Source organism: Streptomyces sp. NPDC048349 (assembly GCF_040651925.1).
Classification (GTDB): domain Bacteria; phylum Actinomycetota; class Actinomycetes; order Streptomycetales; family Streptomycetaceae; genus Streptomyces.
The window spans coordinates 114,302-161,428 of the sequence record NZ_JBEZLA010000008.1; the positions used below are offsets into that span (position 1 = coordinate 114,302).

Consider the following 47,127-nt stretch of genomic DNA (forward strand, 5'->3'; position numbering starts at 1 on the left):
GCCGCGCCGTCCGCGACCGGGTCTCCGCACGCGACGCCGTCGGCGCCGGCCACCGGCGGCCCGCCCGCGCCGGACCGCTCGTCGTCGACGAGCCCCAGCCCTGCCGCGGCAGGTGGCGCGGGCCCGGCCCGGCCCGGCAGCGCGCAGGTCCAGGACGGGCCTCTGTCGTCGGCCGGTGCCCTGGACGCAAGCAGCAACGCCTATTGGGCGCAGAGCAACCTCACCCTCAAGGCCACCCAGCCGCTCACCACACTCACCGTGGAACTGCGCATCACCCAGACCGGCGGAGTGCAGAGCACCGGCAGCTGGCGGACGCTGCCCGCCGACGACTTCACCGTCACCGTGCAGCACGAGGGCACGGGAGTGGTCTATCGCTGGATTCTCAAGCCGGGCCGTACGGTCCCCGCCGGTCAGCATGTCTTCGCCGGCCAGTACAACCACGCCGCCGGCGAGCGCGAGATCGAGCACGACGGCTACCGCGTCGACGCCAAGGGTCCCCGCGGAGCCCTTTCGGTCCGCGGTGGCTTCACCCCGGCACGGTGAGGCCGTGCCCGTAGCCTGATCGAAGCCACCCGGGACTGCGGCGCGGCCTCGAACAGCCACCGCTCCTCGCCGAGCATGGATGGCCTCGATCCGGACGACCTGGACGACCCGGACGACCCGGGCAACTCGCACCACGGACACCTGTGCGGCCATTTCGTCACGCGTCCGCATCCCTGGCTGCACGCCCCTCCCGGGCGTCGGAGCGGTGGAATGTGATCGCGAACAAATACACTCTCGTGAGCACACGTGAGACAGTCGTAGTGGCTGCGCAGCCCTGTCCGGCACCGGCGGCAGTCGATCCGCGCGATATGACCGACGAGGGGGCCCTGAGTGGGAACAGCGAGCACCGAGCCGGAGTCCCGTCAGCCCGTGATGGCGGACGTGGCGCGGGTCGCGGGCGTGTCCCACCAGACCGTGTCGCGGGTGCTGAACGGCGCGCCGCACGTCCGCCCCGACACCCGGGACCGGGTGCTGGCCGCCATCCGGGAGCTGGACTACCGGCCCAACTCGGCAGCCCGCGCGCTGGTCACCCGCCGCTCCCAGACCCTCGGCGTGGTCAGTTTCGGCAGCGCGCTCTACGGGCCCGCGTCGATGCTGGACGGGATCGAGCAGGCCGCACGCAGTGCGGGGTACTTCGTCAGCGTCGCGAGCCTGCGTTCGCTGGACAGCCGTTCCGTGCAGGAGGCGGTGGACCGGCTCCGCGACCAGGGTGTGGAGGGCATCGTCGTCATCGCGCCGCAGATCTCCGCGGTGAGCGCGGTGGCGAAGGTGTCCAGCGCGGTGCCGGTGGTCGCGGTGGGGTCGGGAAGCCGGTCCCGAGTGCCGATGGTCGCCGTCGACAACGAGTCGGGCGCGCTGGCCGCCACCCGGCACCTCCTCGACCTCGGGCACGCCACGGTGCACCACGTCGCTGGCCCGCCCGGCTGGCTGGAGACCAAGACCCGGCAGGACGGCTGGCGCAAGGCCCTCGAGGCCGCCGGCGCCGAGGTGCCGTCCGTGCAGAGCGGCGACTGGAGCGCGCGGTCCGGCTACGAGGCCGGACTACGGATCGCGGAGGACCCGCTGGTCACGGCGGTCTTCTGCGCGAACGACCACATGGCCCTCGGCCTGCTCCGCGCGTTCCACGAGGCGGGCCGGGCGATTCCCGGCGACATCAGCGTGGTCGGGTTCGACGACATCCCCGAGGCCGCGTACTTCGCCCCGCCGCTGACCACCGTGCGTCAGGACTTCGGCGAGCTGGGACGACGCGCGCTCGAACTCCTGGTGGAGGAGCTGACGGGCGTCGGCCATGCCCGCAGCCATGTGCTGATCTCGCCGGAGATGGTGCTGCGCCGCAGTGCCGGCCCGGTGGCGCGCAGAGGGTAGTCGGCGGCGGCCCCTGCGCTTCACGGCCCGGTCAAGATTGGGTAACGGCGTTCCGGTCCCCTTGTACGGCTAATTGTTAGCGTTAACAATCTCCCTCAAGCGAAACGACGCCGTTACATTCCGCCGACGCGGACGACGCGGACCACGCGGACAACGCCCTGGACCGCACCGCCGCCCGCAACCACGCCGCACCGGGCGTCCGGCGTCCGGACGGTGTTCCGCCACTCCCGCGCCGGTCGGTGAGTGGTCTCCCCACCCGAGAGGAATCCCACATGTCCAAGAGAGCTGCGGCGGCCTTGGCCGTCGGCGCGATGGTCGCCGTTCTGTCCGCTTGCGGTTCCGGGGGCGGCGGCTCGGCAGAGGGCAAGGGCTCCGGTCGTCAGCTCACCGTGGGCTTCTCGCAGGTCGGCGCGGAGAGCGGGTGGCGCACGGCCAACACCAAGTCCGTCCAGGACGCGGCCAAGAAGGCCGGGATCACGCTGAAGTTCTCCGACGCCCAGCAGAAGCAGGAGAACCAGATCAAGGCCATCCGCTCGTTCATCCAGCAGAAGGTGGACGTCATCGCCTTCTCGCCGGTGGTCGAGTCGGGCTGGGACACCGTGCTCAAGGAGGCCAAGGCCGCGCACATCCCGGTCGTGCTGACGGACCGCGCGGTGGACTCCGAGGACGAGTCGCTCTACGTCTCCTTCCTCGGTTCGGACTTCGTCGAGGAGGGCAAGAAGGCCGGCGACTGGCTGGTGAAGGAGTACCAGGGCAAGAGTGACGCGGTGAACATCGTGGAGCTGCAGGGCACCACCGGCTCGGCCCCGGCCAACGACCGCAAATCGGGCTTCGCCGACGTCATCAAGACCGACCCCAAGTTCAAGATCACAGCCTCCCAGACCGGCGACTTCACGCGAGCCAAGGGCAAGGAGGTCATGCAGGCCTTCCTGAAGTCCCAGCCGCAGATCGACGTGCTCTACGCGCACAACGACGACATGGCGCTCGGCGCCATCCAGGCCATCGAGGAAGCCGGCAAGAAGCCGGGCACCGACATCAAGATCATCTCGGTGGACGGCGTCAAGGACGCCTTCACCGCGATGAGCCAGGGCAAGATCAACGTCCTCGTCGAGTGCAATCCCCTCCTCGGGGACCAACTGATGGACCTGATCAAGAAGGTCAAGGCCGGCGAGCAGGTTCCGCGCCGGATCAAGACCGAAGAGGGCGTCTTCACCCAGGACCAGGCCGCGGCCGCCCTGCCCACCCGCCAGTACTGACCGGCCCGGTGACCAAGGCCGCCCGGTTCGCGGGGGGTGGGCGGCCCCGAGCCCCCGGTCCCAGCACCCGGTCCCAGCCCCGAGTCCCGCCCGATTCCCCGGCCCCGCACACCCGGGCCCCGAACCGCCCGCCGCCCCCGAACCGGACGGCCGCGGTCCCGATCACGAGAGGAGGGGCGGATGCCCGCACACCCTGCACGGCAACCGGTCCTGGAAGCACACGGGATCCGCAAGGAGTTCCCGGGCGTGGTGGCCCTGGACGGGGTCGACTTCCGGCTCTTCCCCGGCGAAGTGCACGCGCTGATGGGTGAGAACGGCGCCGGCAAGTCCACCCTGATCAAGGTCCTCACCGGCGTCTACGAGGCGGACGACGGGGAGGTCGTGCTCGGTGGCCGGTCCGTGCGCATCGCCGGCCCGCTGCAGGCGCAGCAGGCCGGGATCAGCACGGTGTACCAGGAGGTCAACCTCTGCCCGAACCTGTCGGTGGCGGAGAACGTCTTCATCGGTCGGGAACCGCGCCGCTTCGGACTCGTCCACTGGTCCGAGATGCGCTCGCGCGCCGCACGCCTGGTCGCCGATCTCGATCTCGATATCGATGTCAGCGCCCCGCTGAACAGCTACTCGATCGCCGTCCGGCAACTGGTCGCGATCGTTCGGGCGGTGGCGGTCTCGGCCAAGGTGCTGATCCTGGACGAGCCCACGTCCAGCCTGGACCGTGAGGAGGTCCGGCAACTCTTCGCCGTCATACGCCGGTTGCGCGACCAGGGGGTGGCGATCCTGTTCGTCTCCCACTTCCTGGACCAGATCTACGAGATATGCGACCGCATGACCATCCTGCGGGGCGGCAGGCTGGAGGGCGAGTACGCCACGAGCGAGCTGAGCCAGGCAGGCCTGGTCGCCCGCATGATCGGAGGTGAACTGGCGCGTCTGGAGGAACTGTCGGGCACCACCCGCCGCGAGCCCGCCCCCGAGGCCGCAACCAGGCCGTTCCTGCGGGCCGAGGGGCTGGCGCGCAGTGGTGCGATCGAGCCGTACGACCTGACCGTTCGACCCGGCGAAGTCGTCGGCCTGGCCGGTCTGCTGGGGTCCGGCCGGACGGAGGCGGCCCGCCTCCTGTTCGGGGCCGACCGCAGTACCCGGGGCTCGGTGCGCATCGAGGACACCACCGTCACGCTGCCCACGCCGCGCGCCGCGATCTCGTACGGGATCGCCTTCTGCTCGGAGGACCGCAAGAAGGAGGGTCTCTTCGGGGAGTTGACGGTACGTGAGAACATTGTCCTCGCCCTGCAGGCGGCGCGTGGCTGGACCCGTCCGCTCTCCCGTGCCAAGCAGGAGGAGATCGCGCTGCGCTGGATCCGGTCGCTCGACATCCGCCCGGACAACCCCGAGGCGCTGGTGCGCAATCTCAGCGGGGGCAACCAGCAGAAGGTGCTGCTGGCACGCTGGCTGATCACCGACCCCAAGCTGCTGATCCTCGACGAGCCCACCCGGGGCATCGACATCGGTGCCAAGGCCGAAATCCAGAAGCTGGTGGCCGGGTTGGCCGAGGACGGCATGTCGGTGCTGTTCATCTCGGCCGAGCTGGAGGAGGTACTGCGGCTCAGCCACCGGGTGTGCGTGCTGCGGGACCGCCGGATGGTCGACGAGCTGCCCAACGACGGTTCGCTCACCCCCGAGCGCATCATGGCGACGATCGCGAGCGGGGCCCGGTCATGACCAAGCACCGTCTCTTCTGGCCCGCCGCGGTGCTCACCGCCCTGCTGCTGGCCAACGTGGTGTTCACTCCGGACTTCTTCGCGATCCGCATCAAGGACGGGCACCTGTACGGGAGCCTCATCGACATCCTCCACTTCGGCGCCCCGCTGCTCCTGGTGGCGCTGGGCATGACGCTGGTCATCGCGACCAGCGGCATCGACCTCTCGGTCGGCTCCACCGTCGCCATCGCGGGCGCGCTGGCCTGCCTGCACATCAGCGGGGCGGACGACCCGGCAAGCACCGGCACGGTGTTCGGCGCCGTCGCCATCGCCCTCGCGGTGGCACTCGTCCTGGGGCTGGTCAACGGCGTACTCGTGGCCAAGGCCGGCGTCCAGCCCATCATCGCCACCCTCATCCTGATGGTGGCCGGACGCGGCGTGGCCCAGCTGGTGACGGACGGTCAGATCCTCACGATCACCAGTGAGCCCTACAAGCTGATCGGCGGCGGCTACTGGCTCACCATGCCGTTCGCGATCCTCCTCGCCGGCGCGGTCGTGCTGCTGACCTCGCTGCTGACCCGGCGCACCGCGCTCGGGCTGCTGCTGGAGTCGGTCGGCGGCAACCCGGTGGCCGGCCGACTGGTCGGCATCCGGGCGATGGGCCTGATCTGCCTGGTCTACGTCTTCAGCGCGCTGTGCGCCGGGATCGCGGGGCTCATGATCAGCTCGAACGTCTCCAGTGCGGACGGCAACAACGCCGGGCTCTGGATCGAGCTGGACGCCATCCTGGCCGTGGTCGTCGGCGGCACCTCACTGACCGGCGGGCGGTTCTCGCTCGGCGGCACGGTGATCGGCGCGTTGATCATCCAGACCCTCTCCACCACCGTCTACACCATGGGCATTCCCCCGGAAACCACCTTGGTCTTCAAAGCCTTCGTGGTCATCGTGGTCTGCCTGGTCCAGTCACCCGCCTTCCGGGCCAAGGCCGCGCGCCACCGGGCCCGGCCCGCACGCGGCCCGAAGCCGGGCCCGGTGGCACCCGAGAACATGGAGGTGGGGGCATGAGCGCGATCGCGGCGGCCCGTGGCCGCGCGTCCCTCCCGCTGCTGGTCACGTCGGTCCTGCTGGTCTCGATGTTCAGCGCCGGATCCGTCCAGTACGACGGCTTCTTCTCCGGGCAGGTGCTGCTCAACCTGCTCATCGACAACGCCTTCCTGCTGGTGGTCGCCATCGGGATGACCTTCGTGGTGCTGACCGGAGGGATCGACCTGTCGGTCGGCGCCATGGTCGCCCTGTCCACGATGATCTCCGCCTGGCTGGTGGAACAGCACGGCTGGCCGCCGCTGCTGGTGATTCCGCTGGTCCTGGCGGTGGGGACGGGCGCCGGGCTCGCGATGGGATGGGTGATCCACTCCTTCGAGATCCAGCCGTTCATCGTGACCCTCGCCGGAATGTTCCTGGCCCGCGGCCTCTGCTACACGATCAGCATCGACTCGATCTCCCTCACCGACCCGACGTACACGGCCTTCGCCCAGACCCGGATACCGCTGCCCGGCGGCCTGTTCGTCTCGCCGAGCGTGCTGATCGCGGTCGGGGTGCTGGTGATCGCCTTCGTGGTCCTGCACCACACCCGGCTGGGCCGGAACGTGTACGCGCTGGGCGGCAGCGAGCAGTCCGCCCTGCTGATGGGCCTTCCCGTCGGGCGGACGAAGATCACCGTCTACGCCGTCAGCGGCTTCTGCTCTGCGCTCGGGGGAGTACTGCTGACCTTCTACATGCTCTCCGGCTACGGGCTGCACGCGGTGGGCCTGGAACTGGACGCCATCGCCGCCGTGGTCATCGGCGGGACGCTGCTGACCGGAGGCTCCGGGTACCTGCTCGGCACCGCGCTGGGGGTGCTCGTACTGGGCCTGATCCAGACGGTCATCAGCTTCCAGGGCACGCTCAGTTCGTGGTGGACCAGGATCGTGGTCGGCGGCCTGCTGTTCGTCTTCATCCTGCTCCAACGCCTGATCGCAGGCCGCCGCACGCCGTGATCTTCCGACGGGCAGCCCACCTTTGACGCGCCGTTTGTTAGCGCTAACGGCGCCCCGGCGACGTCCCTTACGCCCTCTCGGGCCTCCGTACGAAGGATGTGAAATGACCGTGACCCCTCCTACCCAGACCCCGGAGAGGTACGTCGTCGGTGTCGACTTCGGCACTCTCTCCGGCCGGGCCGTGGTGGTCCGCGTACGGGACGGCGAGGAGGTCGGCTCCGCCGTCCACCCGTACGCGCACGGCGTGATCGAGCACGAACTCCCCACCACCGGTGAGCTCCTGCCGCCCGACTGGGCCCTCCAGCACCCCGAGGACTGGCGCGAGGTGCTGCGCGCCGCCGTGCCCGCCGCGCTGGCCGCGAGCGGCATCGACCCGGCCACCGTCATCGGCATCGCCACCGACTTCACCGCCTGTACCGTCCTGCCCGTACGGGCCGACGGCACCCCGCTCGCCGAGACCGCGCTGGGCACGCGCCCGCACGCCTGGCCCAAGCTCTGGAAGCACCACGCCGCCCAGAGCCAGGCCGACCGCATCAACCACCTCGCCCACCTGCGAGGCGAGAAGTGGATCTCCCGCTACGGCGGCAGGATCTCCGCCGAGTGGCAGTACGCCAAGGCGCTCCAGCTGCTGGAGGAGGACCCGGACACCTACGCCGCCACCGAGCGCTGGATCGAGGCGGCCGACTGGATCGTCTGGCAGCTCGCGGGCGTCGAGACCCGCAACGCCTGCACGGCGGGATACAAGGGGATCCACCAGGACGGCCAGTACCCCAGCGAGGACTACCTCGCCGCCCTGCACCCCGACTTCGCCGACTTCGCACGCACCCGCCTGGAGCACCCGCTCTCACCCCTGGGCTCCCGGGCCGGCTGCCTCACCGCCGAGGCCGCCGCCTGGACCGGCCTGCCCGAGGGCATCGCCGTCGCCACCGGCAACGTCGACGCCCACGTCGCGGCACCCGCCGCCCAGGCCGTCGAGAACGGCCAACTCCTCGCCATCATGGGCACCTCCACCTGCCACGTCGTGAGCGGCCCCGCACTCGCCGACGTGCCGGGCATCTGCGGAGTCGTCGAAGGCGGCATCGTCGAGGGCGCCTACGGCTACGAGGCGGGGCAGAGCGCGGTCGGTGACATCTTCGCCTGGTGGCTGCGCCAGGGCGTACCCGCCGACTACCTCGCCGAGGCCGACACCACCGGTGAGGACCTGCACCAGCTGCTCTCCCGCAAGATCGCCGACCAGCCCGTCGGCGGCCACGGCCTGGTGGCCCTCGACTGGATGAACGGCAACCGCTCCACGCTGGTCGACCACCACCTCTCCGGCGTCATCGTCGGCCTCACCCTCGCCACCCGTCCCGAGGAGATCTACCGCGCCCTGCTGGAAGCCACCGCCTTCGGCACCCGCACCATCGTGGACGCCCTGGAGCAGGGCGGCGTACCCGTCACCGAGTTCATCGTGACCGGCGGGCTGAAGAAGAACCCCCTGCTCATGCAGATCTACGCCGACGTGCTGCGCCGCCCCGTCTCCCTCGCCGAGTCCGCCCAGGGTCCCGCCCTCGGCTCCGCCATCCACGCCGCCGTCGCCGCCGGAGCGCACCCGGACGTACGTACCGCGGCCGCCGCCATGGGCCGGGTGCGGCGCGGCGCCTACCAGCCGGACACCGCGCGCGCCGATGCGTACGACCGTCTCTACGCCGAGTACCGCGCCCTGCACGACCACTTCGGCGCCGGCCCCGACAAGCTCCTCCATCGCCTCCGTGCCCTGCGCAACGCGGCGCTGACCGCCCGCCGAGCCGACCCGAATGCCGACCCGAACGCCGACCCGAACGCCGCCCCGGCCGCAGCCCACAAGAGCGAGGTCTGACCGTGGAATCCCCTATCGATCTGCTGCGCCGCCAGGTCAGCGACCTCCACCAGGAGCTGGTCCGCTACAACCTCGTCGTCTGGACGGCCGGCAACGTCTCGGCCCGCGTCCCCGGCGAGGACCTGATGGTCATCAAGCCGAGCGGCGTCTCGTACGACGAGCTGACGCCCCGGAACATGATTCTCTGCGACCTGGACGGCAAGGTCGTCGAGGGCGAGTACTCCCCGTCCTCCGACACCGCCGCACACGCCTACGTCTACCGCCACATGCCCCACGTCGGGGGAGTGGTCCACACCCACTCGACGTACGCGAGCGCCTGGGCCGCGCGCGGTGAGGCGGTGCCCTGCGTACTGACCGCCATGGCCGACGAGTTCGGTGCCGCGATCCCCGTCGGCCCCTTCGCGCTGATCGGCGACGACTCCATCGGCCGCGGCATCGTCGAGACCCTGCGGGACCACCGCTCACCCGCCGTCCTGATGAAGAGCCACGGCGTCTTCACGATCGGCAAGGACGCCAGGGCAGCCGTCAAGGCCGCCGTGATGTGCGAGGACGTCGCGCGCACCGTCCACATCTCCCGCCAGCTCGGCGAGCCCCTGCCGATCGCGCAGGACGACATCGACCGCCTCAACCACCGCTACCAGAACGTGTACGGCCAGCAGCCCACTGCCCGCTAAGGAGACACACGCCCCCATGAAGGCACAGAAGGCAATCGAGGGCCGCGAAGTCTGGTTCCTGACCGGCAGCCAAGGGCTTTACGGCGACGACACCTTGCGTCAGGTCGCAGAGCAGTCCCGCCGGATCGCCGACGCACTCGGCGACTCCGGCATCCCGGTGAACATCGTCTGGAAGCCCGTCCTCACCGACGCCGGCGCGATCCGGCGGATCTGCCTCGACGCCAACGCCGACGACGCCTGCATCGGCCTCATCGCGTGGATGCACACCTTCTCCCCGGCGAAGATGTGGATCTCGGGCCTGGACGCCCTGCGCAAGCCGCTGCTCCACCTGCACACCCAGGCCAACGTCTCGCTGCCCTGGGCGTCGATCGACATGGACTTCATGAACCTGAACCAAGCAGCCCACGGGGACCGCGAGTTCGGCTACATCCAGTCCCGGCTCGGCGTGGCCCGCAAGACCGTCGCCGGACACGTCAGCGACCCCTCGGTCGCCGCGCGGATCGCCTCCTGGGCCCGGGCCGCGACCGGCCGCTGCGAGCTGCGGAGCCTCAAGCTGGCGCGCTTCGGCGACAACATGCGCGACGTCGCCGTGACCGAGGGGGACAAGGTCGAGGCCCAGCTCCGCTTCGGCGTCTCGGTCAACACCTACGGGGTCAACGACCTGGTCGAAGCCGTCGACGCGGCCGCCGACGCCGACGTCACCGAACTGGTCAAGGAGTACGAGGACACCTACCGGCTCGCCCCCGAGCTCCGCCCGGGCGGGGACCGGCACGACTCCCTGCGCTACGCCGCCCGCATCGAACTCGGGCTGCGCGGCTTCCTCGCGGACGGCGGCTTCCACGCCTTCACCACCAACTTCGAGGACCTCGGAGGGCTGCGTCAGCTGCCCGGCCTGGCCGTGCAGCGGCTGATGGCCGACGGCTACGGGTTCGGCGGCGAAGGCGACTGGAAGACCTCCGTCCTGCTGCGCACGCTCAAGGTGATGTCCGCCGGACTGGCGGGAGGCACGTCCTTCATGGAGGACTACACCTACCACCTCGAGCCGGGGCAGGAGTTGATCCTCGGGGCGCACATGCTGGAGGTCTGCCCGACCATCGCAGCCGCCGTGCCGTCCTGCGAGGTCCATCCGCTGGGCATCGGCGGCCGCGAGGACGCGGTCCGCCTCGTCTTCGACGCCCGGCCCGGCCCCGCCGTCGTGGTCGGGCTGGCCGACATGGGCGACCGGTTCCGCCTGGTCGCCAACGAGATCGACGTGATCGGGCCCCCCGAGCCGCTGCCGAAGCTGCCCGTCGCGCGTGCCGTCTGGCAGCCGCGGCCGAACCTGCGCACGTCGACCGAGGCATGGCTGACTGCCGGCGCTCCCCACCACACCGTGCTGTCGAGCGCGCTCGGGACCGAGGAGCTGGGCGACCTCGCCGACATGCTCGCCACCGAGCTGCTGGTCATCGACGCGGACACCACGATCCGCCAGTTCACCCAGGAGATCCGCTGGAACCAGGCCTACCACCGCCTGGCCCAGGGCTTCTGACGCAAAGGGCGAGCGGGGGTCCTCCCGGGCCGCCGCCGCCCTTTCGGTCCTCCCGAACCCACCCCGTCCCCCGAATCGGAGTGACGAACAGCCATGCCCGACGCGCCCACCCGACTCGACGGCGGTTCCCTGACGATCCGTCGCGAGCCGTACGCGACCCTCCCGGACGGGCGGGTCGTCGACCGCTGGGCCTTCGGCTCCGAGGGCGCCGTCACGGCGGAAGTGCTCAGCCTCGGCGCCCGGCTCCAGGAGCTGTACGCACCGGACCGGGACGGGCACCGCGCCAACATCGTGCTGGGCGGCGGGAGCGTGGCGGACATGCTCGGCGAGGCGAAGTACCTCGGGGCAACGGTCGGCCGCTACGCGAACCGGATCGCAGGCGGCGAACTGCCCGTCGCGGGCACCGTCCACCGGCTGCGGACGCAGGGAAACGGCCACACCCTGCACGGCGGCCCCGAAGGCTTCGACGCGCGCATCTGGGACGCCACAGAGGTGCGCGAGCCGAGCCGCGTCGGCGTCCGCTTCACGCTGCACAGCCCGGACGGCGACCAGGGCTTCCCCGGCGCGCTCACCGTCCAGGTGACCTATCTGCTGGACCGTGCGGGTTCGCTCACACTCGCGTACGAGGCCGCCACCGACGCGCCCACGGTGGTCAACCTGACCAACCACGCCTACTTCAACCTGGCCGGCGAGGGCAGCGGCACCATCCTCGACCACGTGCTGCAGGTCGACGCGGACCAGTACACGCCCGTGGACGGCGAGTTGATCCCGTACGGCCCGCACTTCCCGGTCGAGGGCACCCCGTTCGACCTCACCGAGCCGCGCCCGGTCGGCGAGCGGATCACGGCCGACCACCCGCAGCTGCGGCTGGCCGGCGGTGGATTCGACCACAACTGGGTGCTCCGTCCGTACGAGGGCCAGGACCCGCGGCAGGTGGCGGTACTGGCGCACCGGGCCAGCGGCAGACGGATGGAGTGCCTGACCACCGAGCCCGGCCTGCAGATCTACACCGGGAACCTCTTCGACGGCTCGCTGACAGGTCCGGGCGGCGCACCGTACCGGGCCTTCGCCGGGATCGCGCTGGAAACCCAGCACTTCCCCGACTCGCCGCACCGCCCTTTCTACCCCTCCACCGTCCTGCGCCCGGGGGAGGAGTACCGCTCGACCACGCTCTACCGGTTCTCGGTGGACCCAGGCTGACCCGCGGCGCCCGGCCGCGCCCGACCCTGCGCGGCCCTCAGGCAGTGGTCCTGGCTGAACAACACCTGCCGGCAGTGGCAGCTCAAGGCCAACCGAACCTCCTCCACCCCCACCCACAGGAGAAGTCGTGACCGGAACGCGCATGCTCCCGACAGCTCTCACGGCCGTAGCCGTCCTGGCCGCCGCCCAACTTCTGGTGGTCCCGGCTCAGGCCGCGACACCTGCCTCGCCCGCCGTCTCGTACGCCAACCCCCTGGTGAACCAGCGCGCCGACGCCCAGATCTACAAGCACACCGACGGCTCCTACTACTTCACCGCGACCGCCCCTGAGTACGACCGCATCATCCTGCGCCGGGCGACGACCATCCGGGGTCTGTCCACCGCCCCCGAGACGGTGATCTGGACCAAGCACGCCACCGGCGAGATGGGCGCGCACATCTGGGCCCCGGAGATCCACTTCATCGACGGCAAGTGGTACGTGTACTTCGCCGCCGGATCCACCACCGACGTGTGGAAGATCCGGATGTACGTCCTCGAGAGCTCCGCCGCCAACCCGCTCGGCGGCGGCTGGACCGAGAAGGGCAAGATCGCCACCCCGATGGACAGCTTCGCGCTGGACGCCACCACCTTCGTCGTGGGCGGCACCCGCTACCTCAGCTGGGCCCAGCAGGACCCGGCCATCGCGACCAACTCGAATGTCTACGTAGCGAAGATGTCGAACCCCTGGACCATCTCCGGCACGCCGACCCGGCTCACGGTGCCCACCTACGGCTGGGAGACGGCCGGCTTCAAGGTCAACGAAGGCCCGGCGCTCATCCAGCGCGGCGGAATGGTCTTCCTGAGTTACTCGGCGTCCGCGACCGACAGCAACTACTGCCTCGGCCTGCTCTCCGCCTCCGCGACCAGCGACCTCCTCAACCCGACCTCCTGGACGAAGAGCCCGAGGCCGGTCTTCACCAGCAACACGGCGACCGGCCAGTACGGCCCGGGCCACAACCAATTCACCACGTCCGAGGACGGCAAGAGCGACATCCTCGTGTACCACGACCGCAACTACAAAGACATCACCGGGGATCCGCTCGACGACCCCAACCGCCGCACCCGCGTCCAGAAGCTGTACTGGAACTCCGACGGCACACCCAACTTCGGCATCCCGGTCGCGGACGGCGCCACGCCGTTCCGTCTCTCCTCGTACAACTACCCCGACCGATACATCCGCCACTGGGAGTACCGGGCCAGGCTGGAGGCGGACATGGCCAACCTGGCCGACTCGCAGTTCCGCACCGTGACCGGGCTCTCCGGCAGCGGCACCGTCTCGCTGGAGTCCGCCAACTTCCCCGGCTACTACCTCCGCAGCAGGAACGGCGAGGCCTGGGTCGAGAAGAACGACGGCACGACCGCCTTCAAGGACAGCGCCAGCTTCCACCAGCGCGCCGGCCTCGCGGATCCGGCGGGGGTCTCCTACGAGTCGTACAGCGATCCGGGCCAGTACCTGCGGCACTACGACTTCCTGCTCCACGTCCAGCCCGTCAGCACCACCTTGGCCAAGGCTGACGCCACCTTCCACCGACAATGACCACCCCGTCCGCCCGCCCCCCTCCCCCCGGGGGTGCGGCCGGACGCAGCGGCTCAGGAACCGGCCCTGCGCTTGTTGTAGACGTCGAATCCGACCGCGGCCAGCAGCACCAGGCCCTTGATGACCTGCTGGTAGTCGGTGCCGATACCGACGAGCGACATGCCGTTGTTGAGCACGCCGAGCACCAGGCCGCCGATGATGGCGCCGAGCACCGTGCCGACGCCGCCCGAGGCCGAGGCGCCGCCGATGAACGCGGCGGCGATCGCCTCCAGTTCGAAGTTGATACCGGCCTGCGGTGTGCCCGCGTTGAGGCGGGCGGCGAAGACCATGCCGGCCAGCGCCGCCAGCACGCCCATGTTGACGAAGGCGAGGAAGACGACCCGCTTGCTCTTGACCCCCGACAGCTTCGCCGCGGCCTCGTTGCCGCCGATCGCGTAAGCGTGGCGGCCCAGGACGGAGTTGCGCATCACGTACCCGAAGGCGACCAGCAGCACGCCGAGGATCAGCAGCACGATGGGGAAGCCGTGGTAGCTCGCCAGCAGCAGGGTGAACACCAGCACGGCGGCGGCGATGGCACCCAGCTTCGCCAGGAAGAAGCCCAGCGGGAACACCGCGAGGCCGTGGCGGGCGGCCTGCCGGCGGCCCCTGACCTCCTGCAGGACGGCTACCACGAGCACGACGAGCCCCAGCAGCAGGGTCAGGTTGTGGTAGTCGGTCTGCGGGCCGACCTCGGGCAGGAAGCCGCTGCTGATCTCCTGGAAGCCCTTGGGGAAGGGAGCCACCGACTGGCCCTGCAGCACGATCTGCGTCCCCCCGCGGAACAACAGCATGCCGGCCAGCGTGACGATGAAGGACGGGATACCGACGTACGCGATCCAGAACCCCTGCCAGGCACCGGCGGCCGCCCCGATCAACAGGGCCGCGGCCAGCGCGAGCGGCCACGGCACGTCGTGCTTGACCATCATCACGGCCGCGGCGGCGCCGACGAAGGAGGCCAGAGACCCGACCGAAAGATCGATGTGCCCCGCGATGATCACGATCATCATGCCGATGGCCAGAATCAGGATGTAGCTGTTCTGCTGGATCAGATTCGTGACGTTCAGCGGCTGGAGCAGGATGCCGCCGGTCCATATCTGGAACACCGCGACGATCAGCGCCAGCGCGACCAGCATGCCGTACTGGCGTACGTTGCCGCGCAGCGCCCGCGCCAGCAGGGGGCCGATGCCGCCACCGCCTCCGGGCTCGGCCGGCGCGGCCTTCCTGAGGTCCGTCGTGCCCGGGGTGTCCGTGGTCTCCGTCTGGGCCATGCCCTACACCTGCTCGTTCTCGGTCGCAGCGGTCACGGTCATGAGGCGCATGAGTGACTCCTGGGTCGCGTTCGCGCGGTCCACCTCACCGGTGAGCCGGCCCTCGGCCATCGTGTAGATGCGGTCGCACAGGCCGAGCAGTTCGGGGAGTTCGGAGGAAATGATGAGCACCGCCTTGCCCTCGGCCGCGAGTTCGGCGATCACCGTGTAGATCTCGGCCTTGGCGCCGATGTCGATGCCCCGGGTGGGTTCGTCGAGGATCAGTACGTCGGGCCCGGAGAAGATCCACTTGCTGAGGACCACCTTCTGCTGGTTGCCTCCGCTGAGTTTCCCGGTCTCCGCGTACACCGAGGGCGCCTTGATGTTCATGGTCCTGCGGAAGGACTCGGCGACCCGGGTCTCCTCGTGCTCGTTGACCCAGCCGCGCCGCGCGACCTTGCCGAGCGCGCTCAGCGAGATGTTGCGGCTGATGCCTTCCATCAGGTTCAGCCCGAGGTGTTTGCGGTCCTCGGGGACGTACGCGATGCCGTGGCCGATCGCCTCCGGGACGGTGCGGGTGCGGATCTCCTTGCCGTCCAGCAGTACCCGGCCTCCCGCGTAGCGCCCGTACGAGCGGCCGAAGACGCTCATCGCGAGCTCGGTACGGCCGGCCCCCATCAGGCCGGCGATACCGACGATCTCCCCGCGCCCGACCTCGAGCGACACGCCGTCGACCACCTTGCGCTGATGGTCGATCGGGTGGTGGACGGTCCACCCCTCGACGGCGAAGGCGACCTCGCCCGCCTCGGGTGCGCGCTCCGGGTAGCGGTGCTCCAGATCGCGGCCGACCATGCCCCGGATGATCCGGTCCTCGGAGATGCCCTGCGCGCCCACCGCGATGGTCTCGATGGTCCGGCCGTCGCGCAGGATGGTGACGGAGTCGGCGACCTGGGCGATCTCGCCCAGCTTGTGCGAGATGAGGATGCAGGAGATGCCCTGGGCCTTGAGCTCCAGGATGAGGTCGAGCAGCTTGCGGCTGTCCTCGCCGTTCAGGGCGGCCGTGGGCTCGTCCAGGATCAGCAGCTTGACCTCCTTGGCGAGCGCCTTGGCGATCTCGACCAGCTGCTGCTTGCCCACGCCGATGTCGGCGACCCGGGTGTGCGGGCTCTCGTCCAGGCCGACCCGGCGCAGCAGCGCCCTGGCGTGGGTGAGCGTCTTGCTCCAGCTGATGAAGCCCCGCGTGGCGTGCTCGTTGCCGAGGAAGATGTTCTCCGCGATGGAGAGGTACGGCACCAGGGCGAGCTCCTGGTGGATGATCACGATGCCGCGCCGTTCGCTGGCCCGGATGTCCTTGAAGGCACAGGGCTCGCCCTGGAAGAGGATCTCGCCTTCGTAGGAGCCGTGCGGGTGAACTCCGCTGAGCACCTTCATCAGGGTGGACTTCCCGGCGCCGTTCTCACCGCAGACGGCGTGGACTTCGCCGGGGGCGACGCTCAGGGTGACGCCGGAGAGGGCTTTGACGCCGGGGAAGGACTTGCTGATCGAACGCATCTCGAGGACGGGTCCGGCCATGGTGGTGCATCCGTTCGACTGGGGGGCGGGACGGGGGGCCTGTCAGCTCGACTGCCCCACCCGTACCCGCCCGGCTCTGGTGCGGCCCCGTGTTCGGGCCCGGTGGCGGCTACTTGAGCTGATCAGCGGTGTACTGCCCGCCCTCGACCAGCACCTTCTGGTAGTTCTCCTTGTCGACGCTGACCGGTTGCAGCAGGTAGGCCGGTACGACCTTGACACCGTTGTCGTACTGCGTGGTGTCGTTGACCTCGGGCTTGCCGCCGGTGAGCAGGGCGTCGCCCATCTGCACCGCGACCTTGGCCAGCTCACGGGTGTCCTTGTACACGGTCTGGGTCTGCTCGCCCGCGATGACGGACTTCACCGAGGCCAGCTCGGCGTCCTGGCCGGTGACGACCGGAAGCGCCTTGCCCGAGCTGCCGTAGCCGACGCCCTTGAGGGAGGACAGGATGCCGATGGAGATGCCGTCGTAGGGGGAGAGGACCGCGTCGACCCGGGCGGAGGTGTACGACTTGCTCAGCAGGTTGTCCATGCGGGACTGTGCGACGCCGCCGTCCCAGCGCAGCGTGGCGACCTGGTTGAAGCCCGTCTGACCGCTCTGGACGACCAGCTTCTTCTGGTCGACGTACGGCTGGAGCACGCTCATGGCGCCCTGGAAGAAGAAGGTGGCGTTGTTGTCGTCCGGCGAGCCGGCGAACAGCTCGATGTTGAACGGGCCCTTGCCGTTCGCGAGGTCCAGCTTGTCGGCGATGTAAGTGCCCTGCAGGACACCGACCTTGAAGTTGTCGAAGGTCGCGTAGTAGTCGACGGCCCCGGTGCCGCGGATCAAGCGGTCGTACGAGATCACGGGGATCTTCGCGTCGGCGGCCCTCTGGAGGACGTTCGTGAGCGAGGAGCCGTCGATGGCAGCCACCACCAGCAGCCTGGCACCCTTCGTGATCATGTTCTCGATCTGCGACACCTGGTTCTCGACGACGTTGTCGCCGTATTGCAGGTCGGTCTTGTATCCCTTGGCCTGGAACTGCTTGACCATGTTGTCGCCGTCGTTGATCCAGCGCTCCGACGACTTGGTGGGCATCGCGATGCCGACCAGGCCGCCCTTGGCGTCACCGCCGCCCGCGCCGTCGCCCACGCCGTTGGCGCTCTGGCCGCAGGCCGTCAGGGTCAACGTGAGGCCCGCAGCAGCGAGGCCCATCAAAACCTTCCGCACTCTTCCTCCAGTGGTCTATCGCGATCGGCGGGACCTCGGCGGGGCCTCGGATCGGGTCGAGCGGGTCGAGCGTCGGCCGGGGGTGGGGGCGGCCGGGTTCGCCCGGGCCTGGTACGGCCGACCGGGCTGCGGGTGAAACCTGAGAGTTAACGCTCACAGAAACTGCGTCAAGGGTCCGGAGATCACTGTTGGGTATAGCGGGGCGTAGGTGAGACGCGCTCGGGAGTGCGTGTGCGACGGCTATACTGTGAGCGCTAACAATGCCCGCAGCAGCGTCCGGTACGGCAGCAGGGCCCGGACCGCGCGTCGCGGTCCGGGCCCTGCCCGTGCTGTGCCGCCCTGCGGCAGGGGTGCGTCAGCTGCGTCAGCTCTGTGCGGTGTCGTCGCCGGCCTGCCTGGCACCCTCGGCCGCGCGTGCCTTCTCGCGCATCTTGCGCACCAGCTCCGCCTTCCGGTCGGCGGCACCTTGGCGGTCGAGGTTGCGGTGCGGACCGTTGTTCTGCCGCTCGGCGCGGGACAGCTTCTTGCGCTGGCCGCCGCCCTGGCCCACCGGGTTGTTGATGTTCTTGCTGTCGGTCACGGGCTCTCCCGGTGGTGATGTGAAGTGATCTGCGGATTCATCGGTGGGGGACGGGTGCGGCGACCTCGGAGGACGTCAGCAAGGGCCCGTCACGCCCTCACTCGTCCATCGGCCTCTGGAAGAACATGACAAAGACGTTACCCGGTTCCCCCGACCCCGCAGACCAACCCCTTCGCCGCCCCGGCGTCGGCCCGGCCTTCTGCGAGCGCCCACGGTCCGGCCACCACTCGGCCAGCTCGACGGGGCCGCGGCCATCACCCCGCAAGCCGGTCAGGCGGGGGGCAGGTTCTGTTCGGACCAGACCGTCTTGCCCCCCAGGGTGTAGCGGCTGCCCCAGCGGTGCGAGAGCTGGGCGACGATGTAGAGGCCGCGGCCGCCCTCCTCGGAGTTCCGTGCGCGCCGCATCCTCGGCTGCGTGTTGCTGGAGTCCGTGACCTCGCAGGTCAGGGTGTCCGCCCGGATCAGCCGGAGCCGGACCGGGCCGCCGGCGTGCCGGATGGCGTTGGTGACCAGCTCGCTGACGATGAGCTCCGTGCTGAAGGCGAGCTCGTCCAGGTCCCAGGCGGTCAGCTGGTCCAGTACGAGGTGGCGCGCGTCGCCGACGATCGCCGGGTCGGCGTCGAGCCGCCAGGTCGCGATGGAGTCGGCGTCCACCACCCGGGTGCGGGCCAGCAGGAGCGTGACGTCGTCCCTCAGCCTGCCCGGCGGCAGCCCTTCCACGATGTCGTGCCGTGCCTGACGCAGCGGCCGGCCGAGGACATCCGCGCGCAGCAGCCGGTCCGCGAGGTCGCGCATGCCCTCGTCGATGTCCCCCTCGCCGCGTTCGACCAGGCCGTCGGTGTACAGGGCGAGCACGCTCCCCGGCGGCAGTTCGCGTTCGACCGGCTCGAAGGGCCAGCCGCCGACCCCCAGGGGCGGGCCGGGGCTCAGCTCGACGTACTCCACGGCACCGTCCGGGCCGACCACGGCCGGAGGCGGGTGCCCGGCGCTCGCCATGACGCAGCTGCGGGTGACCGGGTCGTAGACGGCGTACAGGCAGGTGGCCCCGGCCGGACCGCTGGGCACCGGCGTGCCCGCGTCGCCGTCGTCCGCATCGTCGCTCTCCGCCTCGGCGACGACCTGCAGGACCATGTCGTCCACGTGCGCCAGCAGTTCCTCGGGTTCCAGTTCCAAGTCGGCCATCGCGCGTACGGCGCTGCGCAGACGGCCCATCATGGCCGTGGCGTGCAGGCCGTGGCCGGCGACGTCCCCGACCACCAGGGCGACGCGGGCGGAGGACAGGGGGATGACGTCGAACCAGTCGCCGCCCACTCCGCTGTCCGCGTCGGCCGGCAGGTAGACGCTGGCGGCCTCCAGCGCGGGCGTGTCCGAGGTGGCCGGCGGCAGGAGGCTGCGCTGCAGGCCGACCGCGGTGCGGCGTTCCTTGGTGTACCGCCGCGCGTTGTCCACGGCGACGGCCGCACGGGCGGCGATCTCCTCCAGGAGCGCCAGGTCCTCCTCGTCCATCGGGGGAGCGTCGCCCGTGCGCCAGAGCGTGAGCCTTCCGAACCGGATGCCGCGTGCGCACAGCGGCGCCGTCATCGCCGAATGGGCACCGGGGACGGCGGTGGCCCACTCGGGGGCCGTGTCGTTCCCGGGTCCCGTGGGCCGGGTCCCGAGGCCGGTGATCAGCTCTCCGCCGCGCTCCCGGACGCCGGGCGCGGCCGGTTCGGGCACTCCCGGACCCGTCCCGGCCGGGTGGGGACAGGCCGGGGCGAGCGGAGCCGTGAAGTGGGACGTACCCGTCCGCAGCACGTCCGCTTCCGCTCCGGCGACGGCCATCCGGATCAGGGGCAGGGCGAGGTGACCCTCGGCGGGGGGTTCCCCGCCGGTCAGTACGGTCTCCACGAGATCCACCGCGGCGCAGTCGCCGAAGGCCGGCGCCAGGACGGCGACCAGGTCCTCGACGGTGCGCAGGACGGACAGCGAGCCGCCCAGCGCTCCGGTCGCGCGGTACAGCAGGTCCAGCCGCCCGCGCGACCGCTCGTGGTCGGTGACGTCGGTGAACACCGCCGCCACGCCCATCGGATGTCCGTCGGGTTCCTGGAGCCGGAACGCCTGGATGGTCACGACCCGGCCGCCCCTCGGGTCGTCCAGGGTGCGCGCGGTCGTGTTGAAACCGACCAGGGGGTTCCCGCTGTCCAGGACCTCCCGCAGCCGGTCGTCGATGATCCGCGCGTCCTCGGCCCACAGGAAGTCGGCCAGGCGCCGGCCCTTCAGGTCGACGGGCACCCCGGTGTACGGCAGCAGGTGCGTGTTCGTCCGCAGCAGGCGCAGGTCCGCATCGAAGACGGCCAGGCCCACCCGGCCCTGCAGGAACAGTTCATGGGTGAAGGCGTGGTCCTGCCGCCACTGGGCGACCAGGTCCAGGGGTGCCCCGAGGACCAGGCAGCGGGCCGCGTCCCCGAGCGTGCCGTCGTACAGCGGGACGACGCGGAAGCCGATCTCCAGCTCGGCTCCCGTGCCGCGGCGCAGGGTGGCCCGGCCCTCCCACCCCGCCCGCTTTCCCCGCCCGCCCCGGGCCAGCAGCGCTTCCCAGTCGGCCGCGTCCGCCAGGAGGTCCCGGGCCGGCCGGCCGCACACGTCTGCGGACCTGCGCTCCAGGAGGGCTTCGGCCGCCGGAGTCCAGGCAATGATCGTCCCGGCGCCGTCCAGCAGTGCCGCGGCCGTGTTGGTGACAGCGAAGGGATAGTCCTGGTTGCTCTCGGTGGCGCGCATGCGTGCCCATCTCGTCCGCCGGTCCCGCTGTTCCCATGCTGGTCGATGTCCGGAACGAGAGCCAGCGCGCTGCGCCATCCGAGGCCTTCGCCCGGTCCCGGTCACCGGCGCACCTCGCGCGGCCCGGCCCGTAGGTCCGCCCCCCGGGCCGGTTCCGCAGCGCAGGCGGCACCGGCCCCGGCCTGCGTGCCGACTCGCCCGAACGGTCCCGGGCGGGACAGCATGGAGGGAGGCGGTCGGCGCGACGCCCTCGACAGGAGGCGATACGGACAGTGACCAGGCATCGCTTTGCGTTCTGCGGGGCCGAGCTCGCCGCCGTCTACGTGGTCGCCGACCAGGACCGGGAACTCCATCTGGCCGAGCTGACCGGAAACCGCGGCGTGCTCTACGGACTGCCCGCCATCCTCGCCGTGGCCGGCCACTCGCCCGCGGCCAATGCCTTCCGCTCCGGCAGGCCGCTGTGGCTGAACCCCAAGGAACTGGCCACGTTCATCGAGGACGATCCCCACCACTTCCCCACCCGGATCCGGGACGGTGGACCCACCTCGCCCGCCCGGATCTCGCTCGGCGCACTGCCCCTGGGCCACGGCGACCAGGAGCTCGGATGCCTGATCGTCGCCGGCGACGTCGGCGACGGCTTCAGCGCCGACGACCGCAGCCTCCTGGAGCTCTACGCCGACCAGGTGGCCGCCGGACTCGAATCGGTCGCCGCCCGCTTCGCCGGACGCAGAGCCCCGCAGGCGCACCTGGGCCACTCCCTGGTGCCCGACCAGGGCGGCGCGTTCATCCTCGAGCTGAACACCGGCCGCATGGAGGCCCACGCCCACGTGCTGGACCTGCTCGGCCTGCCTCCCGAGGAGTTCGACGGGCAGGTGGAGACCCTGCTCGCCTGCGCCGTCCCCGACGACATGCCCGCACTGATGGCCCTCGTCGAGCCGGACCGGCTGGCCGCCGGCGGACAGCAGCTGGCGTTCCGCATCCGCCGCCCGAACGGAGAGCTGCGCTGGCTGGGGCTGCGGTGCCGGGTGGAGGTGGACTCCGACGGCACACCGCAGCGCGTCCTCGGTGTGGTCGCCGACGCCACCTATCTGCGCCCCAGCGCCGACGACGTCTCCCTCGTACAGCGGCTGTCGGCCACGCTGGCGGGAGCGGCGACCATCCGGGAGGTCAGCCGGCTGGCGGTCGCCGCCCTGCGCGAGCCGCTCGGCGCCTCCCGGGTCGCGGTCGGCGAACTGGAGCACGACCGGCTCGTCGTCACCGCCCTCGACCCGCCGGAGCCCGATGCCTGGCCCGGGATCTGGCGCTCGGAATGGCGGTCCGAGTGGCCCGACGCGTCGCTCGGCGACCTGCCCACCCTGCAGAGCGCGCTGCACGGCCGGCACATGAGCCTGTGGCCGCCGGGCGCGGCGCTCGAGCCCGGTCTCCTGGGCGTCGGGCCCGGCGGTCTTGCGGTGCTGCCGCTGCCCGCCGAAGGCAGGATGGTCGGGGTGTGTCTGGTGGGGTGGGACACGGAGCACCGGTTCGGCCCGGAGGAGCGGTCGCTGCTGACCGCGACCGCGGGGCTGGTGGGCCAGGCCCTGGTGCGCGCCCACGCGCTGGACGCCGGCCACGAGCTCTCCACCATGCTCCAGCGCAGTCTGCTGCCCCGTAAGCTTCCGGAACTGCCGGGCGGGGTCGCCGTCGCGCGCTACCTTCCCGCGACGGCGGGACTCGAGGTCGGCGGCGACTGGTACGACGTCATTCCGCTCAGTGACGGTCACGTGGCCTTCGTCATCGGGGACGTCCAGGGGCACAGCGCGGGAGCCGCCACCATCATGGGCCAGATGCGCACCGCGGTCAGGGCCTACGCGGTGGAGGGCCACCCGCCCGACGTGGTCGTCGCGCGGGCCAACCGCCTGCTCGTCGGCATGGAGACCGACCTGTTCGCCACCTGCGGGTACGTGGACCTCGACATGGAGGAGGGCATCGCCAGGATCGTACGGGCCGGCCATCTTCCGCCGGTCGTGCGCCATCCCGACGGCGTCACCGAGGAGATGGCCGTCGAGGGCGGGCCTCCGCTGGGCGTGCTCGCGGAGGCCGACTTCCCCATGACCGAAACGGGGCTGGTCCCCGGAACCCTGCTCGTCCTGCTGACGGACGGCCTGGTCGAGTCGGCCAGGCTGCCCCTGGAGGAGGGCATGCGGCGGGTGCGCGACGTGCTCGCCGTCGCCGACCCGGCCGATCCCGGAAGGGTGGCCGACGAGCTGGTCCTCGGCGTGGGCCGCCGCGACGACGACGTGGCGTTGCTGCTGCTGCGCTACGACGGCACGCTGGGCCGGCCGCTGCGGCGCCACTGGACGGTGTGGCGGCTGCCCAAGGCGGTCCTGCACGCGCGCCGCTTCACCGCACGCACCCTGCGGTCCTGGGGCGTGGTCGAGGAACTCGACGCGGCTCTTCTGGTCGTGTCCGAGCTGGTCACCAACGCCATCGCGCACACCCAGGGCGAGGTGGGGATGGACCTGATCCTGTCGGCGGACCGGCTGCGGATCGCCGTGAACGACGCGTCGCCGCGCAGCCCCGTCAAACCGGTGTCGGTGAGCTGGGAGTCGACCGGGGGCCGGGGGCTGCTCATCGTCGAGGCGACGGCGACGGCCTGGGGTTCGGTGCCGCTCAGCGGTGGCAAGCAGGTGTGGGCCGAGATCCCCTGGCGCCGCGCGAGCGCCTGACGCGGTCCCCTGCGGGGCATGCGGGGGAGCAGCGAGGGCAGCGCTCGCATCCGGCGGGCCGCCCCCGCGCCGTAGGCGATGCCGAAGACCGGGGACGCGAGGAAGGTGACGTGCCGGGAGAACCCGTCGCTGAACCGGCGACTGCCCGGCCCGTCGGACCCCGGGCCGGGCCGCCCGATGTCCGGATCTGAGACAACCTCGTCATTGCGGACACGCGCCGCAGGGCGAATGATCGACGCATGCCCACACCGCGAAGAGTCGTCATCGTTGCGTTCCCCGGCGCCGAGTTGCTCGACGTCACGGGGCCCGCCGAGGTGTTCTCCGTGGCGACCCGGGTCACGGGGCCCGACGGGGCCGGCTACCGGGTGCAGATGGCGACGGCCGACGGAGGCGAGCTGGTGACCTCCGGCGGGATGCGCCTGATGTCCGACCTCACCCTGGAAGAAGTGGACGGCAGGGTGGACACCCTGCTGGTGGCCGGTGCCATCACCCAGGACGGACAGAGGGTCGAGGCGGTCGTCGACCGGACCGTCAGCGACTGGCTGCGCCGCGGAGAGCCCCGGCCCCGCAGGATCGGCTCGATCTGCGCCGGCGCCCATCTGCTGGCGGATGCGGGGCTCCTGGAGGGCCTGCGGGCCACGACCCACTGGCTCACCGCCGCGCAGCTGGCCGCCGACCACCCGGAGGTCGACGTCGACCCGGATCCCATCTTCATCCGGTCGGGGCGGGTGTGGACCTGCGCGGGAGTGACCTCCGGGATGGACATGGCCCTGGCGATGGTGGCCGAGGACCACGGCCAGGCCGTCGCGCTCGCCACCGCCCGCATGATGGTCATGTACATGAAGCGCTCGGGCGGGCAGAGCCAGTTCAGCGTGCCGCTCTCGGTGCAGGCGCCCCCCGACGACCCGGTGGAAGCAGTGTGCCGGTGGATCGCCGAGCATCCCCGCGAGGACCTCTCGACCGAAGCCCTCGCCGCCCGGATGCATCTGAGCGCGCGCCACTTCTCACGCCTCTTCGGCAGGCGTACCGGCAGCACCCCCGCCTCCTACGTCGAGACCGCACGCCTGGAGGCGGCCCGCCGGCTGCTGGAGGAATCCGACCTGAGCCTGCCGGAGATCGCCGCTGCCAGCGGCCTGGGCTCGGTGAAGACCCTGCACCGGTCCTTCCAGCGGCAGCTGGGCACCACTCCTGCCGAGTACCGCCGCCGCTTCCGCTAGGACCGGCCCGAACCCGCCCCTCCCGACCCACAGGCCACCCCGGCGCCCCCGCGCACGGGGAGCCCCGGCCTGCCCCGACACGAAATCCCCCGAGCAGCACCCACCGCACAGGAGAACGACACGATGTCCCACACGAAGGTCATTGCGATCCCGGTCCTCGGCCGGCACGCCGTCAACGCGTACCTGCTGCTGGGCCGGCGCCCCGTCATCGTGGACGCCGGGACCCCGGGCAGCGCCCGCAAGATCTACCACCAGGTCGCCGCGCACGGGGTGGACCCCGCGGACATCGCGCTGATCGTCCTCACGCACGGCCACATCGACCACTTCGGCTCCGCGGCCGAGCTGCACAGGCTGACGGGGGCTCCCCTCGCCGGACACATCGCCGACCTGGAGCCCTACCGTACCGGCCGGGTCCGCGAGCCGTACCTGCCCACCGGCCCCATGGGCCGCCTCATGAACCGCAACAGGAACCTCCACGTCCGGGCCGAACCCTTCGAACCGCACGTCCTGGTCCGCGGCGAGACGAGCCTCGACGACTTCGGGATCGCGGCGCGCATCATGCCCACTCCCGGGCACACCGCCGGCTCGGTCTCCGTCATCACCGACTCCGGTGACCTCGTCGCGGGAGACCTGGTGGCCAACTCCTTCATGGGCCTCATACCGGGGAAGCCGGCCAACCCGCCCTTCCACGACGACCCGCTCGGCAACCTCGCCAGCCTGCGCGAGATGCTCGCCCTGGACCCCGAGCGCCTCCACGTGGGCCACGGCACCCCGCTCGACCCCGACCGGGTGCGGCGCTGGGCAACGCGCGAACAGCGCCGCCTGGACCGCCTGGCCGCCCGGGGACGTCTGACCACTCGTACCTGACGATCAGTGCCGGCTGTTCAGGAAGCCGATGGCGACCGCGCCCCACCAGGCCGCTTGCGACACGGACGCCGTCACGGCGCCGCGGACCAGCAGCGAGCGCCGGACGGGGCCGCCGCCGACGGCGGCCAGCCGGCGGTGCAGGGCGGACGCCTGAACGCCGTTGAGGGAGAGCAGCAGGACCAGGCCCAGCTTGACGCACGTCAGGGGCGAGCCGAGATCGGGGTGGAGGAAGGCCCCGCTGAAGAGCAGGCCGCCCAGGCCGGCCCACACCGGTACGTGCAGGGGCGCGGTGAAGTCGAGGACCTCGCCGAGGGTCTTGCGGCCCGTGAGCCACAGGACGCCGTAGTAGTCGATGGCGAGGACCGCACCGAAGCCCAGGACCAGGGAGGCGAGGTGGACGAACAGGGCCGCCGTGTGCAGGGTGACGTCGGCGCGCAGGTGCAGGGCGATCCACGTCGTGGCGGCCCACCCGAGGCATACGGCGAGGGAAGCCACCGCGGTCCCGCACCACTCGGGGAGCCGGAGGAGTTCTACGTCCCGTCCAGGTCTTCGAGGGGTCGCGGTGGCGTCGGCGGCGGACATTGCTGCTCCAGTGATCATGTGCAGGGGTGCGTGCCGCACCGGCGGGGTGCGAGCGAAGGTAAGGCTGGCCTAAGCATCGATGGTCGTCAAGGTGACCGTCCGCACAGTGGGCACGACCCTGCGCCGCCACGGCCCCCGGCCCCGCCCGGCCCTCCCGGCCGCCGTGGAGCCCGGTTGGTGACTCGTGAGTACTGCACACCCCATCAGTGACAGCGGTGACTGTCGCCGCATCCGCCGGGCGTGACACGGTCGGATCTGCCGCCGACCGAGGGAGCAGGAGTGAACAAGGGGTACGCCGCGTTCTGCGACGCCGACCGCTGGTTCTACGACGCGCCGTACCGGCGGGTCGGGGAGAGCTACCCGGCCGCCGTCGCCCCCGTTCCGACGGGGTGGCGCTCGCACCGGAGCGGCGACTGGCTCGCGCTGCGTCCCGTCGGCGCCGAACTGCCCGCCCAGGGCTGGAAGATCCACGTGTCGGCCACGCTCGACAACGCCGAGTCGGTGCTGAGCACCGTGTACGAGTACTGCACCGCCCGGCACATCGCCTTCAAGTTCATACCGAGCCGCTACCTGCTGCACCTGCGCAACGCCAAGTACGCCGAGCGCGCGGCGAGCGGCAAGTTCCTCACCGTGTACCCGGCCGACGAGGAACAGTGCCGCCGGATCGCGGAGGACCTCGACGCCTCGCTCGCGGGGGCGGCCGGCCCCTACATCCTCAGCGATCTGCGCTGGGGCGCCGGACCGGTCCACGTGCGCTACGGCAGCTTCACCCTGCGCCACTGCTACGACGAGCACGGCGAACTGGTCCCGGCCCTCGAGACCCCCGAGGGGCGGCTCGTACCGGACCGGCGCGGGCCGGTCTTCCAGCCGCCCGAATGGCTCGAACTGCCCGACTTCCTCCAGCCGCACCTCGCGGCCCGCTCCGCGGTGACGCTGACCGACATCCCGTTCACCCTGGAGCGGGCGCTGCACTTCTCCAACGGCGGCGGCGTCTACCTCGGCAAGGACAGCCGCACCGGCGAGGCCGTGGTCCTCAAGGAGGCCCGGCCGTACGCCGGACTGGCCGCCGACGGCGCCGACGCCGTGGCCCGGCTGCACCGCGAACAGGCCGCACTGGAACGCCTGTCGGGCCTGGACTGCGTCCCCGCGGTCCGCGGCACGTTCACCGTCGGCGACCACCACTTCCTGGTGCTGGAACACCTCGAAGGCAAGCCGCTCAACACGTACTTCGCCCGCCGCCACCCCCTGATCGAGGCGGATCCGGACCCCGCGGAGCTGGCCTCGTACACCGAGTGGGCGCTGAAGATCCATCAGCGGGTGACGGAAGCCGTCGACGCCGTGCACGCCCGGGGCGTCGTCTTCAACGACCTCCACCTCTTCAACATCATGGTGGCGGAGGACGAGGCGGGCGAACCCTCCGTGGCCCTGCTGGACTTCGAAGCCGCCGCGCACGTCGACGAGGGGCTGCGGCAGACCGTGGCCAACCCCGCCTTCGTCGCCCCGGCCGAACGGCGCGGGTTCTCCGTCGACCGCTACGCTCTCGCCTGCTTACGGCTCGCCCTGTTCCTGCCGTTGACCAGCCTGCTCGTCCTGGACCGGGCCAAGGCCGTTCACCTGGCCGCCGTCGCCGCCGAACAGTTCCCCGTACCGCGCACGTTCCTCGACGAGGCCGTCGAGGAGATCCTGTCCGGCGCACCGCAGGGCGCACCGGGCGACCGCCTGCCCGCACCGGCCGGACCGTACCTGCCCGTCGAGCCCGGACAGTGGCCGGCCGCCCGTACCTCGATGACCGCGGCGCTGCGCGCGAGCGCCACCCCGCAGCGCGAAGACCGCTTCGTCCCGGGCGACATCGCCCAGTTCGCGGCCGCCGGGGGAGGCATCGGCTTCGGCTACGGGATCTCGGGAGTGCTCCACGCCCTCGCCGAGACCGGCGCCGAACCCTGGCCCGAGGCCGAGCAGTGGCTGCTCGACCGGACCGAGGAACCGGCGTCGGGTACTCCGCTCGGCTTCTACGACGGCCTGGCCGGCACGGCCTGGACCCTGCACCGGCTCGGACACCGCGAACGCGCCCTCGCGCTCGCCGAACAACTGCTGCACCAGCCCTGGCAGAGCGCGGGCCCCGACCTGCACAGCGGCCTGGCCGGCATCGGCCTCGCCCTGGACGCGCTCGGCACCGCGAGCGGCGAGGGCGAGCTGCACGCCGCGGCCCTGCGCTGCGCCGAACTGATCACCCGGCCGGAGCAGCGGCCCACCCGTGCCGGTCTGCTGTACGGCAACGCGGGCCCCGCCCTGCTCCTCGTGCGGCTGTACGAGCGCACCGGCGACAAGGAACTGCTGATCCAGGCCGCCCACGCGCTCCACCGCGACCTCGACCGCTGCGTCACCAGCGCGTACGGAACCCTCCAGGTCAACGAGGGCTGGCGCACGATGCCGTACCTCGGCGAGGGCAGCGTCGGCATCGGCATGGTGCTCGACGACTGGCTGGAACACGGCCCCGACGAGCGGTTCGAGCAGGCCCGGCGCGAGATCGTACGGGCGGCCCAGGCGACCTTCTACGCCCAGCCGGGGCTGCTGCGCGGCGCCGCCGGGATGATCCTCTACCTGGCCCGGACCACCACGCCGGGCCCGGGTACCGGGTCCGACGCACTGGCCCGCCAGATCGACGCACTGGCCCGGCACGCCGTGCCGTACCAGGGGCATCTGGCCTTCCCCGGCGAGCAGATGATGCGGCTGTCCATGGACCTCGCCACGGGCACGGCCGGCGCCCTCCTCGCCCTCGGCAGCGCGGCGCCCGGCGGGCGCGCGCACCTGCCGTTCCTCCCGCCGCTGCGCGAGCGCGCGGCGGCCCCCAAGCCGGTCCCGTCCGGGGCCGTGACCCATCGCACCACTCGAGAGAAGAAGAGGAACCTGACATGACGCTTCTTGACCTGCAGTCGATGGAGACCCCGAAGGACGAGACCGCCGAGGTCGCGATGACGGGCGGCGGCAGCCGCGCCAGCCTGCTGCTCTGCGGTGACAGCAGCCTGAGCATCACGACCTGTAACTGACATAGGTCATCTCGGGCCCGGGCGGTTCGCCGCCCGGGCCCGCACCACATCCCTGGAGGCATCCGCCGATGAGCCCCCCTGACGCGGCCGTCGACACGGCGCAGGACCAGGCCGTGGCACAGGGCGCCGACCGGGCGCTCGTGGCAGCGGCCCGGCACAGCGGCGGGCGCACGGCCGCCGTCCTCGGATGCGCGGTGGCGGCCGCCGCGGCGGCGCTCGCCGAACCGGCCGTCCTCGGCCACACCCTCGACCTGCTGCTCCGCAAAGACCCCTCGGGCCCCGCCTGGACGCTGGTGTGCGCCGCCGTCATCGCGGCCGAAGTGGCGCTGGACGCCGCTGCCGCACGGCTGACCGGCGAGGTCGACGGCCGCTCCACCGCCCGGCTGCGCAGGCTCGGACTGGCCCGGCTGCTGCGGACGGCCCCGCACCACGCGGCCCGCCACGCACCGGGCGACACCGCCGCGCGGCTGACCGCCCACGCCACCGAGGCGGGCAAGGTCCCGGCCGCCGCCGCGCACGCCGTCGCCGCGCTCCTGCCACCGATCGGCGCGGTCGGCGCCCTCTTCCTCATCGACCTGTGGACCGCGCTCGCCTTCCTCCTGGGCGTTCCGCTGCTGGTGCTCCTGCTGCGGGCCTTCGCCCGCGACACCCTCACCAGCGTCGCCCGCTACCAGCAGGTGCAGCTCGCGACCGCCGGCCGCCTCGTCGAGGCACTGGCCGGGGCGCGCACGATCGCCGCTGCCGGCACTGCCGAGCGCGAACGCGCCCGGATCCTGGCGCAGTTACCCGAGCTCGGCACCGAGGGCAGGCGCATGTGGCGGGTCTACGGGGCTACCACGGCCCGGTCCGGGGCCCTCATGCCGATGCTCCTGTACGCGGTCCTCGCCGTGGGCGGCATCCGGCTGTCCGCCGGGGCCATCGGGGTCGGCGAGCTCCTCGCCGCCGTACGGTACGCGGGCCTCGCGGCGGGGGTCGGCGCCGTGACCGGCGGGCTGGCCGCCGTGGTGCGGGGCCGGGCCGCCGCCCGCCGGACCGCCGTCCTGCTGTCCCTGCCCCTCCTGGGCCACGGCCGGTCGCAGCTGCCGGACGGCGGCCCGGGCACCGTGGAACTGCGCGGCGTCCGGGTCGTGCGCGGCGGATCGACGGTGCTGAACGACATCAGCCTGGTGATCCCCGGCGGCTCCACGGTCGCGGTGGTGGGCCGGTCGGGCGCCGGCAAGACCCTGTTCGCCGCCGTCGCGGGCCGGCTCACGGACCCCGACGCGGGGCAGGTGCTGCTGGACGGCGTACCGCTCCGGGATGTGGCCGTCGAGGAGTTGCGCCGCGAGGTCGGGTACGCCTTCGACCGGCCCGTGCTGCTCGGGGACACGGTCGGCGACGCGATCGGGTTCGGCGCGGGCCCGGACCCCGGCCCGCGAGCGGTCCGCGCCGCGGCGCGTGCCGCGGGCGCCGACCTGTTCGTGCGGCGCCTGCCCCACGGGTACGACACGCGCCTCGCCGACGCCCCGATGTCCGGCGGCGAGGTGCAACGCCTCGGACTGGCCCGGGCGTTCTGCCACGCGGGCCGGCTCCTCGTGCTGGACGACGCCACCTCCAGCCTCGACACCGTCACGGCCCGCGAGGTCGAACGGGCGCTCGCCCACGACGTCCGGCCCGGCACCCGGATCGTGGTGGCGCACCGCCTCTCGTCCGCCGTCCGCGCCGACCTCGTCGTATGGCTGGAGGACGGGCGGGTGCGGGCGGTCGGCACCCACGGCGAGCTGTGGAGGCAGGACCCCGGCTACCGGGCGGTGTTCGCGGCCGATGCCGCATCGGAGGCCGCAGAAGGGGAGGCGGAGCCCGGGGCGGGTGCGGCGGCGCAGGCCGAGCCCGGGGCGGGTGCGGCCGCGGAAGCGGAAGATCGCCGGGTCCCGGGGAAACAGGAGGCGGCACGGTGACCGGCGGGACCGGCAGGACCGGCGGGACCGGCAGGACCACGGGGACCGACGCGGCCGGGGGCGGGGCCTGGCGCCGGGTGGCGCCCGAGGGCCGGCGGTTCCTGCGGGGCCGCAGGGGCGCCGTGGGCCGGCTGGCGGCGTGGTCCCTCCTCGAGTCCGCGCACACGTTCCTCGGCGGCTACGGCGTGGCCCGCGCCCTCGACGACGGTTTCCTCGCCGGCCGCACCGCCACCGGACTCGCCTGGCTGGCCGCGGCCGGAGCCGGCGCCCTGCTCGGCGGGTTCGCGCTGCGCGGTGTGTTCGCCGGACTGGCGGACCTCGTGGAGCCGCTGCGGGACGGCCTGGTCCGGCGGGCGGTACGGCAGGCCCTGGACCGTGCGGTCGCCGACCCGGCGCGCGCTCCCGGCGCGGGTGCGGTGTCCCGGCTGACCCAGCAGACCGAAATGGCCCGGGACTCCTTCGCGGGGCTGGTCCTGACGGTGCGTTCGTTCGTGTTCACCGCCGTGGGGGCCTTCGCGGGCATGGCGGCCCTGGCGCCGGAACTGCTGCTGGTCGTGCTGCCCCCGCTGCTGCTGGGCGTGGCCGCCTTCGTGGCCACGCTCCGCCCCGTGGCGTCCGTACAACGCCGGTCCCTGGACACCGACGAGGCGCTCTCGGACCGGGTGGGGGCCCTGGGCGAGGGCCTGCGCGACATCGTCGCCTGCGGGGGAGGGGCCGCGGCCGAAGCCCGGGTGGAACCCCTGATCGCCACCCAGGAGCGGCTGGCGCGCACCCTCGCCCGCTGGGTGGCCCTGCGCACCCTGGCCCTGGGCGCGGCGGGCCGGCTGCCGGTGGTCGCCCTGCTCGCCGCGGCGCCCTGGCTGCTCGGGCACGGGATCACCGCCGGTACGCTGGCCGGCGGCCTCACGTACGTGGTCACGGCGCTGCTGCCCGCCCTCAACTCGCTGATGACGGCCGTGGGTTCCGCCGGGACCCGGCTGGTGGTGGTCCTCGAGCGCTTCTGCGATCCGGCGCCGCCGGCCCCCGATGGCCACCACGCGAAGCACCCGCAGGACCTCGTCCCCATCGGCCGGGGGAAGGCCGCCGAAGCCGAGTTCCGGGGCGTCACCTTCGCGTACGGCCCCGCCGCGGCCCCCGTCCTCGACGCCCTCGACCTGGTGGTGCGGCCGGGGGAGCACCTCGCCGTGGTCGGCCCGAGCGGCATCGGCAAGTCCACGCTGACCGCGCTGCTCGCGGGGATGCTGTCACCCGACGCGGGGACGGTCCTCGTCGCCGGTGCGGCCGCCCGCAGGGCACCGGTCGCCACGGGACCGGACCCGCGGCGGACCCTGCTGCCGCAGCAGGCCTACGTGTTCACCGGCACCGTGCGGGAGAACCTCACCCATCTGTGCCGCGGCCCCGGTGACCGCATGCCCGCCGACGAGCAGGTGCTGCGCGCCGTCGCCGCCCTGGGGCTGGACGACCTGGTGGCGCGCCTGGGCGGCCTGGACGGCGAGGTGTCCCCCCGGCTGCTGTCCCGGGGGGAGTGCCAGCACCTCGCGCTCGCCGCCGCCTACCTCTCGCCGGCTCCGCTGCTGCTGCTCGACGAGGCCACCTGTCACCTGGACCCGCGTACCGAGGAGCGTGCCGAGCGGGCCCTCGCGGACCGTCCCGGCACCCTCGTCGTCGTGGCCCACCGCGTCTCCTCCGCGGTCCGCGCCGACCGGGTCCTCGTCCTCGACGGGACCCGGGCCGTGTGCGGCACACATGCGGAACTCCAGGCCGTTTCACCCCTGTACCGCGATCTGGTGGGGGAGTGGAACGGGGCCGCGGACGTATGACGCGGCCCCCGTGCCCGTGCCCGGGCCCGGGCCCGTGCCCGGGCCCGTGTCAGGGCCCGTGCGCGGCGGCCGCGGCCTAGACCCAGCCGGCCCGCCGGGAGATCCGGATGGCGTCTATGAGATTGCGCGCGCCGGTCTTGCGGGTCGCCGCGGCCATGTAGTTGCGCACCGTTCCGCTGGCCAGGTGCAGGGTGCGGGCGATCTCGGCGATGGAATCGCCCTCCGCGGCCCGGGCCAGCACGCTCAGTTCGCGTGGGCTCAGCGGGACGGGATCGGCCTCCATGAAGGCCGAGGCCAGCGAGGCGTCGATGAAGCGTTCCCCCGCGGCGACCTTCCGGACGGCCCGTACCAGGCGGCCCGGTGAGCCGTCCTTGTCGACGTAGCCGCGGGCCTCGGCCCGGAAGGCGCGGTGCAGCGACCCGGGCGCTCCGGTCGAGGCCAGGACGAGTACAGGGGAGGGGGGCGCGAGGACCTGGCCGTCCGGGCGTCCGTTGTCGGCCAGAACGGCCGTCGTCCCCGGACAGTCGAAGTCGACGACCGTCACGTCCGGCCGTAAGGACTCGGCCTGGCGCACCGCGGTCCGCCAGCCGGACGTGGTGACCTCGAAGGACCCCTCCGATCTCAGCAGGGCGGCCAGCGCCGACCTGACCAGGCTGACGCTGTGCAGGACGAGGACCTTCGTCATCGTGTGCTCTCCTCGGTAGACGAACCACGGCACCACGCGGGTGCCCCCGTACAGGGGTGATGGAACGTCACTGCGGGGAGCTGGAGGGGGTGTACGGCCAACTTGGCCGAGATGCCGAGGGATTCCGGTTCCCTTCGGCGGGTAACCCCCTTGAAGACCGGACCGTCCTGCGCTGCCCGTCTCCCGGTCGGGGCTCAGACCTCGCCGCGCCAGGCTCCGGTCTCGATCCCGCGCGCCTCGATGAACAGCTTGAACCGCTTCAGATCACCCATGATCTGGCGCTTGACGAAGCCGAGCTTGTCGGCCGCCGTCTCGACCAGACCGTCGGGGACCCAGTTCATGTGCAGGGCCACCCTGGTGGTGGTCGCGTCGATCGGCTGGAACGTGACGAGCCCGGCCTGGCGCGCCTCCCCGTCGACCGTCATCCACGCGACGCGCCGGTCCGGCAGCTGTTCGGTGATCTGCGCGTCGAACTCGCGCTGCACACCGTTCACGTTGGTCACCCAGTGGGTGAGCGTGTCCGTGCGCTGGTCGATGCGTAAGACCCCTTCCATGAAGGCGGGGAACTCTTCGAACTGCGTCCACTGGTTGTAGGCCGTGCGCACCGGGACGTTGACCTCGACATACTCCTCGACGTGCGACATGTGCACCCCTTCCGTGTCGTCTTCCGTGTCATCGCCGGCCCCGCACCCCGGTGCGGGGCGTCCGTGAGGACGTCTCGCGGCGCGGCTACCCGCCCCGCAGGACCCCATGCGGGGCCCGGGCCCGATGGCGGCCGCGGGGACCGTGCCCCATGCGTCCCCCGTGTGTCAGCTCCTCCCGCGCGGGCAGGCGGGGGAGGTCCATGCCGTCTACATCCGCTGAGGGGACATGAACAGCGCTCTTCTCCTGCCGATCGTCCTGGGCGGCTCGATCCTCGCCACCGTCGTGGCCGGATGGGCCGCCGACCTGCTGCTGCGCCGGGCCGACGTACGACACCCCGAGACGCCCCTGTGGCACCTGCTGCGCCGTTGCCGCCGCGCCCTGCAGATCGTGCTGCTCGCCGCTCTGCTCAGGGGCGCCCACCGGCAGATCGCCTGGCCGCCCCTGCGCGACAACGCCGCCACCGTGGGCCGGATCCTCACGCTCGCCCTGATCGGGGCGGGGGCCTGGCTGATCGTGGCGGTGGCCTCCGCCGTCGTCGAATCCGGGTACGCCCGCTACGCCACGGGTACCCGCGACCCGGCCCGGGTGCGCCGCGTCCGCACCCAGGTGACGCTGATCATGCGGGTCGTGACCGTCGTCGTGACCGTCGTCGCGGCCGCGGCGATGCTCCTGACCTTCCCCGGCTTCCGCGCGCTCGGCACCTCCCTGCTCGCCTCCGCGGGCATCATCGGCATCGTGGCCGGCGTCGCGGCCCAGTCCACCCTCGGCAACCTCTTCGCGGGCTTCCAGATCGCCTTCGGCGACATGGTGCGCATAGGCGACACGGTCGTGGTCGCGGGCGAGTGGGGGGTGGTCGAGGACATCACCCTGACCTTCCTCGCCGTCCGCACCTGGGACGAACGCCGGCTCACCATGCCCGTGTCGTACTTCACCACCCGCCCCTTCGAGAACTGGTCCCGCGGCGGTGTGCAGATGACCGGCACCGTCTTCCTCCACTGCGACCACAGCGCGCCCGTCGACCTCATGCGCGAGAAGGTCCACGAAATCCTGAACCACTGCCGCGAATGGGACGGCCGCGGCTGGGACCTCGCCGTCACGGAGACGACACCGTCCACCATGGTGGTGCGGGCCATCGTCACGGCCAAGGACGCCGACGACCTGTGGACGGTCCGGTGCGCCGTACGGGAGCAGCTGATCGCCTGGCTCGCCGAGAAGCACCCGGACGCACTGCCCCGCGTCCTGGTGGGCCCGGCGGACCCGCGCTCCGCCGAGGCTGCGGCGCGTGTACGGGCGACGACGCAGGGCACATGGGATACATGACCGTACCCAAGACAAGCGTGCTCGTCCTGAACTGCTCCGAACCCGAGCCCTTGGCCCGGTTCTACGCCCAGCTGCTCGGCGCCACGGCGGGTCCGGCGACCGACGACGGGGAGCTGTTCCTCGTCACCGGCCGGACCGGTGTGGTGCTCGGCATCCGACGCGATCCGCAGCGGCCGACGCCGAGCTGGCCCCTGCCGGAGGACTCCCAGCAGGTCCACCTGCGGATCCTGGTGGCGGCGGACGCCCTGGACGAAGCCGAGCGGGAGGCGGTGGCCCTCGGGGCGCGCCCGGTGGCGGCCGAGGAGGACGGCACCCGGCTGGACAACCGCACGACACTGCGCCGGTACAGCGACCCGGCGGGGCACTCGTTCGTCCTGGCGGCCGTCCGGGAGGACCCCGCCCGGCTCAGCCGTACGTGACGGTCACCTCGGCGAATCCCAGCGAGCCCAACAGGCCCTCCAGCATCGACGTGGTGTTCTTCTCGGCGCGCTCGGCGAGGCCGCTGTCGCGGGCCGCTTCGCCGATGTGCTGCACGGCGAGCTTCTGCACGGCCTGCTCACCGGCCGGGTTGTCGGAGAACAGATCGCCGAGCCGGTCCAGCAGGCCGCGCTCCTTGGCCACCGCGTAGGAACGGTCCGGGTCGAGGGCCGCCGTGCCCAGGACCGCGTGCGGCAGCCTGATCGAGGCCTTGGTGCGGTCCTCGTTCACCGTCACGTTCCGTTCGCCCAGCCCGCCCAGGTCGACGTAGCCGCCGACCGTCCCCGCGCCCACGTACAGGGTGCGGGTTCCGCGGATCGCGTCCGGCAGGAACGCCGCGTCCTTCTCCAGGTCCACGACCACCTGGAAGTTGCCGACGGCCGCCTCGTAACGGTCCATGTCCTGGATCGACTTGAGCAGCGCAGGACCCGAGCGGTCCCGCGTGTCCTCGCCGAAGAGGCCGCCGAATCCCTGAACCAGGCCGAAGCGCCCCGCGAGCACGATCACCGCCACGGCCACCGCCAGGCCGACGGCGATCCGCCCCCACCCCGGGCGCCGCGAGCCGCCCGGCCGATCCGAAGAGGTTTCCATACCCCGCGGATACCCCGTGGAGGCGGTTCCAGCACGGGTGTGACGCGGCGTCCAGCACGTCGACCTCCGCGGCCGCTCCCGTACCTGACGCCCTCGCGCGCCGGTCAGCCCGCGGCCTGCTTCACGAGCGCTCCGATCCGCGCCTCGTCGGCGGGGGTCAGCTCCGTCAGGGCGTAGGAGGTCGCCCACATGGTGCCCTCGTCGAGGCGGGCCTTGTCGCTGAAGCCGAGGGTCGCGTACCGGGTGTTGAACTTCTGCGCGCTCTGGAAGAAGCAGACCACCTTGCCGTCCTTGGCGTACGAGGGCATCCCGTACCAGAGCTTCGGCGCGAGGTCCGGCGCAGCGGCCTTCACGATCGCATGGAGCCGCTCGGCCATGACCCGGTCCGGGTCCGGCATCTCGGCGATCTTCGCGAGCACGGCCGCTTCGTCCTCGGCCGCCTTGTCGGCGCGCGACCCGCGCCGCGCGGAGGCCTTCAGCTCCTGGGCCCGCTCCTTCATGGCGCCGCGCTCCTCCTCCGTGAACCGCTCGCGGGCCGGGGCGGTCGCGGCGGTCCGCGGGGCGGGCTTCTGCGTGTTCTTCATGGCGGGCTCCTTCTGATGTGAGGCCTTATGTGCAATATTGTCGGAATTGTGAGGCTAGAGGAGGGTCATCCCCATGCACCGGCGATCTGGCGGGTCGTGGCGTTGAGCCGGTTGAACAGGTTGGTGACCCCGATCATCAGGACGATCGCGGCCAGCTGCTTCTCGTCGAAGTAGGTGGCGGCGGTGTCCCAGACCTCGTCGCTCACCGCGTCGGGGCGGTCGGCCAGCCGCGTCGCGGCCTCGGCCAGCGTGAGGGCCGCCCGCTCCTCCTCGGTGAAGTACGGGGCCTCGCGCCAGGCGGCCACCGCGGCCAGCCGCTCGTCGCTCACTCCGGCCTTGCGGGCCGACTTGGCGCCGCCGTCGACGCAGGCGCTGCAGCCGTTGATCTGGCTGACCCGCAGGTGCACCAGCTCCAGGGTCTGCCCGTCCACCCCGCCGCTGTGCACGGCCTTGAAGAGCTCCTGGATGGGCTGCATCGCGCCGGACAGGACGACGGCGGGGTTCTGCATACGAGACTGCATACGAGACTGCATGGGGTCTGCTCCTTCATTCGTTCGCTGCCCCGTTCTCCCGGGGGTGTGACTCCATGACAGCCGCTGCGGCGTTCCGTGACGACGTCCGTGGGACGCCCTGGGACAGGCCAACCGTCCTTGACCAGGCCGTACTTGCGCCGGAATACTCCTGCCGCGTCGGGACAGGGGAGACGGGGGAACGGTGGACGTGGAACAGCGGACGGCGAAGGGGGACCCGCAGGACGAGCTGTCGGCCCGGCTGCGCCTGATCCAGGAGTTGTCCGGTCTCGGCGTGCGGGCCCTCGCGCGGGACGCCGGCCTCAGCTCCTCCTCGCTCTCGCGCTACCTCAGCGGCCAGACCGTGCCGCCCTGGCCCGCGGTGGTCGCCCTCTGCCGCCTCGTCAAGCGCGACCCGCGCCCGCTGCGCCCCTTGTGGGAACGGTCGTCGAACCCCTTGCCGGCACCCCCGAAGGCCAGCCGCCAGGTCCCGCCCAGACCCCGCAACGACCTGCCCCGCGACGTTCCCGACTTCACCGGACGCGAGGCCGGGCTCGCCGCCGTGCTCGACGCGGTGGACACCCACCGGGCGGTTGCCGTCGACGGCATGGCGGGCGTCGGCAAGACCTGCCTGGCGGTGCACGCCGCGCACCGGCTGTCCGCCGCCTACCCGGACGCCCAGCTCTACGTGGACCTGCACGGCTTCACCGAGGGCCGCGAACCGCTCGACCCCGACTCCGCGCTGCGGATGCTGCTCGGCGCGCTCGACGTCCCGTCCGAGAAGGTCCCGCAGGAGGGCGTCGAGCAACTGGCCGCCTGCTGGCGGGCGGAACTGGCCGGGCGGCGGGCCGTCGTCGTCCTCGACAACGCCGCCGACGCCGCTCAGGTCCGGCCGCTGCTGCCGGGCGCGGGCCCCTCCGTCGTCCTGATCACGAGCCGCAACCGGCTGCTGGGCCTGGACGAGGTACCCCCGGTGTCGCTGGACGTGCTGAGCCCTCGGGAGAGCGCGGAGCTGCTGGCCCGTGCCAGCGGCGACCCCGGCGGCCCCGAGGGGCGGCTGGCCCGGGAACCGGAGTCCGCCGCGGAGGTGCTGCGGCTGTGCGGCCACCTGCCCCTGGCCCTGCGGCTGGCCGCTGCCCGGCTGCGCCACCGGCCGGGCTGGACCGTGGGCATCCTCGTCGAGCGCCTGGGGCAGGGCGCGAGCGAGTTCGACACCGCGTTCGCCATGTCCGTCAAGCAGCTGGACCGGGCCCACGCCCGCCTGTTCCGGATGCTGGGCCTGCTGCCCGGCGGGTCCTTCGACGCGTACCTGGCGGCCGCCCTGGCGGACGTGCCGCTGCACGGCGCACAGGAGATGCTGGAGGACCTGGTCGACGCCCACCTCGTCCAGCAGCCGACGGCCGGCCGCTACCGGCTGCACGACCTGGTGCACCAGCACGCCCGCCGGGCCTGCGCCGAGCAGGACCCGCCCGCCGAGCGGGAACGGGCGCTGAGCCGCTTCCTCGACTACTACGTCCACGCGGCGGCCGCGGCGGACGCCGCGATGCCGGTCCTGTCGCCCGGCCGGACGCCCTCCGCGGGCCGGCCCCCGGCCGAACTGCCGCGGTTCGCTGACAAGAACGCGGCCCTCGCCTGGCTGGTCGCGGAGTACGAATCGATGATCGCCGCCTTCGAGACGGCGGCCGCCGTCGGGGCCGACGTCCACGTGTGCGAGCTGCCGCGCTTCCTGCGGGCGTACTTCGCCCGGCGCTGCGGCACGACCCACCTCAACCACCTCTTCGAGCGCTCGCTGGCCGCCGCGGAGCGCCTCGGCGATCCGCGGCAACTGGCCGAGGCCTACAGCGACCTGGGCTTCGCCCGCTACAACGCGGGCCGGACGGCCGACGCCGCAGCCGCGTACGAGGCGGCCGCCCTGCAGGTGTCCCGGACGGGGGACGTCCGCTCGGAAGCCGAACTGGCCGTGCGGCGCGGCTATCTGCGCTGGGACGAGGGCAGTGCCGAGGAGCCGCTCGAACTCTTCGGGCTGGCCGCCACGTTGTACGAGCAGGCGGGCTGCCCGGCCGGCGCGGCCCATGCGGCCGCCTCGGAGGCCTGGGCGATGCTGCAGCTCGGGCACCGCGACCAGGCGGCGCGCCGGGCCCGCGAGGTGCTGGACGTCCCCCACGCCGACCCGGCATGGCCGCCGACGCTGACGGCCCGGATCACCCTCGGCGTGGCCCTCGCGGACGAGGCGCCCGAGGAGGCGGTGGAACACCTGCACCGGGCACTGGCCCTGGCCCGCGAGGACGGGCACGTGAACAACGAGGCGTGGGCCCTCAACTGCCTGGGCGTCGCGCTGCGGCGCATGGGCCGGTACGAAGAGGCGCTGGCCCGCCACCGCGAGGCGTTCGCGCTGCTGGACGCCCTGTTCGAGGAGCACTGGAAGATCCGTTTCCTCAACGGCTACGCCGAGACCTGTCGGCTCGCGGGCCTGCCCGACGAAGCCCTGCGGCTGCACCGGCAGGCGCTGGAGCTGGCCCCGAGGCTGGGATACCGGTACGAGGAGGCGCTGGCCCACGAGGGGATCGCGGCGATGCTGGACCCGACCGATCCGGCCGGGGCCGCCGAGCACCGCGCGGCGGGGCGGGCCGCCCTGCGGGAGATCCACCCCGCAGCCCGCTGACCCGGGCCGGCGCCGCAGGCCCCGTACGCGGCCCTGGTCAGTCCACCAGCACCCCGGGGTTGAGGATGCCCGCCGGATCGAGCGCCCCCTTCGCGGCCCGCAGCGCGAGGGCGAAGGGCTCGGGGCGCTGCCGGTCGTAACCCGGGCGGTGGTCCCGGCCGACGGCATGGTGGTGAGTGATGGTGGCCCGGTGGCGGTGCAGGACCTCGCCCGCGACGGCCTTCAGGTCGTCCCAGAGGGCGACCTCGTCCCCGGGCCGCCCGGCGGCCAGAACGGTGAAGTAGGGGGCCGCTCCGTCCGGGTAGACGTGGGTCAGACGGCAGTTGACGGTCGCCGGGTGTCCGGTGGCCTTGAGGGCCGCCGCACCGACCTCGGTGCGCACCGCCTCGATCAGGCCGGGGATCCGGTCCCAGGTGGCCGCCGTCTCGAAGGTCTCCGCGACGGCGCCCATCCTGGCCAGGCCGTCGCGAAGGTACGGCATCCGCAGGAACGCCGCACGCCAGGCGCCCACGGCGGCGTCACCGGCCGGGGACCCGTCCGTGGCCGCCCCGGCCTCCTGCGGCACGGCGCTCCCGCCGGACCGGCCGCCGTGCGCGCGAGCCAGGCCCACGGCCCGTTCAAGCCGGGCGGTCACCGGTTCGTCCGCCGACTCGAACCCGAGCACCAGCACGGCGCAGCCGTCCCGGGCCGCGCCGGACAGGGCCGCCTCACCGGCGTCCAGCAGACGGCAGTTGGCGGGGGACAGGTCGGACTGGGCCAGGGCGCGCACCGCCCGGAGCGCGTCGTGGAAGTCGGCGAAGGCGACCGCGGCGGACGCCTTGTGGCGGGGGCGCTCCTGCAGGCGGACCCACGCCTCGGTGATGATGCCGAGGGCGCCTTCGGAGCCGAGGAACAGGCGGTCGGGGGAGGGACCCGCCCCGGAGGCGGGCAGCCGCCAGGAACTGCTCGTCCCGGCCGGGGTGACCACCCGCATCGCCTGCACGAAGTCGTCGATGTGCGTGCGGCCGGTGGCGTAATGGCCGCCGGCCCGGGTGGCGAGCCAGCCGCCGAGGGTGGAGAACTCGAAGCTCTGCGGGAAGTGCCGCAGGGTCAGGCCGTGGGGCCGCAGCTGGTCCTCCAGGCTCGGCCCGAGCGTGCCGGCCTGGATGCGCGCGGCCCGCCCCTCGACGTCGACCTCCAGGACCCGGCCCATGCGGGTCAGGTCGAGGGACACCACCGCCCGGTGGGCGTCGCCGCGGTACTCCACGCCGCCGGTGACCGAAGAGCCCCCGCCGTACGGGACGACGGCGATCTGCCGGTCACCGGCCCAGTCCAGCAGGTCGGCGACCTCCCGTTCGTCGGCGGGCCGGGCGACGAGGTCGGGGATGCGGCCGGGGCGCCCGCGCAGCGCCCGTACGACGTCGCGGTACGCCTTTCCCATGGCGTGGGCGGCGCGGTCCTCGGGGTCGTCGCCGACCAGGTGGGCGAGGCTGCGCGGGGGCTGGGCGGCGGGGCTCGCGATGTGCAGGTCGCGCACGCGGGGCACGGGGAGCGGGCGGCTGAGGGTGCCGGGGAGGAGGGCGCCCATCGCGGCGCATTCCGCGTCGTCGGGCTGCGCGTCCGTCCAGCCCCAGCCCCACCAGGAGCGGGTGCGGGACGTCGGCTGCGGGGTGGTGCCGGCCATGGAGGCGCTCCAGGGGTCGAGGTAATTTACCGTGAGGTAAATTACCTACTGATAATATCGGCTCATGGCAACCCCTCCTTCGAAGGCCGGCACCAAGGGAGTCCCGCGGCACCACCGCCGGCAGCAGATGCTGGACGCCGCCACGGCGGAGTTCGGCGCCCACGGCTACGCCGCCGCGTCGCTCCCCGCCATCGCCGCGCGCGTCGGCGTCACCAAGACGCTGCTGCACCAGTACGTCGGCACCAAGGAGGACCTCTACCTCGCCTGCCTGGTCCCCGTCGGGGACCGCCTCCTGGACACGATCCGTACCGCGATGGGCCCGGACGGGACCACGCCGCACACGCCGCTGCGCGTGCTGGACAGCATCTTCACCGCGCTGGAGGGGCAGCGGGAGGCGTGGTTCGTCCTGTACGACACCACCCTGCCGCCCGGCGGCGAGGCCGCGCGCCGCGCCGCGGAGTACTGGTCGGCCATCGACCGGCTCGCCGCGGGCGGCACCGCCGAACTGCTGCACGCGGCCGGATCCACCGACCCGCTGGACGCCGACGCGCTCAAGTACGTCTGGCGGGACCTGGTCGCCACCCTCGTCCGCTGGTGGGTCAAGCACCCGGAGCAGACCCCGCAGGCCATGACGCAGCGCTGCGCCCGCCTCTTCGCGGCCGCCGCGACCCTCGCCGCCGACGGCCGCTGAACCGGTTCCCCTTGGGCCGGGCGGGTGCGGCTGCCGTGTGGCGCCCGCCGAACAGGGCGCCCGACCCCGATAGTTGTCCGCGACCACAGGATCGGATTCAGGGTGCGGACCCGGAAGGACGTGTCGTGGACAGAACTCTGCTGGACCATGTCGAAGCCCTCGTCGGGGAGGGGAAGGCCGTCTTCTCGGCGGACGACGCGGCCGTCGTGACCCTCGTTCAGGAGACGATCAGCAGCGGCAGAAGCGCTTCCTTCTTCCTGTCCCGCGAGCAGTCCCGGCTGCTGAGGGACGCGCACTGGACGCCCGAGCGGGTCAAGGCGTCCAGACTCGAACCGGTGTCGGACGAGGAGAAGGCGAAGATCGAGTCCGAGCTGGGACTCGGGGACATCGGCTCCTTCCGGTTCGGCGCCTTCGACTGCAAGTCCGGCCACACCTTCGGTGCGTACGACTTCCTCGAGCAGGGAATCCGTGAGCACGGCCTGGACTCCGTGAAGGCGATCTTCGAGCTGAAGAACTCGGCCTTCCTCCGTGTGAACCCGCACTTCGTCGTCTACTGCCCCGTCTGCGACCAGCGGATGGAAGGCGGCATCACGTACGAGGGCGACACGTACCCGGGATGTTCGTATCCGGATCCGCCGGTCTGCCAGTAGGGCTGCGCCGGGGCCCAGGGCCCGAGGTCCGGGGCCGACGCCCAACTACCGGCGGTTCCGGCTCGACACGTACGGACGGGGGACGCCGCTCGCGCAGGCAGAGCGGAAGCGGCCCTGAAGGCTCGTCAGATGCCGTGCGGTGCGGACCGGGGGGACCGCACCGCAGGGCTCTCCCTTTTCGCGAAAACGGCAAAAATCTTTGCCGGTGTCGGGGTGTACGCGCACGCTCCTGCGCATGAGACCACACCGCACCAGCGAACCGTCCGCCCGCGTGGCCCCGCCGAGACCCGCGGTGCGCCGCGCGCTCGCCGCCCTCTCGCTCTCCGTGCTGCTGTCCTCGCTCGGCACCAGCATCGCCAACGTCGGCCTGCCGACGCTGGCAGAGGCCTTCGGCGCCTCCTTCCAGGAGGTCCAGTGGATCGTCCTCGCCTACCTCCTCGCCATCACCGCACTGATCGTCAGCGCCGGCCGGCTCGGTGACGTCCTCGGCCGCCGGCGGCTGCTCCTGGCAGGCATCCTCCTGTTCACCGCCGCGTCCGTCCTGTGCGGCGTCGCCCCCACGCTCCCGCTGCTGATCGCCGCCCGCGCGGCGCAGGGCCTCGGAGCGGCCGTCATGATGGCCCTCACCATGGCGTTCGTCGGGGAGACCGTCCCGAAGGCGAAGACCGGCAGCGCCATGGGGCTCCTCGGCACGATGTCCGCCATCGGCACCGCACTCGGTCCCTCCCTCGGCGGAGTCCTGATCGCCGGATTCGGCTGGCGGGCGCTCTTCCTGGTCAACGTCCCCCTCGGCCTCCTGACCCTGCTGCTCGCCCACCGCCACCTCCCCGCCGACCGGTCCGGGCCCACGGCCGACCGGGTCCGCTTCGACCATGCCGGCACGCTGCTGCTCGCGTTGACCCTCGCGGCGTACGCGCTCGCCATGACCCTGGGGCGCGGCGGGTTCGGAACGCTCAACGCGGCCCTGCTCGTCGCCGCCGCCTGCGGAGCCGGCCTCTTCGCGCGCGTGGAGGCGCGGGCCGCGGCCCCGCTGATCCGGCTGCGGACGCTCCGCGACCCGCGGCTCGGCGGGGGACTCGCCGCGAGCGCCCTCGTCTCGACGGTCATGATGACGACGCTGGTGGTCGGACCCTTCTACCTCGCTCGTACCCTCGGGCTGCGCGAGGCCCTCGTCGGACTCGTCCTGTCGGTGGGTCCGCTCGTCGCCGCCCTCACCGGCGTACCGGCCGGCCGTGGCGCGGACCGCTTCGGCGCGCCCCGTATGACCGTCGCCGGGCTCATCGCCATGGCGGCCGGGGCCACCGCCCTGTCCGTCCTGCCGGAGCGGTTCGGCGTCGCCGGGTACGTGGCGCCCGTGGTCGTCATCACGGCGGGATACGCGGTGTTCCAGGCGGCCAACAACACCGCAGTGATGGCCGACGTCCCCGCGGACCGGCGCGGGGTGGTCTCCGGCATGCTCAACCTGTCGCGCAACCTCGGCCTCGTCAGCGGGGCGTCCGTCATGGGCGCCGTGTTCGCCCTCGCCTCGGCGACGGCCGACGTGGCCACCGCGCACCCCGAGGCCGTCGCCACCGGGATGCGGATCACCTTCGCCGCCGCGGCTGCCCTGATCGTCACCGCACTGGTGATCGCCCTCGCGGCCGCCGCCTCCCGGCGGGCCGACACGCAGGGGGAGGACCCGGCGGCGCCCCGGGAGGCGTCGGCCCCCGGTGCTCCCGGCCGGGCCGCCGGCCGCCACGGCGGCTCGCGGTAGCGGCCGCTGCGGACAGCCCCGAGGTCAGGGCGTCAGGGTGAACCGCCGACGACCACTCCGTAGCCGATGGGGGCGAGGACGGTGACCACGGCGGTGCCGGGCCCGTAGCTGCGCACCCTGCGGAAGGCTGCCGGTGCGGGCGGGGGATTCGGCGAGCCGGAAGGAGCAACCTGCCGGGCGGCCCGGGCAAGGCGGGTGGGCCGATGGGGTCCGCCCGCCTCGTCACTTTTTTGCTGCCGCTGCTGCCCGCCCCGTCAGTGGGACGGCTGCTTGCCGTGGTAGCGCTGGGCGAGCCGGGCGAGCGCGACCGCGCCGAGCAGGAGCCCGAAGTCACGCAGCGCGACGTCGTAGTGCCCGGGGATGGTCAGCAGGTTGACGATGATGCCGGCGAGCCATCCGGCGACCAGCCAGCCTCCGAAACGGGGGGCGAGGGCGACGGCGAGGCCCGCGACGATCTCGACGACGCCGACTGCGTACATGGCTGCTTGGGCGCTGCCCGGAGCGAGGTCGTTGATCCACGGCGCGAGGTAGGCGGGCCAGTCGACGAGGAGGTTGGAGAACTTGTCCAGCCCGAACAGGATCGGCGCCACCGTGAAACCGGCGCGCAGGATGACGAACGCCTGGTAGCCGGGGTCGGCCAGCGCGGCCCGCCGGGAGGTGGCGGACGTGGTGGTTGTGGTTGAGGACGACATGACGCCCTTCTTTCTATCGGCAACTTTCACTGTCAATAGAAGCGCGCGGACCTTCTTTAGTCAATGGCTTTGGGTTTTACACTGGGCTCATGGACCACCCGGAGGAAGCACCCCGCCCCGATGTCTCCGCCGTCGCCGCCTTGGACGAGCCGACCCGACGGAGGCTGTACGACCACGTCGTGCGCCAGCCGGGGCCGGTCAGTCGCGACGAAGCCGCCGAGGCCCTCGGCCTCGCGCGCAAGACCGCGGCCTTCCACCTGGACCGCCTGGCGGACGCATCACTGCTCGATGTCGTCTACGAGCGGCGCAGCGGCCGCACTGGTCCGGGAGCGGGCCGGCCCGCCAAGCTCTACAAGCGCTCCGGCACGGAAGTGGCCGTCAGCCTGCCCGAGCGGCACTACGAACTGGCCGGACGGCTGCTCGCCCAGGCCCTGGAGGAATCCGAGGCCACCGACGAGCCGGTGCGGGCGGTCCTGCACCGCAAGGCCCACGAGCTCGGCGCACAGCTCGCCGCGCAGGAGCGGACGGACCTCGTGGATCTTCTGGAGGACAACGGGTTCGAACCCCGCTACGACGGCGACGCCATCGTCCTGGGCAACTGTCCTTTCCACGCCCTCGCACGCGACCACACCCAGACCGTCTGCGGCATGAACCTCCACCTGCTCCGCGGTGTGCTGAAAGGGCTCGACGAGAACGGCCTCCAGGCATGCCTGGAGCCCAGCCCCAACCACTGCTGCGTGCGCCTGCGGCCGGCTTCTTCACCGCCCGCGAACGCCAGCGGGCCCGCGGACCGGTCCTGGGCCGTCTAGGGGGTGTCTGACGGAGGTCCGCGGCGTCGCGGTGCCCGGCACGCACTCTCGCCGCACCGGCCGAAAGCCCAAGTACGTCCAGTACGGGG

38 protein-coding genes (1 of these 38 running past the window's edge) are annotated in these 47,127 nt (G+C 72.3%); 25 read left to right on the plus strand and 13 right to left on the minus strand.

From position 1 onward, the window contains the following. The 11 genes from AB0D44_RS07310 to AB0D44_RS07360 all read left to right on the plus strand — a co-directional run. On the plus strand, positions 1-543 hold the 3' portion of the coding sequence (locus tag AB0D44_RS07310) for a hypothetical protein (RefSeq protein WP_362585715.1). The gene continues 255 nt to the left of window position 1, outside the view; only the last 543 of its 798 coding nucleotides appear in the window; its start codon lies off the left edge, out of view; its stop codon occupies positions 541-543. A 372-nt stretch (positions 544-915) separates the two neighbouring features. Beyond that, the gene (locus tag AB0D44_RS07315; protein WP_362585829.1) at positions 916-1,908 is read left to right on the plus strand and encodes a LacI family DNA-binding transcriptional regulator; all 993 of its coding nucleotides are present in this window, start codon (positions 916-918) and stop codon (positions 1,906-1,908) included. Between the two features lie 272 nt (positions 1,909-2,180). Further along, positions 2,181-3,164 (plus strand): ABC transporter substrate-binding protein, encoded by a 984-nt coding sequence (locus AB0D44_RS07320; protein ID WP_362585718.1) that lies wholly within the window; start codon positions 2,181-2,183, stop codon positions 3,162-3,164. Positions 3,165-3,344: 180 nt separating this feature from the next. Then, a complete protein-coding gene (locus AB0D44_RS07325; RefSeq protein ID WP_362585720.1) occupies positions 3,345-4,880 on the plus strand; it encodes a sugar ABC transporter ATP-binding protein in 1,536 nt (511 codons plus the stop codon). Beyond that, the gene (locus AB0D44_RS07330) at positions 4,877-5,923 is read left to right on the plus strand and encodes an ABC transporter permease (protein ID WP_362585723.1); all 1,047 of its coding nucleotides are present in this window, start codon (positions 4,877-4,879) and stop codon (positions 5,921-5,923) included. The genes AB0D44_RS07325 and AB0D44_RS07330 overlap by 4 nt, the downstream gene beginning before the upstream one ends. Then, entirely contained in the window at positions 5,920-6,894 is a 975-nt protein-coding gene (gene yjfF, locus AB0D44_RS07335; RefSeq protein ID WP_362585726.1) for a galactofuranose ABC transporter, permease protein YjfF, read from the plus strand. The genes AB0D44_RS07330 and yjfF overlap by 4 nt, the downstream gene beginning before the upstream one ends. Before the next feature lie 103 nt (positions 6,895-6,997). Further along, positions 6,998-8,752, plus strand: coding sequence for a ribulokinase (locus AB0D44_RS07340; RefSeq protein ID WP_362585729.1), 1,755 nt, complete (start codon positions 6,998-7,000; stop codon positions 8,750-8,752). A 2-nt stretch (positions 8,753-8,754) separates the two neighbouring features. After that, the gene (locus AB0D44_RS07345; protein WP_362585732.1) at positions 8,755-9,426 is read left to right on the plus strand and encodes an L-ribulose-5-phosphate 4-epimerase; all 672 of its coding nucleotides are present in this window, start codon (positions 8,755-8,757) and stop codon (positions 9,424-9,426) included. Positions 9,427-9,442: 16 nt separating this feature from the next. Next, a complete protein-coding gene (gene araA, locus AB0D44_RS07350) occupies positions 9,443-10,954 on the plus strand; it encodes an L-arabinose isomerase (protein ID WP_362585733.1) in 1,512 nt (503 codons plus the stop codon). Positions 10,955-11,047: 93 nt separating this feature from the next. Then, the gene (locus tag AB0D44_RS07355; RefSeq protein WP_362585736.1) at positions 11,048-12,154 is read left to right on the plus strand and encodes an aldose epimerase family protein; all 1,107 of its coding nucleotides are present in this window, start codon (positions 11,048-11,050) and stop codon (positions 12,152-12,154) included. A gap of 142 nt (positions 12,155-12,296) precedes the next feature. After that, entirely contained in the window at positions 12,297-13,730 is a 1,434-nt protein-coding gene (locus AB0D44_RS07360; protein ID WP_362585832.1) for a family 43 glycosylhydrolase, read from the plus strand. A 53-nt stretch (positions 13,731-13,783) separates the two neighbouring features. Here the strand turns inward: AB0D44_RS07360 and mmsB are convergent, their stop codons facing one another. The 5 genes from mmsB to AB0D44_RS07385 all read right to left on the minus strand — a co-directional run bounded on the left by mmsB (position 13,784) and on the right by AB0D44_RS07385 (position 21,132). Beyond that, entirely contained in the window at positions 13,784-15,037 is a 1,254-nt protein-coding gene (mmsB, locus tag AB0D44_RS07365) for a multiple monosaccharide ABC transporter permease (protein ID WP_362585739.1), read from the minus strand. Between the two features lie 3 nt (positions 15,038-15,040). Continuing rightward, positions 15,041-16,588 (minus strand): multiple monosaccharide ABC transporter ATP-binding protein, encoded by a 1,548-nt coding sequence (mmsA, locus tag AB0D44_RS07370; protein WP_362585742.1) that lies wholly within the window; start codon positions 16,586-16,588, stop codon positions 15,041-15,043. 109 nt (positions 16,589-16,697) lie between these two features. Beyond that, the gene (gene chvE / locus AB0D44_RS07375) at positions 16,698-17,780 is read right to left on the minus strand and encodes a multiple monosaccharide ABC transporter substrate-binding protein (RefSeq protein ID WP_362585744.1); all 1,083 of its coding nucleotides are present in this window, start codon (positions 17,778-17,780) and stop codon (positions 16,698-16,700) included. Between the two features lie 379 nt (positions 17,781-18,159). Next, a complete protein-coding gene (locus AB0D44_RS07380; protein WP_362585747.1) occupies positions 18,160-18,375 on the minus strand; it encodes a DUF6243 family protein in 216 nt (71 codons plus the stop codon). Between the two features lie 270 nt (positions 18,376-18,645). Further along, positions 18,646-21,132, minus strand: a complete 2,487-nt coding sequence (locus tag AB0D44_RS07385) for a SpoIIE family protein phosphatase (protein WP_362585749.1) — start codon at positions 21,130-21,132, stop codon at positions 18,646-18,648. Between the two features lie 272 nt (positions 21,133-21,404). On the opposite strand from AB0D44_RS07385, the gene AB0D44_RS07390 reads away from it, so the two are divergent. From AB0D44_RS07390 to AB0D44_RS07400, 3 genes are all read left to right on the plus strand, one after another. Beyond that, positions 21,405-23,837, plus strand: a complete 2,433-nt coding sequence (locus AB0D44_RS07390) for a SpoIIE family protein phosphatase (RefSeq protein ID WP_362585752.1) — start codon at positions 21,405-21,407, stop codon at positions 23,835-23,837. Positions 23,838-24,076: 239 nt separating this feature from the next. After that, positions 24,077-25,054, plus strand: a complete 978-nt coding sequence (locus AB0D44_RS07395; protein WP_362585755.1) for a helix-turn-helix domain-containing protein — start codon at positions 24,077-24,079, stop codon at positions 25,052-25,054. Between the two features lie 123 nt (positions 25,055-25,177). Continuing rightward, complete coding sequence (locus tag AB0D44_RS07400; protein WP_362585758.1) at positions 25,178-25,921, plus strand: MBL fold metallo-hydrolase; 744 nt, start codon at positions 25,178-25,180, stop codon at positions 25,919-25,921. A gap of 3 nt (positions 25,922-25,924) precedes the next feature. On the opposite strand, the gene AB0D44_RS07405 is transcribed toward AB0D44_RS07400, so the two are convergent. Further along, positions 25,925-26,503, minus strand: a complete 579-nt coding sequence (locus AB0D44_RS07405) for a hypothetical protein (protein ID WP_362585761.1) — start codon at positions 26,501-26,503, stop codon at positions 25,925-25,927. A 279-nt stretch (positions 26,504-26,782) separates the two neighbouring features. Here AB0D44_RS07405 and lanKC point away from each other — a divergent pair, with 279 nt between their 5' ends. The 4 genes from lanKC to AB0D44_RS07425 all read left to right on the plus strand — a co-directional run bounded on the left by lanKC (position 26,783) and on the right by AB0D44_RS07425 (position 33,307). After that, positions 26,783-29,419 carry a class III lanthionine synthetase LanKC gene (gene lanKC, locus AB0D44_RS07410; protein WP_362585764.1) on the plus strand — a complete coding sequence of 879 codons (2,637 nt, stop codon included), beginning with the start codon at positions 26,783-26,785 and terminating at the stop codon, positions 29,417-29,419. Beyond that, positions 29,416-29,550, plus strand: coding sequence for a SapB/AmfS family lanthipeptide (locus tag AB0D44_RS07415; protein WP_362585767.1), 135 nt, complete (start codon positions 29,416-29,418; stop codon positions 29,548-29,550). Before lanKC ends, AB0D44_RS07415 begins: the two co-directional genes overlap by 4 nt. Before the next feature lie 68 nt (positions 29,551-29,618). Continuing rightward, on the plus strand, positions 29,619-31,487 hold the full coding sequence (locus AB0D44_RS07420) for an ABC transporter ATP-binding protein (protein ID WP_362585770.1): 1,869 nt from the start codon (positions 29,619-29,621) through the stop codon (positions 31,485-31,487). After that, positions 31,484-33,307, plus strand: a complete 1,824-nt coding sequence (locus AB0D44_RS07425) for an ABC transporter ATP-binding protein (protein WP_362585773.1) — start codon at positions 31,484-31,486, stop codon at positions 33,305-33,307. Before AB0D44_RS07420 ends, AB0D44_RS07425 begins: the two co-directional genes overlap by 4 nt. 76 nt (positions 33,308-33,383) lie before the next feature. Here the strand turns inward: AB0D44_RS07425 and AB0D44_RS07430 are convergent, their stop codons facing one another. Together AB0D44_RS07430 and AB0D44_RS07435 are read right to left on the minus strand one after the other, a co-directional pair. Next, positions 33,384-33,992, minus strand: coding sequence for a response regulator transcription factor (locus tag AB0D44_RS07430; protein WP_362585775.1), 609 nt, complete (start codon positions 33,990-33,992; stop codon positions 33,384-33,386). A 194-nt stretch (positions 33,993-34,186) separates the two neighbouring features. Beyond that, positions 34,187-34,636 (minus strand): SRPBCC family protein, encoded by a 450-nt coding sequence (locus AB0D44_RS07435; protein ID WP_362585777.1) that lies wholly within the window; start codon positions 34,634-34,636, stop codon positions 34,187-34,189. A 226-nt stretch (positions 34,637-34,862) separates the two neighbouring features. Here AB0D44_RS07435 and AB0D44_RS07440 point away from each other — a divergent pair, with 226 nt between their 5' ends. Continuing rightward, positions 34,863-35,957, plus strand: coding sequence for a mechanosensitive ion channel domain-containing protein (locus AB0D44_RS07440; RefSeq protein WP_362585780.1), 1,095 nt, complete (start codon positions 34,863-34,865; stop codon positions 35,955-35,957). Further along, complete coding sequence (locus AB0D44_RS07445; protein ID WP_362585783.1) at positions 35,954-36,376, plus strand: VOC family protein; 423 nt, start codon at positions 35,954-35,956, stop codon at positions 36,374-36,376. Before AB0D44_RS07440 ends, AB0D44_RS07445 begins: the two co-directional genes overlap by 4 nt. Here the strand turns inward: AB0D44_RS07445 and AB0D44_RS07450 are convergent. The 3 genes from AB0D44_RS07450 to AB0D44_RS07460 all read right to left on the minus strand — a co-directional run bounded on the left by AB0D44_RS07450 (position 36,363) and on the right by AB0D44_RS07460 (position 38,130). After that, a complete protein-coding gene (locus AB0D44_RS07450) occupies positions 36,363-37,025 on the minus strand; it encodes a DUF4230 domain-containing protein (RefSeq protein WP_362585786.1) in 663 nt (220 codons plus the stop codon). The two genes, AB0D44_RS07445 and AB0D44_RS07450, sit on opposite strands and share 14 nt — an antisense overlap. Positions 37,026-37,129: 104 nt before the next feature. Next, positions 37,130-37,609, minus strand: coding sequence for a DUF1801 domain-containing protein (locus AB0D44_RS07455; protein WP_362585789.1), 480 nt, complete (start codon positions 37,607-37,609; stop codon positions 37,130-37,132). A gap of 65 nt (positions 37,610-37,674) precedes the next feature. Further along, complete coding sequence (locus AB0D44_RS07460) at positions 37,675-38,130, minus strand: carboxymuconolactone decarboxylase family protein (RefSeq protein WP_362585835.1); 456 nt, start codon at positions 38,128-38,130, stop codon at positions 37,675-37,677. A gap of 199 nt (positions 38,131-38,329) precedes the next feature. Here AB0D44_RS07460 and AB0D44_RS07465 point away from each other — a divergent pair, with 199 nt between their 5' ends. Beyond that, positions 38,330-40,780, plus strand: coding sequence for a tetratricopeptide repeat protein (locus tag AB0D44_RS07465; protein WP_362585792.1), 2,451 nt, complete (start codon positions 38,330-38,332; stop codon positions 40,778-40,780). Between the two features lie 37 nt (positions 40,781-40,817). Here AB0D44_RS07465 and AB0D44_RS07470 read toward each other — a convergent pair whose 3' ends face one another. Beyond that, a complete protein-coding gene (locus AB0D44_RS07470; RefSeq protein WP_362585795.1) occupies positions 40,818-42,443 on the minus strand; it encodes an FAD-binding oxidoreductase in 1,626 nt (541 codons plus the stop codon). A 64-nt stretch (positions 42,444-42,507) separates the two neighbouring features. On the opposite strand from AB0D44_RS07470, the gene AB0D44_RS07475 reads away from it, so the two are divergent. The 3 genes from AB0D44_RS07475 (at position 42,508) to AB0D44_RS07485 (ending at position 45,537) form a co-directional block, all read left to right on the plus strand. Next, complete coding sequence (locus AB0D44_RS07475; RefSeq protein WP_362585798.1) at positions 42,508-43,134, plus strand: TetR/AcrR family transcriptional regulator; 627 nt, start codon at positions 42,508-42,510, stop codon at positions 43,132-43,134. Between the two features lie 125 nt (positions 43,135-43,259). Next, positions 43,260-43,784 carry a hypothetical protein gene (locus tag AB0D44_RS07480; RefSeq protein WP_362585801.1) on the plus strand — a complete coding sequence of 175 codons (525 nt, stop codon included), beginning with the start codon at positions 43,260-43,262 and terminating at the stop codon, positions 43,782-43,784. Positions 43,785-44,019: 235 nt separating this feature from the next. Then, the gene (locus AB0D44_RS07485; RefSeq protein WP_362585804.1) at positions 44,020-45,537 is read left to right on the plus strand and encodes an MFS transporter; all 1,518 of its coding nucleotides are present in this window, start codon (positions 44,020-44,022) and stop codon (positions 45,535-45,537) included. Positions 45,538-45,791: 254 nt separating this feature from the next. Here AB0D44_RS07485 and AB0D44_RS07490 read toward each other — a convergent pair whose 3' ends face one another. Further along, positions 45,792-46,229: a hypothetical protein gene (locus AB0D44_RS07490; protein WP_362585807.1), complete on the minus strand. Its 438-nt coding sequence runs from the start codon at positions 46,227-46,229 to the stop codon at positions 45,792-45,794. Positions 46,230-46,318: 89 nt separating this feature from the next. Here AB0D44_RS07490 and AB0D44_RS07495 point away from each other — a divergent pair, with 89 nt between their 5' ends. Further along, positions 46,319-47,038 carry a helix-turn-helix domain-containing protein gene (locus tag AB0D44_RS07495; protein WP_362585810.1) on the plus strand — a complete coding sequence of 240 codons (720 nt, stop codon included), beginning with the start codon at positions 46,319-46,321 and terminating at the stop codon, positions 47,036-47,038. The last annotated feature ends 89 nt before the right edge of the window (positions 47,039-47,127 follow it).

Coding starts and splice junctions, on each gene's coding strand:
- AB0D44_RS07315 (WP_362585829.1), top strand. CDS start 916: ATGGCGGACGTGGCGCGGGTCGCGGGCGTGTCCCACCAGACCGTGTCG.
- AB0D44_RS07320 (WP_362585718.1), top strand. CDS start 2,181: ATGTCCAAGAGAGCTGCGGCGGCCTTGGCCGTCGGCGCGATGGTCGCC.
- AB0D44_RS07325 (WP_362585720.1), top strand. CDS start 3,345: ATGCCCGCACACCCTGCACGGCAACCGGTCCTGGAAGCACACGGGATC.
- AB0D44_RS07330 (WP_362585723.1), top strand. CDS start 4,877: ATGACCAAGCACCGTCTCTTCTGGCCCGCCGCGGTGCTCACCGCCCTG.
- yjfF (WP_362585726.1), top strand. CDS start 5,920: ATGAGCGCGATCGCGGCGGCCCGTGGCCGCGCGTCCCTCCCGCTGCTG.
- AB0D44_RS07340 (WP_362585729.1), top strand. CDS start 6,998: ATGACCGTGACCCCTCCTACCCAGACCCCGGAGAGGTACGTCGTCGGT.
- araA (WP_362585733.1), top strand. CDS start 9,443: ATGAAGGCACAGAAGGCAATCGAGGGCCGCGAAGTCTGGTTCCTGACC.
- AB0D44_RS07355 (WP_362585736.1), top strand. CDS start 11,048: ATGCCCGACGCGCCCACCCGACTCGACGGCGGTTCCCTGACGATCCGT.
- AB0D44_RS07360 (WP_362585832.1), top strand. CDS start 12,297: ATGCTCCCGACAGCTCTCACGGCCGTAGCCGTCCTGGCCGCCGCCCAA.
- mmsB (WP_362585739.1), bottom strand. CDS start 15,037: ATGGCCCAGACGGAGACCACGGACACCCCGGGCACGACGGACCTCAGG.
- mmsA (WP_362585742.1), bottom strand. CDS start 16,588: ATGGCCGGACCCGTCCTCGAGATGCGTTCGATCAGCAAGTCCTTCCCC.
- chvE (WP_362585744.1), bottom strand. CDS start 17,780: ATGGGCCTCGCTGCTGCGGGCCTCACGTTGACCCTGACGGCCTGCGGC.
- AB0D44_RS07385 (WP_362585749.1), bottom strand. CDS start 21,132: ATGCGCGCCACCGAGAGCAACCAGGACTATCCCTTCGCTGTCACCAAC.
- AB0D44_RS07395 (WP_362585755.1), top strand. CDS start 24,077: ATGCCCACACCGCGAAGAGTCGTCATCGTTGCGTTCCCCGGCGCCGAG.
- AB0D44_RS07400 (WP_362585758.1), top strand. CDS start 25,178: ATGTCCCACACGAAGGTCATTGCGATCCCGGTCCTCGGCCGGCACGCC.
- AB0D44_RS07405 (WP_362585761.1), bottom strand. CDS start 26,503: ATGTCCGCCGCCGACGCCACCGCGACCCCTCGAAGACCTGGACGGGAC.
- AB0D44_RS07415 (WP_362585767.1), top strand. CDS start 29,416: ATGACGCTTCTTGACCTGCAGTCGATGGAGACCCCGAAGGACGAGACC.
- AB0D44_RS07420 (WP_362585770.1), top strand. CDS start 29,619: ATGAGCCCCCCTGACGCGGCCGTCGACACGGCGCAGGACCAGGCCGTG.
- AB0D44_RS07430 (WP_362585775.1), bottom strand. CDS start 33,992: ATGACGAAGGTCCTCGTCCTGCACAGCGTCAGCCTGGTCAGGTCGGCG.
- AB0D44_RS07435 (WP_362585777.1), bottom strand. CDS start 34,636: ATGTCGCACGTCGAGGAGTATGTCGAGGTCAACGTCCCGGTGCGCACG.
- AB0D44_RS07440 (WP_362585780.1), top strand. CDS start 34,863: ATGAACAGCGCTCTTCTCCTGCCGATCGTCCTGGGCGGCTCGATCCTC.
- AB0D44_RS07445 (WP_362585783.1), top strand. CDS start 35,954: ATGACCGTACCCAAGACAAGCGTGCTCGTCCTGAACTGCTCCGAACCC.
- AB0D44_RS07450 (WP_362585786.1), bottom strand. CDS start 37,025: ATGGAAACCTCTTCGGATCGGCCGGGCGGCTCGCGGCGCCCGGGGTGG.
- AB0D44_RS07455 (WP_362585789.1), bottom strand. CDS start 37,609: ATGAAGAACACGCAGAAGCCCGCCCCGCGGACCGCCGCGACCGCCCCG.
- AB0D44_RS07460 (WP_362585835.1), bottom strand. CDS start 38,130: ATGCAGTCTCGTATGCAGAACCCCGCCGTCGTCCTGTCCGGCGCGATG.
- AB0D44_RS07470 (WP_362585795.1), bottom strand. CDS start 42,443: ATGGCCGGCACCACCCCGCAGCCGACGTCCCGCACCCGCTCCTGGTGG.
- AB0D44_RS07475 (WP_362585798.1), top strand. CDS start 42,508: ATGGCAACCCCTCCTTCGAAGGCCGGCACCAAGGGAGTCCCGCGGCAC.
- AB0D44_RS07485 (WP_362585804.1), top strand. CDS start 44,020: ATGAGACCACACCGCACCAGCGAACCGTCCGCCCGCGTGGCCCCGCCG.
- AB0D44_RS07490 (WP_362585807.1), bottom strand. CDS start 46,229: ATGTCGTCCTCAACCACAACCACCACGTCCGCCACCTCCCGGCGGGCC.
- AB0D44_RS07495 (WP_362585810.1), top strand. CDS start 46,319: ATGGACCACCCGGAGGAAGCACCCCGCCCCGATGTCTCCGCCGTCGCC.